The following is a 56,755-nucleotide window of genomic DNA, read 5'->3' as shown; positions in this document are numbered from 1 at the left end:
CGAGGTTACAGGGCGTGCCGGGGCGTCCGTCACGCAGCGTCAGCCGGGGAGGAGGACGGCTGCGACCCGGCCGCGAAGCGGGCCTTCGCCTCGTCCACCTTTCTCCCGAAGTGCACCGATGCCCACCACAGCGCCGCGAAAATGGCGCCCATGAAGTACATGGTCGGCACGAAGACGCCGGAGGCGATCAGGGCGATCTGCAGGGCCCAGCCGAGGGCCACCCCGCCGGGGCGGGTCACCATGCCGCACAGCAGCACACACAGCAGCATGGCGATACCGCTGACCAGCCACACCGTCGACGTGGCCAGGTCGGGGTCCTTCATGGCGACCAGCCCGGCGAAGCCGATGATGAAGAACTCGCCGATCAGGGTCGACGCACACAGCGTACGCATCTCGTCTCTCAGCCCTTCCCGAGCAGCAGCCGGGCCTCGCCGACCGTGATGACGGAACCGGTGACCAGGACACCGCCGCCCGCGAACTCGCCCTCCTCCTCGGCCAGCGTGATCGCGGCCTCCAGGGCGTCCGGCAGCCGCGGCTCGACCTGCACCCGCTCGTCGCCGAACACCTCGACGGCGATCGCGGCCAGCTCGTCCACGTCCATGGCGCGGTGGCTGGAGTTCTGGGTGACGACGACCTCGGCGAAGATCGGCTCGAAGGCCTCCAGCAGCCCCCGCACGTTCTTGTCCCCGCTCGCGCCCACGACGCCGATCAGCCGGCTGAAGTCGAACGCCTCCCGCACCGCCTCCGCGGTGGCCTCGGCGCCCGCCGGGTTGTGCGCCGCGTCCAGCACGACCGTCGGGGAGCGCCGGACGACCTCCAGGCGGCCCGGGGAGGAGACGGCCGCGAACGCCTTGCGCACGGTGTCGATGTCCAGCGGCTCCGCGCGCTGGGCGCCGACGCCGAAGAACGCCTCCACGGCGGCGAGCGCGACGGCCGCGTTGTGCGCCTGGTGGGCGCCGTGCAGCGGGAGGTAGACCTCCGGGTACTCGCCGCCGAGGCCGCGCAGGGTCAGCAGCTGCCCGCCGACGGCGACCTGCCGGGCGGTGACGCCGAACTCCAGCCCCTCGCGGGCGACCGTGGCGTCCACCTCGACGGCCTTCTTCAGCAGCACCTGCGCCGCGTCCACCGGCTGCTGGGCCAGGATGACGGTCGCGTCCTGCTTGATGATGCCGCTCTTCTCGCCGGCGATCTCCGCGGTGGTCCCGCCGAGCCGGTCGGTGTGGTCCAGACCGATGGGGGTCACGACGGCCACGTCACCGTCGATGACGTTGGTGGCGTCCCAGGAGCCGCCCATGCCGACCTCGACGACGGCCACGTCCACGGGCGCGTCGGCGAAGGCGGCGTACGCCATGCCGGTGAGGACCTCGAAGAAGGAGAGCCGGAACTCCTGCTGTCCGTCCACCATCTCGACGTACGGCTTGATGTCCTGGTACGTCTCGATGAACCGCTCGGCGGAGATCGGGGCGCCGTCCAGGCTGATCCGCTCGGTGATCGACTGCACGTGCGGGCTGGTGTACCGCCCGGTGCGCAGTTCGAAGGCGCCGAGCAGGGCCTCGATCATGCGGGCGGTGGAGGTCTTGCCGTTGGTGCCGGTGATGTGGATCGAGGGGTACGAGCGCTGGGGCTCGCCGAGGACGTCCATCAGCGCGGAGATCCTGCTGACCGAGGGCTCCAGCTTGGTCTCGCCCCAGCGGGTGGCCAGCTCGGCCTCGACCTCGCGCAGCGCCTTGTCGACCTCGGGGTCCTCCGGGCGCGCGGGTACGTCGGCCTGCGGCGGGCCGCCCTGGGTGCGCAGGGTGCGGCTGCCGGCCTCGATCACCGCGAGGTCGGGGTCGCGGGTGGTCTCGGCTTCGATGATCTCCTCGAAGCTGTCGAGGGGGTCGGGCTGGTCGGTACCGTTCGGGTCGCTCACGGGGCCCAGTCTACGGAGACCGGCTGACAAAGGGTGCGGTGGCTTGGCGCGCCTGTGGAAAGGGGTGGCGGGGGGTGTCGCGCGGGTGCGGGCTCCGGTCGCTCCTCGCGCGGTTCCCCGCGCCCCTGGCGGGGCACGCGAAAGCCCCCGGCGCTCACCGGCACCGGGGGCTTTCGTACGGCAGCTACGCCTGCGGCAGCTTCTCCAGCTGCGCGGTGATACGGGCGATGTCCTCGTCCGCCTTGGCCAGGCGGGTGCGGATCTTCTCCACGACGTGGTCCGGGGCCTTGGCGAGGAACGCCTCGTTGCCGAGCTTGGCCGTGGCCTGGGCCTTCTCCTTCTCGGCGGCGGCCAGGTCCTTCGCCAGGCGCTTGCGCTCCGCGGCGACGTCGATCGTGCCGGAGAGGTCGAGCGCGACCTGGGCGCCCGCCACCGGCAGGGTCGCCGTGGCCGTGAAGGACTCGCCCTCGGGCTGGAGCCGCAGCAGCTGGCGGATGGCCGCCTCGTGCGGGGCGAGGGCCGTGCCGTCCAGGGTCAGCCGGGCCGGGACCCGCTGGCCGGGCTGGAGGCCCTGGTCGGCGCGGAAGCGGCGGACCTCGGTGATGACCGACTGGAGGGTGGCGATCTCCTGCTCGGCCGCCGTGTCCCGGAAGCCGCTGTCGGTGGGCCAGTCGGCGATCACGACCGACTCGCCGCCGGTCAGCGTGGTCCACAGGGTCTCGGTGACGAACGGGACCACCGGGTGCAGCAGTTTGAGGGTGACGTCGAGGACCTCGCCCAGGACCCGCTTGCCGACCTCGGCCGCCTCGCCGCCCGCCTGGAAGACGGTCTTGGACAGCTCCACGTACCAGTCGAAGACCTCGTCCCACGCGAAGTGGAAGAGGGTGTCGGAGAGCTTGGCGAACTGGAAGTCGTCGTAGTAGGCGTCGACTTCGGCGACCACCGAGTTCAGGCGGGAGAGGATCCAGCGGTCGGTCGCGGACATCCGCGCCGGGTCCGGCAGCGGTCCCTCCACCGTCGCGCCGTTCATCAGCGCGAAGCGGGTCGCGTTCCAGATCTTGTTGGCGAAGTTGCGCGAGCCCTGGACCCAGTCCTCGCCGATCGGCACGTCCACGCCCGGGTTGGCGCCGCGGGCCAGGGTGAAGCGCAGGGCGTCGGAGCCGTACTTGTCCATCCAGTCCAGCGGGTTGACCGCGTTGCCGAAGGACTTCGACATCTTCTTGCCGAACTGGTCGCGGACCATGCCGTGCAGGGCGATGGTGTGGAACGGCGGGGTGCCGTCCATCGCGTACAGGCCGAACATCATCATCCGGGCGACCCAGAAGAAGAGGATGTCGTAGCCGGTGACCAGGACGGAGTTCGGGTAGAACTTCGCGAGCGACTCGGTGCGCTCGGGCCAGCCGAGGGTGGAGAACGGCCACAGGCCGGAGGAGAACCAGGTGTCGAGGACGTCGGTGTCCTGGCGCCAGCCCTCGCCGGTGGGCGGCTCCTCGTCGGGGCCGACGCAGACGACCTCGCCGTCCGGGCCGTACCAGACCGGGATGCGGTGGCCCCACCACAGCTGGCGCGAGATGCACCAGTCGTGGAGGTTGTCGACCCAGTCGAAGTACCGCTTCTCCATCTCCTGCGGATGGATCTTGACCTTGCCGTCGCGGACGGCGTCGCCGGCGGCCTTGGCCAGCGGGCCGACCTTGACCCACCACTGCATCGACAGGCGCGGCTCGATGGTGGTCTTGCAGCGCGAGCAGTGGCCGACGGAGTGGACGTAGGGCCGCTTCTCGGCGACGATCCGGCCCTCGGCGCGCAGCGCGCCGACGATCGCGGAGCGGGCCTCCAGGCGGTCCATGCCCTGGAAGGGGCCGTGGACGGTGATGACGGCGTGCTCGTCCATCACGGTGATGGACGGCAGGTCGTGGCGCTGGCCGATCTCGAAGTCGTTCGGGTCGTGGGCCGGGGTGACCTTGACGGCGCCCGTGCCGAACTCGGGGTCGACGTGGGTGTCGGCGACGACCGGGATGGAGCGGTCGGTCAGCGGGAGCCGGATGAGCTTGCCGACGAGGTGCTGGTAGCGCTCGTCGTCGGGGTGGACGGCGACGGCCGTGTCACCGAGCATCGTCTCGGCGCGGGTGGTGGCGACGACGATGGAGTCCTCCCCGTCGCCGTAGCGCATGGAGACCAGTTCGCCGTCGTCGTCCTGGTACTCGACCTCGATGTCCGAGATCGCCGTCAGACAGCGCGGGCACCAGTTGATGATGCGCTCGGCGCGGTAGATCAGCTCGTCGTCGTAGAGCTTCTTGAAAATGGTCTGGACGGCCTTGGACAGACCCTCGTCCATGGTGAAGCGCTCGCGGGACCAGGCGACGCCGTCGCCGAGGCGGCGCATCTGGCCGCTGATCTGGCCGCCGGACTCGGCCTTCCACTGCCAGACGCGCTCCACGAAGGCCTCGCGGCCCAGGTCGTGGCGGGACTTGCCCTCCTTGGCCAGCTCGCGCTCGACGACGTTCTGCGTGGCGATGCCGGCGTGGTCCATGCCGGGCTGCCACAGCGTCTCGTAGCCCTGCATGCGCTTGCGGCGGGTGAGCGCGTCGATCAGGGTGTGCTCGAAGGCGTGCCCGAGGTGCAGGCTGCCCGTGACGTTCGGCGGCGGGATGACGACGGTGTACGGCGGCTTGTCGCTCTTGGCGTCCGCGTCGAAGTAACCCCGCTCTACCCAGCGCTCGTACAACGGCCCCTCTACATCGGCCGGCGCGTACTGGGTCGGCAGTTCGGTGTCGGGCGCTGGGGGCTGCTGCTGAGCGTTGTCGGTCACGGTGGTCAGTTTAGAGGTGTCACGGGGCGGTCCCGAAACGCGCGTGTTCTGTAACGGTGCGGCCCCCGGTGCCGGGCGTGTCCCGGACCTGGGCCAGGATGTCAGGAACACATAAGCTTCTGGAGGGGAACCCAGGAATGAGCAACAACCAGCCGGGCCCGTACGGCCAGCCGCCCCAGCAGCCGGGACCGTACGGCCAGCCGGGTCAGCCTGGGCCGTACGGCCAGCCGGGCCCCTACGGCCAGCAGCCGCCGCAGGCACCCCAGCCCGGCTACGGCTACCCCCAGCAGGCCCCTCCGGCGCCGCAGCCCGGGTACGGCTACCCGCAGCAGGGCACGCCGCCGCAGGGCGCCCCGCAGGGCATGCCCCCGCAGCCGGGCCCGTACGGCCAGCAGCCGAACCCCTACGGCCAGCAGCCCTACGGCGTGCCGCCGCAGCCGCCGCAGCCGGCCGGCGGAAAGAAGAAGACCGGGCTGATCATCGGCGCGGTGGCCGTGGTGGCCGCACTGGCGGTCGGCGGGTACTTCGTGCTCGGCGGCAGCGGCGGCGGGGGCGGTGTCGCGGACGACGGCCCGCACAAGCTGACGACGCCGGACACCGTCCTGACCGAGTACAAGAAGAAGGACGGCGACGGCGACACGATGACGAAGAAGGATCTGAAGGACGCCGAGAAGTGGGGCGTGCACGATCCGAAGGACGTCAGCGCGCAGTACGAGTCCGGCAACGACGACAACCCGCTGAGCAAGAAGATGATCCAGTTCGGCGGTGTGTACGGCACGATCGACGACCCCGAGAAGACCGTCGACGCGATGTTCGCCTACATGAAGACCAAGGCCACGGAGGAGAAGGACAGCGAAGTCACCCTGAACGGCGAGCCGAAGGCGTACACGCCGGCCGGGCTCGACGGCGCGGTCCTCAAGTGCCAGCAGGCCAGCGCCCCCACCGGCGCGAGCAACGGCGGGCCGAAGGACGTCACGATGAGCATCTGCATCTGGGGCGACCACAGCACCCTCGGCCTGGTCATGCCGGTGGACGTCGCCAACCTCGCGGCGGGCCGCAGCAGCGACCCGACGGCCGACGCGGAGCTCACCGCCAAGTTCCGCGGCGCGGTCCGTGTGAAGGCCTGACGGCCTTCCGCCACGGCGAAGGGGCCCCGGTCGGTCGACCGGGGCCCCTTCCTTGCCGTGTCCGTGCGGCGGTTACGCCGTCTTCTGCTCGCCCGAACCCCGGCCGCGGGCGTCGCGCGGGATCAGGGTGGGGTTGACGTTGGAGAGGACCACGTCGGCGGTGATGACCACGCGGGCGACGTCCTTGCGGGACGGGACCTCGTACATCACGCCCTGGAGGACCTCCTCCATGATGGCGCGCAGGCCGCGGGCGCCGGTCTGGCGCAGGATGGCCTGGTCGGCGATGGCCTCCAGCGCCTCGCGCTCGAAGTCCAGCTCCACGCCGTCCAGTTCGAACAGGCGCTGGTACTGCTTGACCAGGGCGTTGCGCGGCTCGACCAGGATCTTCAGCAGCGCCTCGCGGTCCAGGTTGTGCACGGACGTGATCACGGGCAGCCGGCCGATGAACTCGGGGATCATGCCGAACTTGACCAGGTCCTCCGGCATGACGTCCTCGAAGACGTCCTTGGCCTCCAGCTCACGCTTGGACAGGATCGTCGCGCCGAAGCCGATGCCCTTGGCGCCGGCCCGGGCCTCGATGATCTTCTCCAGGCCCGCGAAGGCACCGCCCACGATGAACAGCACGTTCGTCGTGTCGATCTGGATGAACTCCTGGTGCGGGTGCTTGCGGCCGCCCTGCGGCGGGACCGAGGCCGTCGTGCCCTCCAGGATCTTCAGCAGCGCCTGCTGGACGCCCTCGCCGCTCACGTCCCGGGTGATCGACGGGTTCTCGCTCTTGCGGGCGACCTTGTCGATCTCGTCGATGTAGATGATCCCGGTCTCGGCCTTCTTGACGTCGTAGTCCGCCGCCTGGATCAGCTTCAGCAGGATGTTCTCGACGTCCTCGCCGACATAGCCGGCCTCGGTCAGCGCCGTGGCGTCGGCGATCGCGAACGGGACGTTCAGCATGCGCGCCAGGGTCTGCGCCAGCAGGGTCTTGCCGGAGCCGGTGGGACCGAGCAGCAGGATGTTGGACTTCGCCAGTTCGATCGCGTCGTCCCGGCCGCTCGCGCCGCCGTTCTCGCCCGCCTGGACCCGCTTGTAGTGGTTGTACACCGCGACGGAGAGGGCCTTCTTGGCGGCCTCCTGGCCGACCACGTAGCCCTCGAGGAACTCGTAGATCTCGCGCGGCTTGGGCAGTTCCTCCCAGCGCACCTCGCTGGTCTCCGCGAGTTCTTCCTCGATGATCTCGTTACAGAGATCGATGCACTCGTCGCAGATGTACACACCGGGCCCTGCGATGAGCTTCTTGACCTGCTTCTGGCTCTTGCCGCAGAACGAGCACTTGAGCAGATCGCCGCCGTCACCGATGCGTGCCACGGTGTGCTTCCCCTTCGCCTGGGAGACGCCTGGACGACATGAGTCCAGCGGCTCCTGGTGCTGCCTTATGTCCGACGGTACCTTGCCGGGCCCGGTGTTCGGGCCCCCCTTGGCAGGGTTCACTTTGCCGTGCACCGTGCCAAGGGGGGCTCGGGGTGCCGCGATCCGCGTCAGCGGACGGCGGCGTTGTTCAGCTTGCGGGTGGAGATGATCTGGTCGACGAGGCCGTACTCCAGCGCCTCCTCGGCCGTGAGGATCTTGTCGCGCTCGATGTCCTCGCGGACCTTCTCGAGCGGCCGGTTCGAGTGCTTGGCCAGCATGTTCTCCAGCTGCTCGCGCATCCGGGTGAACTCGTTGGCGATGATCTCGAGGTCGGAGAGCTGACCGCGGCCGGTGGAGCCGGCCGGCTGGTGGATCAGCACCCGGGAGTTCGGCAGCGCCATGCGCTTGCCGGGCGTGCCGGCGGCGAGCAGGATGGCCGCGGCGGAGGCCGCCTGGCCCATGCAGACCGTCTGGATGTCGGGCTTCACGAACTGCATCGTGTCGTAGATCGCCGTCAGCGCGGTCATGTCGCCGCCGGGGCTGTTGATGTAGATCGAGATGTCCCGGTCGGGGTCCATCGACTCCAGGCACAGCAGCTGCGCCATGACGTCGTTGGCGGAGGCGTCGTCGATCTGGACGCCCAGGAAGATCACGCGCTCCTCGAAGAGCTTCGCGTACGGGTCGTACTCGCGGATGCCCTGGGAGGTGCGCTCGACGAAGCGCGGGATGACGTAGCGGCTGTCGGGCCGGGGGCCCTCGTACATACCGCTGGCGGCGCCGGGGAAGTTGCTCATGGGGTTCACCGTCCTGGTGGCGTTCGGGGGGCTGGTGTCTCGGCGGTGCGTGGCGTGGCCGGGCCGGTCAGGCACCGGTGCCGCCGCCTCCCGGAACACCCGAGGCGTGCGTGATGATCTCGTCAATGAGACCGTACTCCTTGGCCTCTTCCGGGGTGAACCAGCGGTCGCGGTCGCCGTCGCGGATGATCGTCTCGACGGACTGACCGGAGTGGAACGCGGTCAGCTCCGACATGCGCTTCTTGGTGCGCATCAGGTACTCGGCCTGGATCTTGATGTCCGAGACCGTGCCGCCGAGGCCGGCGGAGCCCTGGTGCATCATGATGTCCGCGTGCGGCAGGGCGAAGCGCTTGCCGGCGGCACCGCCGGTGAGCAGGAACTGGCCCATCGAGGCCGCCATGCCCATCGCGATCGTGACCACGTCGTTCGGGATGTACTGCATGGTGTCGTAGATCGCCATGCCGGCCGTCACCGAGCCGCCGGGGCTGTTGATGTAGAGGTAGATGTCCTTGTCCGGATCGGCGGCAAGGAGCAGCAGCTGCGCCGTGATCTTGTTGGCGATGTCGTCGTCAACCTGCTGGCCGAGGAAGATGATCCGCTCGTTGAGCAGCCGGTTGTAGACCTGGTCGCCGAGGCCACCACCGATGGAAGGCTCGCCGGCGGCGGAGGGCATCAGATTCGTCACGTATCCACCTGCTCGTCTTACGACGGCGCCGGGCCGTCTCACGTCGTCCTGCCGGAGGCTTGGCGGGGGGTTTCAGGAGACTCCCCTGCCCCCGTATTCATGGACCCTAACGCTCAGCCTCCTTCGGGGAATCCCGGAGATGGGAGTGTTCGCCGGGGGCGTAGCGCGGGGGGCGTTCGCCGGACGCCGGGTGCCGTGTGTGCGGGGAGGGCGCCGGAGGCCGGGTGCGGGGCGTGGGGGACTTTCGCCGGACGCCGGGTGCCGTGCGTGCGGGAGTGCGCCGGAGGCCGGGTGCGGGGCGGTGCGGTCGTCGGGCGCGGTGCGTGCGGGGTGGTGCGGGGGTCGTCGGGCCGGGGGGCGTCGTGGCCTGTCGCGCGGGTCCCCGCGCCCTCGGGCCGGCCGCGGCCCCCGGCGTACGCGAACGGGCCCCGGGGACAATCCCCAGGGCCCGCTGTACGGCGTTACCGGCGCCGCGGGGCTCGCGCTCAGCCCTCGGACTTCTCCTCGGAGGTCTCCGACGCCTCGGCGGCCTCGGTCTCCTCCTCCTCGTCGTCCAGGTTGACGATCTCGCCGTTGGTGTCCTTCACCGTGGCGGCCTCGACCACGACGGCCAGGGCCTTGCCGCGGGCGACCTCGCCGACCAGCAGCGGCACCTGGCCGCCCTCGACGACGGCCTGGGCGAACTGGTCGGGGGACATGCCGGAGGAGGCGGCGCGCCGCATGAGGTGCTCGGTGAGCTCCTCCTGGTTGACGTTGAGCTGCTCCTTCTTGACCAGCTCGTCCAGGACGAACTGGGTCTTGATGCCCTTGACCGCGGCCTCACGGGTCTCGGTCTCGAACTCCTCGGCGGTCTTGCCCTGGATCTCCAGGTACTTGTCGAGGGTGAGGCCCATCTGGGCGAGCTGGTGGTGCTCCAGGTTGTGCTTGCGGGTGTTGATCTCGTCCTCGAGCAGCTTCTCGGGGACGGGGACCTCCACCAGCTCCAGCAGCTTCTCCAGGACGCGCTCCTGGGCCTGCGTGGCCTGGTCGAACTGCTTCATGTTGGCGAGGCGCTTGCGGCTGTCCGCCTTCAGCTCCTCCAGGGTGTCGAACTCGGAGGCGAGCTGCGCGAAGTCGTCGTCCAGCTCGGGCAGTTCCCGCTTGGCGACCTGGGTGACCTTGACGGTGACCTCGGCCTCCTTGCCGGCGGCGGAGCCGCCCTTCAGCTCGGAGGTGAAGGTGGCCTCGCCACCGGCCTCCAGGCCCTTCACGGCCTCGTCGATGCCCTCCAGCAGCTCACCGGAGCCGATGGTGTAGGACACGCCGTTGGCGATGCCGTCCTCCAGGACCTCGCCGTCGACCTTGGCCTCCAGGTCGATCGTGACGACGTCGCCCTCCTCGGCCGCGCGCTCGACCGGGGTGGTGGAGGCGAAGCGCTCACGGAGCTGCTCGACCGACTTCTCGACGTCCTCGTCGGTGACCTCGACGGCGTCGACCTCGACCTCGATGCCGGAGTAGTCCGGGATCTCGAGGGCCGGGCGGATGTCGACCTCGGCGGTGAAGTTCAGCGTCTCGCCGTCCTTCAGCTCCGTGATGTCCACCTCGGGCTGGCCCAGCACGTTGAGCTCGGCCTCGTTGACCGCCTCGGTGTAGAACTTCGGCAGCGCGTCGTTGACGGCCTCCTCCAGCACCGCACCGCGGCCGAACCGCTGGTCGATCACGCGGGCCGGGATCTTGCCCTTACGGAAGCCCTTCACCGTGACCTGCTGGTTGATCTTCTTGTACGCCGCGTCGAGGCTGTCCTTGAGCTCCTCGAAGGGCACCTCGACAGTGAGCCGAACCCGGGTCGGGTTCAGGGTCTCCACGGCGCTCTTCACGGTTCGGTCTCCTTGTGGCTGACTTCTTGGTTTCTGCCGGAGCCAGACAGGTCCGGCGGATTCGCCGCCCGGACGAGTACGTAGGCCGTGAGGGCCAGGACACACGGGCGCGCAGCTTGCATAGTAACCGCAGCCGGTCGGCGCCCCAAAAGGCGATCTTCGCGGGTCGTGTGCCGGTGGTCGGGGTGGCGGGATTTGAACCCACGGCCTTCCGCTCCCAAAGCGGACGCGCTACCAAGCTGCGCCACACCCCGTCTGGTGTGCGACACGTAGGGTACATGCCCCGGTCGATCGCGGCGGCCGGATTATGCGGGACAACACGCGGGAGGACGGGCGGGGGCGTGCCGCGCCGCCACCGCTCGGCGCCGGCCGGTCCTCCCGGGGGAAGTCGTTGGCCTCGGCGGCGGGCGACCCGCTACGATGCCTCCTGTGCCGCGGTCAGCGACCTGCGGTGCGGTGTTGCGGGCGTAGCTCAATGGTAGAGCCCTAGTCTTCCAAACTAGCTACGCGGGTTCGATTCCCGTCGCCCGCTCTGGATGCCGAAGGCCCAGGTGAGAGGTTGATTTCCTCTCCCTGGGCCTTCGGTCGTTCCGGGGCTCTTAGGGTCACGCCTGTGACGAGTCCCCTGGGTCCCGACGACCACATTGGCGATCGCGAGGCCTTCAGCATCTTCCTGGCGCGCCTTCGAGCGGACCACGCAGCCAACGGCGGGCAGTGGGAGAACGCGACGCTGGAGAGGTTCCTGGCAGCCCTGGAAGCCTGGGTCGCCGAGTCTCCGGGGTGGTACCGGAACTTCGGTCACGAACTGCCGCCCGAAGGTGACTGGACGTTCTTTGCCCGCGCCCTGACCGCCGCCCGGATCTACGAATAGCCCTGGCGAGCGGCGTGCCCCTTGCGTGGCCGTCCGCGCGGCGGACGGCGGGGTCGGGGTTGTTCTCGCTTGTCGTGCGGGGGGGGGTGGGTGTCCTGCCTCGTCGGTCAGAACCTGATCGAGTTGATGGAGTCCGCTATCGAGTTCAGGAAGCGGTTGATCGACGGGGCCATGCCGGTCGAGGCCAGGAAGAAGCCGAAGAGGATCGCGGCGATGGCGGGGCCGGGCTTGAGGTTCCCTCCTCGGATGAGGATCACCAGGATGACCGCCAACAGCACCACCACGGACAGTGAAATGGCCACAACTGATCACACCCTAGGTCGGTCCGCTCTCCCGGCCCGGAGGTACGGTCCGTGCACCCCCGCCAGGGACATCGTGCCACCAACCCGGCCCGCGTATGCGGCCGATGACGAATCGTCGGGCACCGCCGCCCGCCGCGGGCGATCCACCGCACAGTAATTCGATCAAGCACCCACGCGCGGCTCCCACGGAATTACCCGACTTCGTTTCCGCCTCCACACATCTCATGCCCAGGTAATTCGAATTGATGACACAGGAACGATGTATGCCCCCTTTAGTCGGGATGAATCGGGACATTACGCGGGCATGGGGCCCGAATAAGCGGGAATCATTGCGGGGGTTTTACGAAATCCGGGGGACGTGGTTAGGGTGCCTGAGATGTTTGACGCCGCCCCGTCCCCCGGCCCGAACCGCAGCCCGCTCCCCCTGGCCCAGCCGCCGGTGAACGGAGTGCCCACCCCGCGTCCCCCGGTGGAAGCGCGGGAGCGGCGGGCGGCGCCGGACAGACCGGGGCCGCGGCGCGACGCGTTCTTCGACAATGCCAAGTACCTGGCCATCGTGCTCGTCGCGGTGGGCCACGCCTGGGAGCCGCTGAAAGACGGCAGCCGGCCTCTGGAGAGCGTGTACACCGTCGTCTACACCTTCCACATGCCGGCGTTCATCATCGTCTCCGGCTTCTTCTCACGTCATTTCGACATGCGCCCGCACCGGCTGAAGCGGCTGATCACCGGCGTCGCCGTGCCGTACGTCCTGTTCGAAACGGCGTACACGCTCTTCCGGAACCTGGTCAACGGCTCGCACGCGGACATCAGCCTGCTCGATCCCTGGTATCTGACCTGGTTCCTGGTCGCGTTGTTCGTCTGGCGGCTGACCACTCCGCTGTGGCAGCTGGTGCGGCATCCGCTGCCGCTGGCCATCGGCATCGCGATGCTGGCGTCCGTCAGCCCGGACATCGGCGACGACCTCGATCTCCGGCGCGTCCTGCAGTTCCTGCCGTACTTCGTGCTCGGCCTGTGCCTGCGGCCCGAGCACTTCGCGCTGGTGCGCCGCCGCCGGGCGCGGATCGCCTCGGTGCCGGTGTTCGCGGCGGCGCTCGCGATCGGCTGGTGGGCGGTGCCGCGGATGAACACCGGGTGGTTCGCCCACAGCGAGTCGGCGCAGGAGCTGGGCGCCCCCTGGTGGTGCGGCCCGGTGATGACGCTCGCGCTGATGGGCTGCTCGCTGCTGCTGACGGCCTGCTTCTTCGCGTGGGTGCCGAGCCGGACGACGTGGTTCACCCCGCTCGGCGCGGGCACCCTCTACGGCTATCTGCTGCACGGCTTCCTGATGAAGTCCGGCGACTACCGCGGCTGGTTCGAGCACCCCTGGCTGCACCGGCCGCCCGGCGTGGTCCTGGTGACCGTGCTCGCCGCGACCGCCGTCACGGTGCTGTGCACCCGGCCGGTGCGGCGGGTCTTCCGCTTCGCGGTAGAGCCGCGGATGGAATGGGCGTTCCGGCAGGACGCGGCCGAGCAGGCCCGCAGCCGCAACCGGCGAGGGCAACGGCAACAGCGAGGACAACGGCAACGGCAACGGCAACGGGAGAGCGTCGGGGTCTAGGCGGCCGGGCCCTGTGTCACGGGCGCAGGCCGAGGAGCGCGCGCATCCGGTCGTACTTCCCGGTCAGCCGGGTCCGGACCGGTTCGGGGAGGACGGCGAGGCGCTCCGGGTCGGCGTTGTGCGCGAGGTCGGCCTCCTTCACCAGCAGCGCGCCCGGGGTGGCGAGGATCCGGGCGGCGTAGGCCTCCTGGGACTCCCCCGGTTCTTTGGTGAGGGCCCGCACGATGGCCTTGGTCCGCGCGGTGAGGCCGGCCGCCGCCAGCCACTCCTCGCTGAGCGCGGCGTCCTCCACGGCGTCGTGCAGCCAGGCCGCCGCGATCTGGTCGGGGTCGCCGCCCCGGGCGCGCACGCCCCCGGCCACGGCCGCGAGGTGCTCGGCGTACGGCCGTCCGGCCTTGTCGGTCTGGCCGTCGTGGGCGGCTCGGGCGAGCGTCTCGACCTCGGCGAGGGTGAGAAGGGGCATGCCCTCAGTGTGCCCCGCGGTGGGATCCGGGGGACCCGGCTCAGCGGGTCGTGGACGTCTCGCGGCAGATCAGCAGCAGGGCCCGGTCGTCGTTGACGTCCTTGGCGACCGCTTCGATGAGATGCCAGGCGGCGCCGTGGAAGCCGCCCGGCACATAGCGGTCGGCCTCGCCGGTGAGCCGGTCGATGCCCTCCACGATGTCCCGCTCGGCGGTCTCCACCAAACCGTCTGTGAACAGCATCAACACGTCCCCGGGCCGTAGCGAGCCCTTCACGGGGTCGAACTGGGCGCCGTCGTACACACCGAGCAGCGGGCCCTCGGCGGCCTTCTCCTCCCAGCGTCCGCTGCCCGCGCTCAGCTGGAGCCCCGGCGGATGGCCCGCGGAGTACAGCTCGTAGTCCCCGGAGTCCAGGTCCAGCACCAGGTGGATGGAGGTGGCGAAGCCCTCCTCCCAGTCCTGGCGGAGCAGATAGCCGTTGGCGGCCGGCAGGAAGGCGTGCGGGGGCAGCGAGCCGAGCAGACCGCCGAAGGCGCCGGACAGCAGCAGGGCCCGGGAGCCCGCGTCCATGCCCTTGCCGGACACGTCGGTGAGGACGACCTCCAGCGTCCGGCCGCCGTTCGTACGGGCCGCGACGACGAAGTCACCGGAGAAGGACTGCCCGCCCGCCGGCCGCAGCGCCATCTCGTGGTGCCAGCCCTTGGGCAGCTTCGGCAGCTTGCTCTGCACCCGGATCCGCTCGCGCAGGTCGAACAGCATCGTGCCGCCGCGCCGCCAGGGCACGCCGACCCGGCTGCGGAACTGCGCGGTCAGCAGCCCGAAGAAGCCGCACGCGGCGACCACCAGGACCACGCCGGGGGTGACCCGGGAGGGGCCCTCGGTGTACGGGCCGAGCCGCACCGACTCCACGATCAGCGCGGTGGCCGCCGCCGCGTACAGCCCGAGCAGGCTCGCCGGGCGCAGCAGCAGACCGCCGGCGACGATCGGCAGCACCAGGGTCGCCGGGGACCACCACACCGGGTCGAGCAGGGTCATGGCCGCGAGGAGCGGGACGGCCAGCAGCAGTCCGGCGAAGGCGATCCAGTCGGAGCCGTCGCCGCGGAAGTAGTCCACGGCGCTTTTGCGCAGCCCGACGCGGGCCCGGTGCCACCGCTTCTTGCACCGGGCCGTGAACGTGTCGGCCTTCGCGCGCCGCTGTCGTCCTGCTGCCATCAGTTCGGGACCCTATCCAGCGGACCGGCCGCTTGGCACGGGAGGTCCCGGTTGTCCCCCTGCGGGATTCCGCTTCGCCGCGCGCACGCCGGGCCGCGCGGCGCCCGCGCCGGGACGAAAATTGCTGGCCCGCCCTCCTGCGCCCTGATAGGCATGGCCCATGGGGACTGTTCACGGAACCGAGTTGAGGCCGCTGCGCGAGGACGAGTGGGACGGGTGGTGCGACGCCCTGTACCGGGCCTTCGGCGCGGGGCCGGCCTCCGGGGAGGAACGCGAGGCGGAGCGGGCGACCACGGAGTTCGACCGCTCCCTCGCCGCCTGGGACGGGGACACGCTCGTCGGCACGGCGGGGGCGTTCAGCTTCCGGCTGACCGTGCCGGGCGGGGCCCTGGTCCCCACGGCGGGAGTGACGATGGTGAGCGTCGCCGCCACCCACCGGCGGCGCGGCGTGCTGACCTCGATCATGCGCCGGCAGCTGGACGACTTCCACGAGCGGGGCGAGCCGGTGGCGATGCTGACCGCGTCGGAGCCGGCCATCTACGGCCGCTTCGGATACGGCACCGCCACGTTCCGGATCAGCGCCGAGATCGACACCAGCCGGGTGACCCTGGCCCTGCCCGCCGGCACCGACGAGGTACGGGTGCGGTCCGCGGCGCCGGCCGACGTGCTGGACGCCTGCGAGGCGGTGTACGCGGCCCTGGTGCCGCGCCGGCCCGGCATGCTGGCCCGGCAGCCGAACTGGGAGCGGGTCGCCCTGGTCGACATCGAGCGCCACCGGGACGGGGGGCCGCCGATGCAGTGCGTGGTCGCCGAACGGGACGGCGAGATCACCGGCTACGCCCGCTTCCACACCAAGGGATCCTGGGACGCCGGCGGTGCCCCCGCCGGCACGGTACGGCTGAAGGACCTGGCCGGGCTGGATACGGCGACCGAGGCCGCGCTGTGGCGGTTCCTGTTCGGCATCGACCTGATGACGACGTTGTCGGTGCCGTCGCGGCCGGTGGACGACGCCCTGCGGTATCTGGTCTCCGACATCCGCCGCTGCGATCCGCGGCTGCGCGACGACGCCTACGTCCGGCTGGTGGACGTCGGCGCGGCGCTGTCGGCGCGCACGTACCAGGCGCCGGTGGACGTCGTGTTCGAGGTGGAGGACGCCTTCTGTCCCTGGAACGCGGGGCGTTGGCGGCTGACGGGCGACGCGAAGGGCGCGTCCTGCGAGCGTACGGCCGACGCGGCGGAACTCGCCCTGTCCGTACGGGAGGTGGGCTCGGCGTACCTCGGCGGGGTGTCCCTGCTGTCGCTGGCGGCGGCCGGACGGGTGCGGGAGCTGCGGCCGGGGGCGCTGGCGGAGGCGTCGGTGGCGTTCGGCTCACCGCTGGCCCCGTGGCTGCCGCACGGTTTCTAGCCGCAGGCTCAGGTCCGCTGGCAGGTGGGGCACCAGAAGAGGTTGCGGGCGGCGAGGCCGGCGGTGCGGATCTCGTCGCCGCAGATGTGGCAGGGCAGGGTCGCGCGGCGGTAGACGTACACCTCGCCGCCGTGGTCGTCCACGCGGGGCGGGCGGCCCATCGCCTCCGGGGTGTGCTCGGGGCGGACGGTGTCGATCCGGTTGTTCCGCACGCCCTCGCGCATCAGCTCCACCAGGTCGGCCCAGATCGCGTCCCACTCGGCCGGGGTGATCTCGCGGCCGGTGCGGTAGGGGTCGATGCCGTGCCGGAACAGCACCTCGGCGCGGTAGACGTTGCCGACGCCGGCCACGATCTTCTGGTCCATGAGCAGGGCGGCGATCGTCGTACGGCTGCGGGAGATCCTGCGGTACGCGGCGGCCGGGTCGGCGTCCGCGCGCAGCGGGTCGGGGCCGAGCCGGTCGTGGATCCGCTGCTTCTCGGTGTCCGTGATCAGGGCGCAGGTGGTGGGGCCGCGCAGGTCCACGTACGAGGTGTCGTTCGCCAGGCGGAGCCGGACGGTGTCCGTCGGCGGGGGTGCGGGGGCGTCGCCGAAGCCGACCTTGCCGAACAGGCCGAGGTGGATGTGGACCCAGTCGCTGTGCCGGAACCCGAGGAAGAGGTGCTTGCCGTGGGCCTCGGTGGCGGTCAGCTCGCTACGGTCCAGGAGGGCGGCGGCGTCGGAGAACTTGCCCTGGGGGCTGGTGACGCGGGGTGCCGTGCCCAGGAAGCGCCCGGCGTAGTCCTGGGCCAGCCGATGGATGGTGTGCCCTTCCGGCAAGGCGGGGTGTCCTTTCCTGCGTCATCTTTTCCCGCCCGCCCACCTGACTCGGCAGATCGAGGGGTGAGCGTCCGACGCCCCCGGGGCGGGGAAGCGAAGGGCGTGGGGCGGGGCGGGCCGACCCGGCCCCGGCTTCCGGTCCGCTGAACCCGGTGGGCGGTCGAACCGAGGGCCGGAGGCGAGGCCCCCGTAGATCCGGGCTTCCAGTCGGGCGGGCGGCCAAGGGCAAGGGCAAGGGGCGCGGCCCCAGGTACCGCAGCCAGCCGGGGCCGGCCGAGGCACGGCCAGACCCGACACGACCGAACGGGATACCGCGAGCCCCGGCACGCCCAGAGCTGTCACAGCCAACCCGACACGCCAGGACCGGCCCTGCCGGCCACAGCATGAGCGGACCGGCTCGGTCGAGGCCGCGCGGCCGGGCCGGGATCGGCGGTTCCGGTGGGGTTACGGCTGCTGGGGGTGGTGGGCCGGGATCGGGGGGAGGGTGCCCGTGGTCTCGTAGTCCGCCAGCATCTCGATGCGCCGGACGTGCCGCTCGTCACCGGAGAACGGCGTGTTCAGGAAGACCTCGACGAACTTGGTGGCCTCCTCGGTGCTGTGCATGCGCGCACCCACGGCCACCACGTTGGCGTTGTTGTGCTGCCGCCCGAGCGCCGCCGTCTCCTCGCTCCAGGCCAGCGCCGCCCGCACGCCCTTCACCTTGTTCGCGGCGATCTGCTCACCGTTGCCGGAGCCGCCGATCACGATGCCGAGGGCGTCGGCGTCCGCGGCCGTCCGCTCCGCGGCACGCAGGCAGAAGGGCGGGTAGTCGTCCTGGGCGTCGTAGATGTGCGGCCCGCAGTCGACGGGCTCGTGCCCGGCCGCCTTCAGCCACTCGACGAGGTGGTTCTTCAGTTCGTAGCCCGCATGGTCGGAGCCGAGATACACGCGCATGCAACGAGTGTGACACGCGCCCCCCGGGGCAGCAGCCCCAGGGTGTCGGCGGGCGGCCGGCCCGAAACCCTGTGAGACATGCCATAGATCCTCAAGGGAACCAGAGGTAACGATACGGATTCGGAGGTTCCCCATTCCGTTGGCCTCGGATTCACTGGACCGACTCGTACACCGCTCGTACGAGCAGCTCCACCTGGCGCAAAGGAACTCCGTCCATGACCCCTGGTTCGGGCCTCCAAGCAGGACTCAAGAACCGCCACCTGTCGATGATCGCGATCGGTGGCGTCATCGGAGCCGGCCTCTTCGTCGGTTCCAGCACGGGTATCGCCACCGCGGGACCCGGCATCCTCCTGTCGTACGCCCTCGTCGGCACGCTCGTCGTCCTCGTGATGCGGATGCTCGGCGAGATGTCCGCCGCCAATCCGACGTCCGGCTCCTTCTCCGCGCACGCCGACCGCGCGCTCGGCCGCTGGGCCGGGTTCTCCATCGGCTGGCTGTACTGGTTCTTCTGGGTCGTCGTCCTCGCGGTCGAGGCGACCGCCGGCGCGAAGATCCTCGAAGGCTGGGTCCCCGCCGTCCCGCAATGGGGCTGGGCACTGATCGTGATGATCGTGCTGACCGCGACCAACCTCGTCTCCGTCGGCTCCTACGGCGAATTCGAGTTCTGGTTCGCCGGCATCAAGGTCGTGGCGATCGGCGCGTTCGTCGTCATCGGTCTGCTCGCCGTGTTCGGCGTGCTGCCGGGCGTGGACGCCGACAAGGCCTCCTTCGGCAACCTCACCTCGCACGGCGGCTTCCTGCCGCACGGTCCCGGCGCGATCCTCACCGGTGTGCTGCTGGTCGTGTTCTCCTTCATGGGCAGCGAGATCGCCACGCTGGCGGCCGGCGAGTCCGAGAACCCGCAGCAGGCCGTCACCAAGTCCACCAACAGCATCATCTGGCGCATCGGTGTCTTCTACCTGGGCTCGATCCTGGTCGTCGTCTCGCTGCTGCCGTGGGACGACGCGTCCATCGCGAAGGACGGTTCGTACGTCGCCGCGCTGAACTCCCTGGGCATCGCCCACGCCGGCGAGATCATGAACGTCATCGTGCTGACCTCGGTGCTGTCCTGTCTGAACTCCGGCCTGTACACGGCGTCCCGGATGGCCTTCTCGCTCGGCGAGCGCGGTGACGCGCCGAAGGCGTTCGCGCGGGTCAACAGCCGCGGCGTGCCGAGGACCGCGATCCTCGCGTCCGTCGTGTTCGGCTTCGTCGCCGTCTTCTTCAACTACCTGTCCCCGGACACGATCTTCCTCTTCCTGGTCAACTCCTCCGGCGCGGTCGCGCTGTTCGTGTGGCTGGTCATCTGCTTCTCGCAGCTGCGGATGCGGAAGATCATCCAGCGCGAGGCGCCGGAGAAGCTGGTCGTGAAGATGTGGCTGTACCCGTATCTGACCTGGGCGACGGCGGCGCTGATCGTGGGCGTGCTGGTCTACATGCTGTTCGACACCGAGCACGACGGCCGCCAGACCGTGCTGCTGTCGCTGCTGGTCGCGGCGATCGTGCTGGTGATCGCGGTGGTGCGGCAGCGGCTGGCGGCGGCCCGCCCGGCGCCCGCGGCCGAGTCCCCGGCCGACAAGGTGACCATCGGCTGATCCGCTCCCCGCGGTACACGTCGTACGTTGAAGACAGAGGCTCGCCAGGGTCGTGGAGTGATCCCGACCCGGCGAGCCTCTGTCGTACCGGCGTACCGGCGTACCGGCGTACCGGCGTACCGGCGTACGGCTTCTAGCGCTTGCCGAGCGCCTTCCAGGCGGTGGGCAGGGCGCCCATCGCCAGGGCGGCCTTGAGGGCGTCCCCGATCAGGAACGGGGTGAGGCCGGCCGCGATCGCCTCGGACGCGGACAGGTGGGCCGCCAGGGCCAGGTAGGGCACGCCCACGGCGTAGATGACCGCCTCGCCGAGGACCATCGTGCCGGCCATGCGCAGCGGCGAGCGGTCGGCGCCGCGCCGGGCCAGGGCGCCGACGACGGCGGAGGCCAGCAGCATGCCGAGGACGTAGCCGAAGGAGACGAGACCGGTGCCGGCCTTGCCGTCCGCGAACCACGGCACGCCCGCCAGACCGGCGACCGCGTACAGGGCGAGGGAGAGGAAGCCGCGGCGGGCACCGAGGGCGGTGCCGACGAGCAGCGCGGCGAAGGTCTGGCCGGTCACCGGCACCGGGGAGCCGGGCACGGGCACCGACAGCTGGGCCGCGAGGCCGGTGAGCGCGGCGCCGCCGACCACGAGGGCGGCGTCGCGGACGCGGGAGGCCGGGAGCAGGTCGGCGAGGACTGCGCCGGGGCGGGTGGTGGCGGTGGCGGTGGCCATGGGGACTCCACGGGGTGGTGTGGACACGTCGGGACACCGTGACGCTATACCGGTGCGCCCGTCACGATCACCGTCAGCGCCCGACAAAGGCCGGAACGGCGACTTGGTGGGCTCCGGACAAAGGCTGGGGATTACACCGGCCGGGGCGTGAGACTGATCACTGAGGCGGAGCCGTTTCCCTCACGTGTTCCGCGCGGACCGGACGGACTCCCCAACTGTGGAATCCCACCAAAGGAGTTGCGAGTCGCGTACGACCTCTGGTCACGCTCGACGGCGTAACCGTAGATTAACCCTGCGCACCAGAGGTGTCCGGATAGTGGTCAGCCCCTTCGCCTGAGCGGACGGGACGCGGAGACTGGCGGGGTTTTTGCCCGCCCATTGCACGGGGGAGAGCAGCACCCATGCCCAACAGCACGACCACGGAGACGACGCCACAGCGGGCGGACGGCTCCCTCTCCCACGGCCTCAAACAGCGCCATCTTTCGATGATCGCCCTGGGCGGGGTGATCGGCGCGGGGCTCTTCGTCGGCTCCGGCTCGGGCATCGCCGCCGCCGGGCCGTCCATCGTGATCGCCTACGCCCTCTCCGGGGTGCTGGTGATGCTGGTGATGCGGATGCTCGGCGAGATGTCGGCCGCCTATCCGTCGTCGGGCTCCTTCTCCGCGCACGCCGAGCGCGCGATCGGCCCGTGGGCCGGCTTCGCGGCGGGCTGGTCGTTCTGGGTGCTGCTGTGTACGGCGGTCGGCATCGAAGGCATGGGAGCCGCGAAGATCGTCCACGGCTGGCTGCCGGGCACCCCGCAGTGGATGTGGGTGCTCCTGTTCATGGTGGTGTTCTGCGGCACGAACCTGGCCGCCGTGAAGAACTTCGGCGAGTTCGAGTTCTGGTTCGCCGCGCTGAAGGTCGGCGCGATCAGCCTGTTCCTGATCCTCGGCGTGCTGGCCATCGCCGGCGTGCTGCCCGGCACGGACGCGCCCGGCACCTCCAACCTCACCGACTTCCTGCCGAACGGCGGCGACGGCCTGGTGATCGGCCTGCTCGCCTCGGTCTTCGCCTACGGCGGCCTGGAGACGGTCACCATCGCCGCGGCCGAGTCCCAGGACCCGGTGCGGGGCGTGGCACGCGCCGTACGGACCGCGATGTTCCGTGTCGCCGTCTTCTACGTCGGCTCGATGGCGGTCGTCGTCACCCTGGTCCCGTGGGACTCGAAGGACATCGCCAACCAGGACAAGGGTCCGTACGTGGCCACGCTCGAACACCTCGGCATCCCCGGGGCGGGACAGCTGATGCAGGTGATCATCCTCGTCGCCCTCCTGTCCGCCATGAACGCCAACATCTACGGCGCCTCGCGCATCGCCTTCTCGCTGGTCGAGCGCGGCCAGGGCCCGAAGGTGCTGGCGCGGCTGTCCGGCGGGGTGCCCCGGATCGCGGTGGTCACCTCCTCCGTGCTCGGCTTCGTGTGCGTGCTGCTCAACTACTGGCGGCCGGACGACATCTTCAAGTGGCTGCTGAACATGATCGGCGCGGTCATCCTGGTCGTGTGGATCTTCATCGCGGTCTCCCAGCTGCTGCTGCGCCGCCGCATCGAGCGCGAGGCCCCCGAGCGGCTGGTCGTGCGCATGTGGGCGTTCCCGTGGCTGACCTGGGTGGCGCTGGCCGGCATGGCCGCGATCTTCGTGCTGATGTGGCGCGAGCCGGACACCCGCACCCAGCTGTACTCCTCGGGCGGCATGGCCCTGTTCCTGGCCGCGGTCGGCTACGGCTGGCAGCGGCTGCGCGCCAAGGACTGAGCGCCCCGCACCGCACCGCACGCGCAGAAAGGCCCCCACGGAACACACGTGGGGGCCTTTCTGCTGCTCTGATCCACTTGTTGCCAGAGGACGTGACTCACGAGGGTCTGCCCCTGGACGGAGACGGTTACAGGTTGCTGAAGTCGGGGCCCTTGGTCCGGGTCCGCTTGATCTCGTAGAAGCCCGGTACCGAGGCCACCGCCACCGTGCCGTCCCACAGGCGGGCCGCCTCCTCGCCCTTGGGGGTGGGGGTGACGACGGGGCCGAAGAAGGCGATCTGCTCGCCGTCGGAGCCGGGCAGGGCGATGACCGGGGTGCCGACGTCCTGGCCGACCTTCTCGATGCCCTCCTTGTGGGAGGCGCGCAGCTCGGCCTCGAACTCGAAGTCGTCCTGGCCGGCGTAGTCGATCAGCTCGGCGGGCAGGCCGGCGTCGGCGAGGGCGCCCGCGATGGCCTCCGGGGTCGGGCCCTCGCCGTTGTTGTGGATGCGGGTACCAAGGGCGGTGTACAGCGGGCCGACGACGTCCTGGCCGTGCTTCTGCCAGGCCGCGGTGACCACGCGGACCGCCGGCCACGCCTTGGTGGTCAGCAGCTCGCGGTAGTCCTCGGGCAGCTCGTCGAGCTTGTCCTCGTTGAGGACCGCGAGGCTCATGACGTGCCAGCGCACCTCGATGTCGCGGAGCTTCTCCACCTCCAGCACCCAGCGGGAGGTCATCCAGGCCCACGGGCACAGCGGGTCGAACCAGAAGTCGACGGGGGTCTTGCCGGACGAGGTGGCGGTCTCGGACATGGCGCTCCTTGGCGAAAGTGCGTTTCCCGCGACAACGAGGCGGGCGCCACCCGCATTCCCCGCTGTCCGCCGTCAGGAGCACATGGCAGGATCGGTCCTGTCTCAGCCGATCTTCACGCGATCACGAGGGAGTGCCGTCCGTGCCCGGTGAGAATCTTTTCCGCGACGAGGCCCGGGAGCGGGCCGCCCTGCTGTCCGTCGACGGCTACGACGTGTTCCTGGACCTGCGGTCCGCCGTCGGCGACGGGGACGGCGAGCCGCGCACGTTCCGTTCGGTGACCACCGTGCGGTTCCGGTGCAACGAGCCGGGCGCGTCCAGCTTCGCCGATCTGCTCGCCCCGCGGGTCACCTCCGTCTCGCTCAACGGCCGGGACCTGGACCCGGGTGAGGTCTTCGACGGCTCGCGGATCGCGCTGGAGGACCTGGCGGCGGAGAACGAGCTGGTGGTGGACGCGCAGTGCGCGTACTCGCGCACCGGTGAGGGCCTGCACCGCTTCGTCGACCCGGAGGACGGCGAGGTCTACCTGTACACGCAGTACGAACCGGCCGACGCCCGCCGGGTGTTCGCGAACTTCGAGCAGCCGGACCTGAAGGCGCCGTACCGGTTCGAGGTGCGGGCGCCGGAGGGCTGGACGGTGTGGGGCAACGGCGCCGGTGAACTCGTGGACGGGGTGTGGCGGTTCGCGGAGACGAAGCCGATCTCGACGTACATCACGTGTGTGGTGGCGGGCCCGTACCACTATGTGACGGATTCCTACAGCCGTACCTTCGAGGACGGCACGAAGGTGGAGATCCCGCTGGGCGCGATGTGCCGCAAGGCGCTCGCCCCGTACTTCGACGCCGACGACATCTTCCTGGTCACCAAGCAGGGCCTGGACTTCTTCCACGAGCACTTCGACTACCCGTACCCGTTCGGGAAGTACGACCAGGCGTTCGTGCCGGAGTACAACCTGGGCGCGATGGAGAACCCGGGGATGGTGACGTTCCGGGAGGAGTACGTCTTCCGGGGGAAGGTGACGCAGGCGTCCTACGAGGCGCGGGCCAACGTCATCCTGCACGAGATGGCGCACATGTGGTTCGGCGACCTGGTCACCATGGAGTGGTGGGACGACCTGTGGCTGAAGGAGTCCTTCGCGGACTTCATGGGCACGTTCGCGAGCGTCGGCGCGACCCGTTTCAAGGACGCCTGGATCACCTTCGCCAACCGGCGCAAGGCGTGGGCGTACCGCGCGGACCAGCTGCCCTCGACGCACCCGATCACGGCGGACATCCGTGACCTGCAGGACGCCAAGCTGAACTTCGACGGCATCACCTACGCCAAGGGCGCCTCGGTGCTCAAGCAGCTGGTGGCGTACGTCGGCCGGGACGCGTTCCTGGAGGGCGCCCGGCGCTACTTCAAGCGGCACGCGTACGGCAACACGCGCCTGGGCGACCTGCTGTCGGTGCTGGGCGAGACGAGCGGCCGGGACATGAGCGCGTGGGCGCGGTCGTGGCTGCAGACGGCGGGCGTGAACGCGCTGACCCCGCAGGTGCTGCTGGACACCACGGGCGGCCGGATCGCCGAGCTGGCCGTCGTCCAGGAGGCCCCGGAGTCGCACCCGGAGCTGCGTCCGCACCGGATCGTGGTGGGCCTGTACCGGCGTACGCCCGAGGGCACCCTGGAGCGGTACGCGCGCGTGGAGACGGACGTGCACGAGCCGCGCACGGTGGTGGCGGAGGCGGCGGGACTCCAGGCGCCGGATCTGGTGCTGGTCAACGACGACGACCTGACCTACTGCAAGACCCGGTTCGACGCGACGTCGCTGGAGACGCTGCGCACGGACCTGGGCGGGCTCACCGATCCGCTGGCGCGTGCCCTGTGCTGGTCGGCGCTGTGGAACATGACCCGGGACGGGCTGCTGCCGGCGCGGGAGTTCATCGGTCTGGTGCTGCGGTTCGCGGGCCGTGAGCCGGACATCGGCGTGCTGCAGATGCTGCACGCCTGGGCGAACTCGGCGCTGACGTACTACGCGGCGCCCGCCTGGCGGGAGACCGGCGGGGAGCTGCTGGCCGAGGGGGCGCTGCGGGAGCTGCGGTCGGCCGCGCCGGGCAGTGAGCACCAGCTGGCCTGGGCGCGGTTCTTCGCCGCCGTGGCCTCTTCGGAGCCGGATCTGAAGCTGCTGCGGGACCTGCTGGACGGCACCACCGAGGTCGAGGGGCTGGAGGTGGACCAGGAGCTGCGCTGGGTGTTCCTGGAGCCGCTGGCGGCGCACGGGGCGGCCGACGAGTCGGTGCTGGCGGCGGAGCTGGCCCGGGACGACACGGCGTCCGGCAAGCGGCACCAGGTGCGCTGTCTGGCCGCGCGGCCGCAGGCGGCGGTCAAGGCGCAGGCGTGGGCGCAGGTGGTGGAGTCGGACGCGCTGTCGAACGCGCTGGTGGAGGCGACGATCGCGGGGTTCGCCCAGCCGTCGCAGCGGGAGCTGACCGCGCCGTACGCGCAGTTGTACTTCGCGGCGATCGAGCGGGTGTGGCGGGAGCGGTCGATCCAGATCGGCATGGACGTGGTGCGGGGTCTGTTCCCGGCGTTGCAGGACCGGCCGGAGACGCTGGAGGCGACGGACGCGTGGCTGGCGGCGCACGAGGACGCGGCGCCGGCGCTGCGGCGGCTGGTGCTGGAGGCGCGGGACGACCTGGCGCGGGCGCTGCGCGCGCAGGCGTGCGACGCGACGGCCGGCCGCTGAGCCTTGGCCTGAGCCTGCCCGGCCGGTGACCGTTACGAAATCCGGGCGAAAAGAGCCGTAACCCCTGGTTCACACCCGATCGGACCAGGGGTTTTCACTGCCCTCTCGGCATCCGAACACCTGACCTTTAGTGCCGTGTTGTCCGCATTCTTCGACAGATGTGTAACAGCGGTTACGGGCCGGAGGGGACCGGGGAATCCCGAGGCCATGACGCACGACACCCCCCTCTCCCCCCGCCCCCTGCGCCACCTGGCCGACGTCCACCGCCGGGTCCTGACGGCGGCCCAGCTGCGCGCCCACGGTGTGTCCCCGGCCGAGCTGGCCGAGCGGTGCGGCCCCGACGGCCCCTGGCGGGAGCTGCTGCCGCGGGTGATCCTGCTGCACTCCGGCCCGCCCACCGGCGAGGAGCGGCTGCACGCGGCCCTGCTGTACGCGGCGCGGCAGGGTGTGCCGGCCCAGCCGACGGCCCAGGGCCCGCAGCGGCCGCAGTACCCGGACGCGGTGCTCACCGGGCCCGCGGCGCTGGCCCTGCACGGCTTCTCGGCCACCCCGCCGCCCGACGCCCTGAACCGGGTGGACGTCCTGGTGTCCCGGCAGCGCCGGCCGCGCTCCCTCGGCTACGTGCGCGTCGTGCGCACCTCCGAGCCGCCCGAGCCGCAGCAGGTGGCGGGGCTGCCGGTGGCACCGGTGGCGCGGGCGCTGGCGGACGCGGTGGCGGAGCCCACGGACACCGAGACGGTACGGCGGCTGCTGACCGAGGCGGTGCGCGGCGGCCACGGCGAACCGGCCGCGCTGCTCCGGGAGCTGGCCCGGGCGCGGCTGCTGCACCGGCCGCACGTGGCGGACGCGGTGGACGCGGTGTTCGCCGAGGGCCGCCCGGCCGCCGAGGACCGCCTGTACCGGATGGTCCGCGAGTACGGTCTGCCCGACCCGGTGTGGAACGTCGAGCTGCGCCTGCCCGGCGGCCCGCACCTGGGCGGCCTGGACGCCTACTGGCCGGACCACGCGGTGGCGGTCGAGCTGGACACGCGGGTGTCCCGGCAGGACGACGGGGCCGTGTGGTCCCGGTACGCCGGCAAGCGCGAGCACCTGGAGCGCATCGGCATCACGGTCGTGTACCTCACGCCGCGCAAGCTCCGGGACTGCCCGGAGCAGCAGGCGACGGTGGTGCGGACGGCGCTGATGGCCTCCGCCGACCGCGAGCCGTCCGTGTACGTCGTGGTGCGGCCCCGGTAGCGGCCGGGCGTGGCGCCGCCCGGTGACGGCCGGGCCGGCCAGTGGTGCTGGTCCGCCCGGGTGAGGGCTCACCCGGGCGGACCAGCGCGGCGGGCGGGGCGGCGCGGGCCCCGGTAGAGGAGAGTCATGAGACAGACCCGAATAGCGGCGGGCGGCTGCTCCCTGCTCCTCGCGGCGGCCTGCGCGTTCGCCGGTCCCGCGACCGCCCAGGCGCCGCCCCGCACCCCGGCCGGCGGCTATGTGGCCCTCGGCGACTCCTACTCCTCCGGTGTGGGCGCCGGCGACTACCTGGCCTCCGGCAAGGAGTGCAAGCGCAGCAGCCGGGCCTTTCCCGTGCTGTGGGCCGAGGCCCACGCGCCGGCCACGTTCAGCTTCGCCGCGTGCAACGGCGCCGGCACCGAGGACGTGCTGACCGAGCAGCTCGGCCACCTCAGCGCGCGCACCTCCCTGGTCACCCTCACCGTGGGCGGCAGCGACTCGGGCTTCGCCGGGACCCTGGCGATGTGCGCGATCGGCGGTGCCGACCGCTGCCACACCGCCGTGTCCCGGGCCCTGGACACCATGGACGGGTCGCTGACGGACCGCCTCGACCGCCTCTACACGGCCATCCGGGACCGGGCGCCCGCCGCCCGGGTCGTGGTGCTGGGCTACCCGCACCTGTACCACCTCAGGGGCGGCTGCGCGCTCGGCCTCCAGGACGGCGAGCGGGCCACCCTGAACGACGCGGTGGACCATCTCAACGGGGTGATCGCGGGGCGGGCCGCCGCCCACGGGTTCACCTTCGCCGATGTCACCGGCGCCTTCGCCGGCCACGAGATCTGCTCCTCGCGGCCCTGGCTGCGCAGCGTCGACATCCTGGCGATCACCGAGTCCTACCACCCCACGGCGCCGGGCCAGTCGCTCGGTTATCTGCCGGTGCTCACCCGCGTCTCCGGCTGACGGCACCCCTCCCGGCCACGGCGGTCGTCTCCGCCGTGGCCCCGGACGGGTCCCGGAAGGCCGTTCGGGGGGGCTTTCCGGCCCTGTTCCGGTGCGGCTCACGCCCTACGGCGCTACCTCCGGCCGGTCCGCGAGCCGTCCGTGCGGCGGGCGTTCGCGCCACAGCCGCAGTCCGATGTCGACCATCGGCACCCGGACCAGACCGGGTACGGCGGCCAGGTCGTGCCAGGCGGCGAGGTCGGTGGAGCCGCCGACCTCGGGGCGCAGTTCCCCGCCGGTGACCTCGCCCGCGTAGAAGATCCGCAGGGCCTGGTGGTCCACGCGGCGGCCGACGCGCGGGTCCCCGACGAACCGGCGGGTGTGGACGCCGAGCAGGCCGGTCACCTCGATGCGGTAGCCGGTCTCCTCGGTGACCTCGCGGCGGACGGTGTCGTACGGGTCCTCGCCGTGCTCCATGCCGCCGCCGGGCAGCACCCACTCGAAGGTGCCGCCGTGCGCGGGTGAGCGGGCGAGCAGGAGCTGTCCGTCGCGGACACACACGGCGTAGGCCGCCACCCTCAAGTTCCGTCGCATGCCCGGACGTTATTCCCCGGGGCGGGCACCGGCGAGCGAAAATCCGGCGGCGGGCAGGTCACCCCGTACGCAAGGACCGGATTCCGTCTCATACCGTCAAAACCGGCTCATTTCCCATCGCGGGTTTTCCCCATACGTTCATTTCGATTGCGTCAACGGTCCCCAAAATCCCTCCCTTCTCGGTCAGGCTGAGCGCTTCCGTCCGCTCGTTTCTTGACCTGAGGGATGCCGATGACCCACACCGCCCCCGAGCGTGATCCCATATCCGGCCCGAGACGCCTGGCCCGCATAGCCGCGGCCGTGGGCGTGGTGGCCGCCCTCTGCGCGGCCGGCCCGGTGCCGCCGGCCCTCGCCGCGGAGCCGCCCCCCGCCCCGGCCGCCGACCCCGGAGTCAAGTCCGCCCACGACAAGCTGGGTTCGGACGACGCCGCCCTGCTCGCCGAGGCCAAGGCCGACGGCGACAAGAACGTCACCCTGATGATCGCGACCTCGCCCGGGCAGACGGAGCAGGTCGCCGGGGAGCTGGACGCGGTCGACGGCGGCCTGGTGGGCCGCACCGACGACAAGCTCGGCTACGTCCGGGCCACCGTCCCGACCAGCCGCGCGGACTCGGCCATCGACGCCGCCGTGAAGCTCTCCTCCGTGCGGGCCATCGACCTCAAGCAGGAGATCCCGCTGGACGACCCGGTGCCCACGGGCGCCAAGTCCCCGTCGGCCAAGGCGGCTTACCCGGCGCCGGGCCGGAACACCCCGGCGGAGAACCCGTACAACCCCTCCTTCGAGACCGGTGCCGTCGACTTCGTCCGGGACCACCCGAAGGCGGACGGGCGCGGGGTCACCATCGGCATCCTCGACTCCGGCGTCGACCTCGGCCACCCGGCGCTGCGCACGACCACCACCGGCGAGCGGAAGATCGTCGACTGGGTGACCGCGACCGACCCGGTCACCGACGGCGACGGCACCTGGCGGCGGATGACCACCGGCGTCGCCGGTCCGGCCTTCTCCGTCACCACCGCGCAGGGCACCGAGAAGTTCACGGCGCCCGAGGGCTCGTACAAGTTCAACTACATGTACGAGTCCGCCACCGCCGGCGGCGACGCGAAGGGCGACCTGAACCGGGACGGCGACACCACCGACGCCTGGGGCGTGCTGTACGACCCGGCCGCCGGCACGGTCCGCGTCGACACCGACGACAATCTGGACTTCACCGACGACGCGCCGATGAAGCCGTACAAGGACGCCTTCCAGGTCGGGTACTTCGGCACCGACGACCCGGCGACCGACGTCGCCGAGCGGGTCCCGTTCGTGGTGGAGACCCGCAAGGACGTCGTCTACAACGCCTCCGGCGCCAAGGCCGACTACGTCAACATCGGGGTCATCGAGTCCGAGCACGGCACCCATGTCGCCGGCATCACCGCCGCGCACGGCCTGTTCGGCGGGCGGATGAACGGCGCGGCCCCCGGCGCGAAGATCGTCTCCTCGCGGGCCTGCACCTGGACCGGCGGCTGCACCAACGTCGCCCTCACCGAGGGCATGATCGACCTGGTGACCAAGCGCGGTGTCGACATCGTCAACATGTCGATCGGCGGGCTGCCCGCGCTCAACGACGGCAACAACGCGCGCGCCGAGCTGTACACCCGGCTCATCGACACCTACGGCGTCCAGCTGGTGATCTCCGCCGGCAACTCCGGGCCGGGCGCCAACACCATCGGCGACCCGGGCCTGGCCGACAAGGTGATCTCCGTCGGCGCGACGATCTCCAAGGAGACCTGGGCCGCCAACTACGGCTCGGCCGTGGAGAAGAAGTACGCGATGATGCCGTTCTCCTCGCGCGGCCCGCGTGAGGACGGCGGCTTCACCCCGACCCTGAGTGCGCCCGGCGCCGCGATCAACACCACCCAGACCTGGCTGCCGGGCGGTCCGGTCGCCGAGGCGGGCTACTCCCTCCCGGCCGGCTACTCGATGCTCCAGGGCACCTCGATGGCCGCCCCGCAGGCCACCGGCGCCTCCGCGCTGCTGCTGTCGGCCGCCAAGCGCGAGGGCATCGGCCTCACCCCCGCCCGGCTGCGCACCGCGCTGACCTCGACCGCCGACCACATCAAGGGCGTCCAGGCGTACGAGGAGGGCGCGGGCCTGATCAACATCGTGGACGCCTGGGACGCCATCGAGGACGGCGCCACCGCCCACGACTACACCGTCGACGCACCGGTCGACACCGCGATCGACGACGCGCTGAAGATCCCCGGCCACGGCACCGGCCTGTACGACCGCGAGGGCGGCCTGAAGGCGGGCCAGAAGAAGACGTACGACGTGACGATCACCCGTACGTCCGGCCCGGACAAGGCGGTCCGGCACGAGCTGCACTTCGAGAACAACGCCGGGCACACCTTCCGGATCCTCGGTGACGACGTGGTGCGGCTCCCGCTGAACCGGCCGGTGACGGTCAAGGTGCAGGCGGCGCCCGGGTCCGCGGGCCTGAAGAGCGCGATCCTGGAGGTCGACGACCCGAGGACCGAGGGCGTCGACAAGCAGATCCTCACCACGGTCGTCGTCGCCGAGCCGGTGAAGTACACCTACTCCGCGTCCGGTTCGGTGCAGCGCAACAGCACCCGGTCGTACTTCGTGAGCGTGCCCGAGGGCGCCACGTCCCTGGAGGTCGCCCTCGGCGGGCTGAAGGACGGCAGCCAGACCCGGTTCATCGCCATCCACCCCTACGGCGTCCCGTCCGACAACACCGGCACGCCGTACTGCTACCACAACTACCTGGACGGCAACGGCTGCAAGCCCGGCGTGCGCGCCTACGCCGACCCGCAGCCCGGCGTCTGGGAGATCGAGGTCGAGTCCCGGCGCACCTCCCCGCTGCTCGACAACCCCTACCGGCTGGACGTCTCCGTCCTCGGCGCGGCCTTCGACCCGGAGACCGTGACCGTGCCCGAGGCCAAGGTGGGGACCCCGGTCGCCGCGTCCTGGAAGGTGACCAACGGGTACGCCCCGCTGGACGGCACGCTGACCGGCGGCCCGCTCGGCTCCGCCGAGTCCGCCCGGCCGGCGATCAAGGAGGGCGAGACGCGGACCACCACGGTGACCGTCCCGGCCGGCGCGACCTCGCTCGACGTCGCCATCGGGCGGGTCTCGGACGCGGCGGCCGACCTGGACCTCGCGGTGTACGACGCGTCCGGCAAGGAGGTCGGCAAGTCCGCCGACGGCGACTCGGAGGAGGCGGTCTCCGTGCCGTCCCCGGCCGCCGGCACCTACACGATCGAGGTCGTGGGCTACGCCGTCCCGTCCGGCTCGACCGACTACGACTACCGGGACGTGTTCTTCTCCTCCGCCCTCGGCTCCGTCACGGTCGCCGGCTCCGCCCCGGTCCACCTCGCCACGGGCGCCTCGGCGACGGTCGGCGCCCAGGTCACGGCCGCGGCCGAGGCCCCGGCGGGCCGCGAGTTCTTCGGCCGGGTCCAGCTGGTGAACGCGCGCGGCACGACGGCGGGCACAGCCAGCGTGAAGATCGGCAAGGTCACGCCGTAACAAAGTGACGGCCGGCAAGGAGGGGCGGGTGTTCCGAGGGGACGCCCGCCCCTTCCCGTACCCCGAGGGCCGGCCGCCCGGGCAGAGGCGTACATCACACCTTCGTATGGCCGGGGCCCGCGCGGGCAGGGACGGGACGGCACAGCTTGCGGCGCGGGGCCGTCGCGGAGGGAATTTCTGCAGCTCCATCCGGTGCCGGGCGGACGTGTGGAACCGTTCGCGAGGCGGCCGTGTCCCATTCCTCGGGCACGCCGGGCAAAGAATTGGACAGGTGGACCGGGGTGGGCCGCATGATGGAAACGCCCCGGTCAGGCAAGCAACACACAGAGGGAGTCGCCGTGAGGGTCGGAATCGTCGGAGCCACCGGTCAGGTGGGCACGGTCATGCGCAGGATCCTCGCGGAGCGGAACTTCCCGGTCACGCAGCTGCGCCTGTTCGCCTCGGCCCGCTCGGCCGGGAGCGTGCTGGACGGTGTGACGGTGGAGGACGCGGCGACCGCGGACTACACCGGCCTGGACATCGTGCTCTTCTCGGCGGGCGGCGCGACCTCCAAGGCGCTGGCCGAAAAGGTCGCCTCCCAGGGCGCCGTCGTGATCGACAACTCCTCGGCTTGGCGCAAGGACCCCGAGGTCCCGCTGGTGGTCTCCGAGGTGAACCCGCACGCCATCGCCGACCGCCCCAAGGGCATCATCGCCAACCCGAACTGCACCACGATGGCCGCGATGCCGGTGCTGCGGCCGCTGCACGAGGAGGCCGGCCTCGAGGCGCTGGTCGTCGCCACGTACCAGGCGGTGTCCGGTTCGGGTCTCGCGGGCGTGGCCGAGCTGCACGGCCAGGTGCAGAAGGTGGCGGCCGAGGCCGACAAGCTCACCCACGACGGCGGGGCGGTCGACTTCCCCGAGCCGCAGGTCTACAAGCGCACGATCGCCTTCAACGTGCTCCCGCTGGCGGGTTCGATCGTGGACGACGGTCTGAACGAGACCGACGAGGAGCAGAAGCTGCGCAACGAGTCCCGCAAGATCCTGGAGATCCCTCAGCTGAAGGTGTCCGGCACCTGTGTGCGCGTGCCGGTCTTCTCCGGCCACTCCCTCCAGGTCAACGCCCGCTTCGCCCGCCCGCTCAGCCCGGAGCGGGCCACCGAGCTGCTGGCGAAGGCGCCCGGGGTGGCCCTGTCCGACATCCCGACCCCGCTCCAGGCGGCCGGCCAGGACCCGTCGTACGTCGGCCGCATCCGCCGCGACGAGACGGTGGACAACGGTCTGGCGCTGTTCATCTCCAACGACAACCTCCGCAAGGGCGCCGCGCTGAACGCGGTGCAGATCGCGGAGCTGGTGGCGGCGGAGCTGTCGGCGAAGTAAGGCTCACCACGCGGTGCGGGGCGGTCACGGTGACGTGGCCGCCCCTCGCTCGTCGCGGCCCGGGGTGAGCGCCGCCAGACCCGCGAGCACCCCGCCCGTGAGCAGGACGGCGGTCGGTCCCGGTCCGTCCGCGAGCCGTCCGCCGGCCAGCGCGCCGAGCGCGATGGCCGCGTTGAACACCCCGGCGAACAGGGCGGACGCGGCCTCCGGTGCCGTGGGCGCGGCGGCCGTGAGGGCCCGCTGGCCGGACACGGACACCCCGCCGTAGGCCAGCCCCCACACCAGCAGCAGCGCGGCCGACCCGGCGGCGGAGCGGCCCGCCGGGGCGAGCAGCACGACGACCGCGCCGAGCACCGTGGCGATCAGCCGCAGGGCGCGGCGGGGGCGGCGGGCGGCGAGCGCGCCGCCCGCGAAGTTCCCGGCGACGCCCGCGAGTCCGTAGCCGAGCAGCAGGGTGCCGACCAGGCCCGGCCCGGTGCCCGGGACGCGTTCCAGGACGGGGCGGACGTAGGTGTAGGCGGCGAAGTGGCCCGTGACCAGCAGGGCGATGGTGACGAGCAGCCACCGCACCCGGGCGGCGCCGAGCAGCCGGGGGAAGGTGCCGAGGCGGACGGCGCCCTCGGCGGGCAGCGGCGGCAGGACGACGGCGAGGCCGGCCGCCACCAGCAGCGCGCAGCCGGTCATCGCGGCGAAGGCGGTGCGCCAGCCCGCCGCCGCGCCGAGGAAGGTCCCGGCGGGCACCCCGAGCACCGAGGCGACCGCGATCCCGCTGAAGGCCAGCGCGGTGGCCCGGCCGGCCGACGGCCCGGGCAGCAGCCGCGCGCCGAGCCCGGCGGCCACCGCCCACACCCCGCCCATGCACACCCCGACCAGCAGCCGGGCGAGGAGCACCACGGGGAAGGCGGGGGCGAGCGCGGTGAGCAGGTTGGCGGCGGCCAGCAGGAGCAGCAGCGCGCACAGCACGGTGCGGCGGTCGGCGCGGCGCACGGCGACCGGCAGCAGCGGGGCGGCGACGGCCGCGACCAGTCCGGGCAGGGTGACGGCGAGGCCCGCGGTGCCGGCGGAGACGTCCAGTCCCGCGCCGAGCGAGGTGAGCAGGCCGACGGGGAGCATCTCGGTGGTGACGACGGCGAAGGTGGCGCCGGCGAGCATCCCGACGGCGGCCCAGGGCCGGTCCGGGCGGACCGACGGGGTGTCGAGCGGGTCGGAGGGGTGGCGGGTGCGGGTCCGGGAGTGGGGGGCTCGGTGGAAGACCATGCCCTCCAGCCTTTGCCGCGGGCGGCGCGGGAACAACGGCGATCCGCTCACCCTTGCATGAGCGGGAGTGATCGGCGGAGGGAGTCGCGTGTCCGGGCTGGAGCTACGGGAGTTGGAGTGCTTTCTGGTGCTCGCCGAGGAGCTGCACTTCGGTCGGGCCGGGGAGCGGCTGTTCGTGTCGCAGAGCCGGGTGAGCCAGCTGCTGGCCGCGCTGGAGCGCCGGGTGGGCGCCCGGCTGGTGCACCGCTCCAGCCGCCGGGTGGCGCTGACCCCGCTCGGCGAACGCTTCCTGGAGCGGCTGCGTCCGGCGTACGGGGCGCTGCACGCGGCGGTGGCGGACGCGCGGGCGGTGGCCCGGGGCGGGACCGGCCCGCTGCGGCTGGGTTTCCAGGGGACGGCCTACGCGCCGCTGCTGGAGGCGGTCACGGCGTTCGAGGCGAAGGACGCGGCCCGCTCGGTGGACCTGGTGGAGATCCCGTACGCGGATCCGTTCGGGGCGGTGCGGCGGGGCGCGGTGGACGCGGCGGTGGTGCTGCTGCCGGTGGCGGAGCCGGACCTGGTCGTCGGCGCGGTCTTCTCCCGGCAGCGGCACACGCTGGCCGTCTCCCGCCGGCACGCGTTCGCCGGCCGGGACCGGGTCTGCGCGGCGGACCTCGCGGCCGTACCGCTGATCGGGGCGGCGGCGCCGGCCCCGCCGTACTGGCGTGCCGCCCGTGCCCCCGGCGCGCTGCCCGGCCCGGTGGCCACCACCCTCCAGGAGGCGCTGTCCCTGGCCGCCGCCGGCCGCGGCGCCCTGCTGCTGTGCCACCCCACGGCCGCCCAGCACCGGCGCACCGACCTCGCCTACGTCCCCGTCGACGGCGTCCCCGACTCCGAACTGGCCCTGGTCTGGCACCGGGACGCGGAGACGGAGACGGTACGGGAGTTCGCCCGGACGCTGGCGGAGACGGAGGCGAAGGCGGGACGGACGGCGGGCTGACGCCGGCGGAGGCGGGGCGGGCGGCGGGCCGGCGCCGGAAGGGCGGTGCCGGGTGGGTGCCGGTGGCCGAGATGCCGAGCCGTCGGGGGGCCGTTAGCGTGTTGGAGGAGGGCCGCGGTCGGGCGGTGTGCCCGCCGACGGCGAGCGCCCCGGTCACGAGGCCGGCCGGGCACACGGGACGTGCCCCTCGCCCCCGCGGCGTCACCTGTGTACCGCGCGTGCCCGAACGCGCCGCGGCAGCACCCATCGCCCCCGTGCCGGACAACCCCACGAGGGCGTGGAAGGAAGGTAGGCCCATGAAAGCACTACGTGTGAGGCGTCTCCTCGCGGCATCCGCGGCCGGCGCCGTCCTGGCCGGTGGCGCGGCCATCGGCACGGCGGGCACGGCCTCGGCGGTCACGCCGGGGCAGGTCTCCACCCACCACGGCTGCTTCGACCGCGGCGGCTGGGGCAACGGCTGCGGCTTCCACAACAACTTCTTCGGCAACGGATTCCACAACGGGCTCGTCGGCACCGGCGTCGTGGTGATCGTGGTGAGCTGAGCGCGCGACGCGGACCCGCGGCACACGGAAGGCCGTCCCCGGACGGCCTTCCGCGTGTGCGCCCTCCCCCTCGGCGCCCGCCCCCGGCGCCACGGGCACCGTCGGGAACCGGACATCGCGTTCCCCGTCACTCCCATGGAAGGATGGCGCAACCGACACATAACGAGGAGATGACCGCGTGCCTGGCACAAACCTGACTCGCGAAGAGGCGCAGCAGCGGGCCGAGCTGCTCACCGTTGACTCGTACGAGATCGATCTCGACCTCTCCGGCGCGCAGGGTGGGGGTACCTACCGGTCCGTGACCACGGTGCGCTTCGACGTGGCCCGGGGCGGCACCGAGTCCTTCATCGACCTGGTGGCGCCCACCGTCCACGAGGTGGTCCTCAACGGCGACCCGCTGGATCCGGCCGAGGTCTTCAAGGACTCCCGGATCGCGCTGCCGGGCCTGCTGGAGGGCCCCAACGTCCTGCGGGTCGTCGCGGACTGCGCCTACACCAACACCGGTGAGGGCCTGCACCGCTTCGTCGACCCGGTGGACGAGCAGGCGTACCTGTACACGCAGTTCGAGGTGCCGGACGCCCGCCGCGTCTTCGCCTCCTTCGAGCAGCCGGACCTGAAGGCCACCTTCAAGTTCACCGTGAAGGCGCCCGAGGGCTGGACCGTCATCTCCAACTCGCCGGCCCCGGAGCCGAAGGACAACGTCTGGTCCTTCGAGCCGACCCCGCGGATCTCGACGTACATCACCGCGCTGATCGCCGGCCCGTACCACTCCGTGCACAGCGTGTACGAGAAGGACGGCCGGTCGGTGCCGCTCGGCATCTACTGCCGGCCCTCGCTCGCCGAGTTCCTGGACGCGGACGCCATCTTCGAGGTCACCCGGCAGGGCTTCGACTGGTTCCAGGAGAAGTTCGACTACGCCTACCCGTTCAAGAAGTACGACCAGCTGTTCGTGCCCGAGTTCAACGCGGGCGCGATGGAGAACGCGGGCGCGGTGACCATCCGGGACCAGTACGTCTTCCGGTCCAAGGTGACCGACGCGGCGTACGAGGTGCGCGCGGAGACCATCCTGCACGAGCTGGCCCACATGTGGTTCGGCGACCTGGTCACCATGGAGTGGTGGAACGACCTGTGGCTGAACGAGTCGTTCGCCACGTACACGTCGATCGCCTGCCAGGCCGCGGCCCCCGGCTCCCGCTGGCCGCACTCGTGGACCACGTTCGCCAACTCCATGAAGACCTGGGCGTACCGGCAGGACCAGCTGCCGTCCACCCACCCGATCATGGCGGACATCCGCGACCTGGACGACGTGCTCGTCAACTTCGACGGCATCACCTACGCCAAGGGCGCCAGCGTGCTGAAGCAGCTGGTGGCGTACGTCGGCGAGGACGAGTTCTTCAAGGGCGTGCAGGCGTACTTCAAGCGGCACGCCTTCGGCAACACCCGTCTGTCGGACCTGCTGGGCGCCCTGGAGGAGACCTCCGGCCGGGACCTGAAGACCTGGTCGAAGAAGTGGCTGGAGACGGCCGGCATCAACATCCTGCGCCCCGAGGTGGAGACGGACGCCGACGGTGTCATCACCTCCTTCGCCGTGCGCCAGGAGGCCCCGGCGCTGCCCGCCGGCGCCAAGGGCGAGCCGGTGCTGCGCCCGCACCGCATCGCGATCGGCCTGTACGACCTGTCCGACGCGGGCAAGCTGGTGCGCACCGACCGGATCGAGCTGGACGTCGACGGCGAGCTGACGGCCGTCCCGCAGCTGACCGGCAAGCGCCGCCCGGCCGTGGTGCTGCTCAACGACGACGACCTGTCGTACGCCAAGGTCCGGCTGGACGAGCGGTCGCTCGCGGTGGTCACCGAGCACCTCGGCGACTTCACCGAGTCGCTGCCGCGCGCGCTGTGCTGGGCGTCGGCCTGGGACATGACGCGGGACGCCGAACTGGCCGCCCGCGACTACCTCTCCCTGGTGCTGTCCGGCATCGGCAAGGAGTCCGACATCGGCGTGGTGCAGTCGCTGCACCGCCAGGTGAAGCTGGCCATCGACCTGTACGCCGACCCGTCCGCCCGCGAGGCGCTGCTGACCCGCTGGACCGACGCCACGCTGGCCCATCTGCGGGCGGCCGAGGCGGGCAGCGACCACCAGCTGGCCTGGGCGCGGGCGTTCGCGGCGACCGCGCGCACGCCCGAGCAGCTGGACCTGCTGGAGGCCCTGCTCGACGGCGCGCAGACCATCGAGGGCCTGGCCGTGGACACCGAGCTGCGCTGGGCGTTCGTGGAGCGGCTCGCGGCGGTCGGCCGGTACGACGAGACGGAGATCGCGGCCGAGTACGAGCGGGACCGGACGGCGGCCGGTGAGCGGCACGCGGCCACCGCCCGCGCCGCGCGTCCGACGCCGGAGGCGAAGGCGGAGGCGTGGGCCTCGGTCGTGGACTCCGACAAGCTGCCCAACGCCGTGCAGGAGGCCGTGATCGGCGGCTTCGTGCAGACCGACCAGCGGGAGCTGCTCGCGCCGTACACGGAGCGGTACTTCGAGGTCCTCAAGGACGTGTGGGCGTCCCGTTCGCACGAGATGGCCCAGCAGATCGCCGTCGGCCTGTACCCGGCGGTCCAGGTGTCCGAGGACACCCTGGCCAGGACCGACACCTGGCTGTCCACGGCCGAGCCGAACGCGGCCCTGCGCCGCCTGGTCTCGGAGTCCCGCGCGGGCATCGAACGGGCCCTGAAGGCCCAGGCGGCGGACGCGGCGGCAACGACCCACTGACCCACCACCGAAGGGCGCCCGGTCTCCGCACCGGGCGCCCTTTCGTGTGCGCGGGCCGATCAGCGCAGGGCGAGGAGAACCCGGTCGCGCAGCGCCTCGTCCTCGATCGTGTCGGCGGATCGCCAGGCAGCGTCCGTCACCTCCTCGGTCTGGAGTTCACCGACGTCGGCCGCCGTGCGGAACATGAACCGGAAGTCGAAGTGCCGGTGTTCCGGCTCGCCCTTGGCGGGATTGGCCGGGATCGGGTGGACGTCGATGTGTACGGGGCACTCCCCTACCGGGACGACAGCCGAGGCGGAGATGCCCGTTTCCTCGGTCAGCTCGCGCAGTGCCGCGGCGAGGAGAGTGGCGTCGCCCGGTTCCAGGTGTCCGCCGGGCAGCAGCCAGCGCTTCAGAGCCAGGTGCTCGATGTGCAGCACTCGGCCGGCGGGATCGGCCAGGACCGCTCCCGCCGTAACGTGCCCCCGGAACTCCTTGCGACTGGCGATGTCCGCCGCCGGGTCGTCGAGAAGTGCCGTGATGCAGGCGAGCCGCTCCTTCTCCTCCGGGCGGACATTCAGGTACGCGTCGACGGTCGCGCGGATGTGGGTGGCTGTGATGGGCACCGTACGTCCTCACTGGGTGAAGTAGTCGAGCCAGGTCGCGGCGATGGTGGCGCGATCGGCCGGGCCGATCTCGTGCATGCCCGGATCGAGTCCGCCACCGGCGAGCATTGCGGAGGCGGCGATTATCTCGGCTTGCACCAGGAAGATGAACGGCCCCACGCTGGCGCCGTGCAGGAAGTTGACGGCGTTGCCGCCGTTGAGGAGGTAGAAGTAGTGCCCTGTCGTCAGGTACCGGGTGATGTGCGGGCCGACCTGGGTGCGCTCGTACGCGTCGGTGAGGCCGGCCAGTTCCAGCTCGTCCTCGCTGCTCGTCACGGTGGCGACGTAGGCACCGTTGCGCAGCCGGCCGAAGTCCTCGCCTCGTAACGAGAGCGCTCCGGTGGCGCAGAGAACGAGCCCTGCGTCCTCCAGTCCGTTCGCGAGTGCCCGCGCCACCGCGAAGCCCTGGGACAGCGCCTGTGTACGGCGAACGGGATCGACGTCGTACACCGTCACGCGTACGCCCTTGGCGTGCAGCAGGCGGGCGATGCTCGACCCGAGCTTGCCGAACCCGATGACGAGTGCGGTACGGCCGTGCAGGATGTCGCCCCGGCTCCTCATGAGGACCTCGGTCGAGAACACGACCGACTGTCCCACGAGGAAGTCCTCGGGTTCCTTGAGCGGCGAGCGTGCCACCGAGAGGACTGGGCAGGGCAGTTGCCCCAGCTCGGCATACCGGCGATGCCCGTTCTCGGTGTCCTCCACCACACCGAAGATCCGACCCGAGAACCGACTGCACACCTCCTCGATCGATGGAGCGAAGTAACCGCCTACGTCGAGAAGGACCACCGCCCGGCCCGCGGCCCGCGTCTCGAGGTACCGGACGGCTCGGTCCGGCTCGGCAAACAGTTCCCGGGACAGTTTGTCGCACACATGTCCGTTGCGCTCGATTTCGCGCTGGGCCTCCGCGTGCACGGATTTCGGTTTGGGCAGCACCGCCCTGAGGTCCGTCACACACGCCACCCCTCGGACGAAGGCCGGGCGCTCAGGCAGAAGATGTGTGATCAGGAAGGCGGCCGGCCGCTCCGGAGGGCTGAAGTGCGAGGCGATCCGAGCGAAGTACGCCTCGAGCCGCGCCCTTTCACCTGCTTCCATCACGAACCTCCGGCGCGTCCGGAAGACCGCATTTGAATTCCGTCCACACGATCTTGCCGGGGTTCTGCCGGGTGACGCCGAAGTCGTCGGCAAGGGCACTCACGATGCGAAGCCCCCTGCCCCCGCACCCCTCAGCCGGGCCCCGCACGATCTCCGGGTCTCCGCCTCCGCTGTCCCGCACTTCGATGCGGATCAATGAGTCACCCCCGACAACCCCCACGGAGAACTCGCGCCCCGGCGGCACGCCGTGCAGTAGGGCATTCGTGGCCAGCTCCGAGACACAGATGAGTACGTCGTCATGCCGGTCGAGGTATCCCCACTGCGTCAGGGTTTCGAGCACGAACGCCCGGGCGGCTCTGACGGATCTGGGAGAGCGGGGAAAACGTCGTTGCCGTAAGAGGGACATGCCGCACCACCACCTCGCTGCAGGTTGCACGATCGATGCCACCATATCGCCTTTCGTGAAATGCAGTAAGGTTGGTCACCCGTTAGGGCGTCACCGATGCGCGTCACTTACCGTGTAGACCGGCAAGGTCGGCGATCGACTCAGGAGGACACTGTGGGCGACAGCGCGTGGGTCAGCACTTCGATGCCGTACCTGACGCCACGGGAGCAGGGGCAGCCCGACGCCTGGGGAGCCGAGGCCGCGGCGAGAGGCGGCAAGGGCAGTCAGCGCATCGTGCAGGCAGGGGAAGTGCCCGCCCCGGAGGAAGTCGCCGCTCTCCTGGATGTGCCCGTGGGAGAGACCGTTGTCGTACGCCGACGGATCATCCAGTTGGACGATGAGCCTTGCGAGTTGACGGACACGTACTACCCCGCCCACGTGGCCCGCGGGACTCCTCTCGCCCGGAGAGGGAAAATCCCCGGTGGAGCGGTGACCCTGCTGGCCGAACTCGGCCACGTCGGCAGGCGTGTACGTGAGGACGTGACCGCCCGACTGCCCAGCGCGGAGGAGCGTGACGCCTTGCAACTGGCCCCCGATGCGCCGGTCCTGACCCTGAGCAGGGTCACCCTGGACGGCGGGGACCGGCCCATTCAGGTCGACATGATGGTCATGCCGGCCCACAGACAGCGACTGCGCTACGAGATGCGGATCGGATGATCGTGCCCCCTATGGATACCGGCACCGAGGACCGGCGCTCCCTGCACGAGCGGATTGCCGCCGACCTTCGGGACGACATCATGAGCGGCAACCTGGCGCCAGGCTCCGCCCTGCCGTCGACCGCTCAGCTCAAGACGAAGTTCAATGCCTCCAACGCGACCGTTCAAAAGGCGCTTCAGCTACTCAAGGACGAGCGACTCGTGGTCGGTCGCGCCGGAGCCTCCGTCACCGTGCGCGCGCATCGGCAGCGCACCATGCGCCCCGCTTCGTACATGGCTCCAGCCGAGCCGGGGCAGCCTTTCCGCTGGCTCACCGAGGCCGGGAAGCTGGGCTCCGAAGCCCGCAGCACCCTCCTCAGCGTGAGCGAGGTCCAACCTCCTGCCGATGTCGCGGCGGTCCTGGGCATCGCCGACGACGAAACAGTCTTCCTGCGCCACCAGGTGCTCTCCATCGACGGGGAGCCGGTTGAACTGGTCAAGTCGTACTATCCCTCGGCACTCGCCAGAGGGACCGCCATCGCGGAGAAGCGGAAGATCAGGGGCGGTACCCCCGCCCTGCTCGCCGAACTCGGATTCCCGCCGCGCCTGAGTGTGGACCGCGTCTCCGCGCGAGTGCCGACCCAGGAGCAGTATCAGGCATTGCGCCTGCCGAGCGACCTTCCGGTGCTGCGGACCCTGCGTGTCGTGTACAGCGACGACGACCGTCCCATCGAAGCCACCGTCATGGTCAAGGCAGGACACCTCTACGAACTGCAGTACGAGTTCACATCGGACTGACCTGCGCGTCCTTACCCCCGGGCGTCCGGTCCGCCGCCCGGCGCAGGGCCTGGAGGACCCTGGCGGTCGCCGGGGCGGCGGCGCCACCGCTGCGTACCGCTGCCACCACGTGTCGTACCGGGCCGTCGGCGCCCAGTTCCCTGAGGGCCACGCCCGCGCGCCGGTCCGCCGCCATTCTCGGCACCAGGGCCACCCCCATGCCCGCCTCCACCATGGCGAGGATCGCGGTCCAGCCGGAGGCCGAGTGGCCCTGGTGGGGGCTGAAGCCGGCCGCCTCGCAGGCGCGGCGGGTGATGTCGGACCAGGGGCCGCTGCCGCCGTAGATCCAGGGTTCGGCGGCGAGGTCGGTGAGTCTCAGGCCGGGGGCCGAGGCCAGCGGGTGGTCCGGGGGCAGGGCCACGTCCAGCGGGTCGGTGAGCAGCGGGACGTGGGTGAAGCGGGGGTCGGCGGCGCCGGGGGCCTCGGCGGCGAGGGACAGGGCGAGGTCGACGTCCCCGGCGGCCAGCAGCCGGTAGGCCTCGGCGGCCTCCGTCTCCCGGACCCGGACGGCCACCTGGGGGTGGGTGTCCCGCAGGGCCCGTACGGCCGGGACGACCAAGGCGGGGACGGAGGTCGGGAAGGCGCCGACGCGGACCTCCCCGGCGTCGCCGTGGGCGTAGGCCGCGAGGGCCGCGTCCGCCCGCTCCAGCTGCTCGAACACCGGCTCCGTGTGCGCCAGCACCAGCCGGGCCGCGTCGGTGAGCCGGACCCGGCGGCCGTGCGCCTCCAGCAGTTCCACGCCGAGTTGCGCGGCGAGAGTGGTGAGCTGCTGGGACACCGCGGACGGGGTCATGTGCAGGGCCGCTGCGGTCGCGGTGACCGTGCCCCGTTCGCGCAGGGTGCGCAGAATCCGCAGCTTCCTCAGATCCCACTCGCTCATGCGCGCACGCTACAGGGCACGGTCAGCGGCGGGAGCCCGCGCCCAGCACCACTCCGGCCAGGATCAGCGTCAGGCACAACAGGCCGGTCGCGCCGGTGTGTTCGCCGAGCAGCGCCCAGGAGAGCGCGGCCACGCAGACCGGCTGGAGGTAGTAGACGATGCCGGCGCGGGTGGCGCCGATCAGGGCGACGGCCTTGTTCCAGGCGAAGAAGGCGAGCGCGGAGGAGGCCACGCCGACGTAGAGCAGCGGCAGCACCGTGCCGGGCACGGGGTCGAAGCCGCCCTGTACGGCGAGGCTGACGGCGTGCGCGGGCAGCAGCAGCACGGTGCCGGCGAGGAAGGTGGTGAACAGGAAGGCCGTACCGTCGAGTCCGGCCGGCCGGCGGCGCAGCAGCGCGCTGTAGCCGGCGAAGCAGCAGGCGGCGGCCGGCATCCACAGGGTGCCCGGGGTGAAGCCCGCGCCGCCGCCGACCACGAGCAGCACCACGCCCGCGCAGGCCAGGAGCAGCCCGGTGGTGCGCCGTGCGCCCAGCCGTACCCCGCCCAGCCGGTCGAAGACGGCCATGAGCACCGGTGAGGCGGCCATGATCATGCCCATGGTGGCGGCCGGGGTGGTCAGGCCGGCCTGGTTGACGAGGGTGTTGTAGAGGGCGACGCCGAGGAGGGAGACGAGCAGGACGTAGCGGGCGTGCCGCCGCAGGAGGTGCCGTTGCCGCCAGGCCCGGCGGGCGCCGAAGGGGGCGACGGCGAGCAGCGCGATCACCCACCGCCAGAAGGCGTGCTGGATAGGCGGGACGCTGTCGTGCAGGCCGCGTGAGGTGACGAAGCTGCCGGACCAGACGACCGTGGCGAGCGCGGCGCAGGCCAGGCCCAGGAGGGGAGCGGCGGCCTGCCGGGAGCGGGTGGCGCGGGGCGCGGGGGCGGTGGCGAGGGTGGTCTGGTGCGCGGCTGCGGGCACAGGGGGCCTTCCTGCTCGGCTGGGGCGGGGCGGTCGTTCTACCGTCGCAGGGCCGGAAGCATCAGGTCCATCGAATCTTTGCGATCGTTCTTTTCAGCCCTCCTGAACAGTCGCGGGGTTCCACCGCCCAGCTGTGCCGCGAGCGTCGCCCCGAACGCGAGCGCCATGCCCGCCGTCTGCACCGGCGTGAGCGCCTGCCCGAGGGCGGCCCAGCCGACGACCGCCGCGGTCAGCGGGGAGAGCGGGCCGAGGAATCCGGACCGGGTGGTGGTGAGCCGGCCGATCCCGCGGAACCAGAGCCAGTAGGCGAGGGCGGTGTTGGCCAGGGCGAGGTAGAGGTAGCCGCCCACGGCCCGGCCGTCGAGGGCGGGCGGGGCACCCTCGGCCAGCAGTGCGATGGGCGCGATGAGCAGGCCGCCCGCGGTGAGCTGCCAGCCGGTGAGGGCCAGCGGGCCGACCCCGGCCGGGCGGCCCCAGCGCTTGGTCAGCACGGTGCCGGTGGCCATGGCGACGGTGGAGGCGAGGGCCGCGAGGACGCCGACGAGGTCCAGCGCGCCGGCTCCCTTCAGCACGACGAGGCTGACGCCGGACGCGGCCACCAGCCCGGTGAGCAGGGTGCGCGCGGCGGGCCGCTGCCCGAGGAGCAGCGCGGACAGGCCGACGACGAACAGCGGCCCGGCCGAACCGACGACCGCGGCCATTCCGCCGGGCAGCCGGTACGCCGCGACGAACAACAGCGGGAAGAAGGCGCCGATGTTCAGCGTCCCGAGGACGGCCGCCTTCGCCCACCAGAGGCCGCGCGGCAGCACCCGGGTGGCGGCGAGCAGCAGCAGCCCGGCGGGCAGGGCCCGCACCAGGGCGGTGAACAGGGGGCGGTCGGGTGGCAGGAACTCGGTGGTGACGGCGTAGGTGGTGCCCCAGGAGATGGGGGCGAGCGCGGTGACGGCGATGGTGGCGGCCGTGCCGGTGGCGCGGGTGGCGGGCATGGCGGGGCCCTTCCGGGAGGCGGGGAGCATGGTCGCGAGCAAGGTTGCTAGCTCGTAAGTAGCTTAGCGCTAAGCTACTTATTCGCAAGTGGCTTTCTTGCGGGCAAGCGAGAGGGGGCCGATACTCGGCACATGCACGCACAGCCAACCGACCCGGTGGACACGATCGTCGAACAGTGGGCGCGGGTGCGCCCCGATCTGGACACCCGGGCGATGGAGGTCTTCGGCCGGATCTTCCGGCTCTCCCGCGCGATGGGCGACCGGATGGAGCGGGCCTACCGCCCCTACGGGATCTCCCGGGGCGAGTTCGACGTCCTGGCCACCCTGCGCCGCTCCGGCGAGCCGTACACGCTCTCGCCGCGCGAGCTGTCGGCCACCCTCATGCTCACCACCGGCGGCACCACCGGCCGCCTGGACAAACTGGAACGCGCCGGGCTGCTGCGCCGCTCCCCCGACCCGCACGACCGGCGCGGTCTGAAGGTGACGCTCACCGAGGAGGGGCTGCGGCTGATCGACGAGGCGGTGGGCGCGGGGCTCGCCGAGGAAAGTGCCGCGCTGACCGCCCTGGACGCGGAACAGGCCGGCCAACTGGCCGACCTGTTGCGGAAGCTGCTCGCCACGACGGCCGAGTGACCGCCCGGCGCCCGGCGGACACGCGGAACGCCGGGGGCGCCGGCCCACGCGGGTACGGCAGCACGGGGGACGCCGCCGGCCTCACCCGGGTACGGCAGGCACAGGGGGCGCCACCGGTCTCACCCGGGTACGCCGGGCACGGAAAACGCCGGGGGCGCCGGTCTCACCCGGGTACGGCGCACACGCGTACCGGCGGGAGGACGGGCGCCCCCGGCGAACGAACCGACGAGGCGGTCAGGCCTTGGCCCCTGCCCCGGACTTGACGTTGACGTTGGACGAGGTGGTGTCCTTCTTGGCCCGCGACTTGTCCAGCACCATGACCAGACCGGCGATCACCGCGAACAGCACCAGCGGGAGGAAGACGTACAGGCCCAGCGTCTGGATGACGCTCAGGCCCGGGCCGGGGTCGTCACCGTCGTCGCGGGTCAGCGCGAGCGCGGGGGACGACATGAGCAGCATCATCAGCGTCGTACCGGCGGCCAGGGCGCCGGCGCGCAGGGCGTTGTTCTTGTCCACGCATTCAAGTTAGCGAACCGGGCTGAAGGGCGCGCGCCCGGGGTGCCTTACCGCGGCGGGCGCCCGGGCCGGCGGGGCGGGGGCCGGCGCCCCCGCGCACCGCTTCCGCCGCCAGGGTCTCAGCCGCCCGGCGCACGGTCCTTCCCCAGGACGTCCAGCAGCCCCCGCAGCCGCGGCGAGGCGAGGAGTTCCTCCAGGGGGACCGGGCGGCCCTCCCGGTCGGCGAGCGGGAGGCGCCAGTTCGGGTATTCGTCCCAGGTGCCGGGCAGGTTCTGCGGGCGCCGGTCGCCGACGCCGTCCGGGAGCCACACGCCGATCATCCGGGCCGGTGTGCGCAGCAGGAAACGGTGGACGGCGCGGATCTCCTCCTCCTCGTCGGAGCCGGGCGGCCCGGCCGCCGTCAGGTCCAGCAGGCCGAGGCTGCCCAGCAGGGCCAGCCACTCGGCCGCGTCGGCGGTGGCGCCGGCCTTCTCCTCGGCGGCCGGACGGGTGAGCAGGCCGAGGCGGTCGCGCAGCTCGACGTGGTCGCCGGTGAGCCGGGCGGCGGTGGGCGGCAGATCGTGGGTGGTGGCGGTGGCCAGGCAGTCGGCGCGCCAGCGCTCGGGCGGCAGCGGGCGGCCGTCGCCCTCCCAGTCCCGCTCGAACCACAGCACGGAGGTGCCGAGCACCCCGCGCCGCTGGAGCGCCTCGCGCACACCGGGCTCGACGGTGCCCAGGTCCTCGCCGATCACCACCGCCCCGGCCCGGTCGGCCTCCAGGGCGAGCACGGCGAGCATGGCGTCGGCGTCGTAGTGCACGTACGTGCCCTCGGTGGGCGGGCTGCCCTCGGGGACCCACCAGAGCCGGAACAGGCCCATGACGTGGTCGATGCGCAGGGCGCCGGCGTAGCGGAACAGGGCGCGCAGCAGCTCACGGTAGGGCGCGTAACCGGTGGCGGCGAGCCGGTCGGGGCGCCAGGGCGGCAGGCCCCAGTCCTGGCCGCGCGCGTTGAAGGCGTCCGGCGGGGCGCCGATCGACATGCCGGCGGCGAACACGTCCTGCTGCGCCCAGGCGTCGGCGCCGTCCGGGTGCACGCCGACGGCGAGGTCGTGCACGATCCCGACGGGCATGCCGGCCTCGCGGGCGGCGCGCTGCGCGGCCCGCAGCTGGCCGTCGGTGAGCCAGGCCAGGCGGGTGTGGAACTCCACCCGGCCGGCGAGCGCGGACCGCGCCCGCGCGGTGGCGGCCGAGCGCGGGTCGCGCAGCCCGTCCGGCCAGCGGTGCCAGTCGGGGCCGTGCGCCTCGGCGAGGGCGTACCAGGTGGCGTGGTCGACGAGGGCCTGGCCGTGGGCGGCGCGGAAGGCGTCGTAGGCGGCCCGCCGGCCGGGGGCCAGGGGCACCGCGAGGACCGCCTCCAGGGCCTCCCGCTTCAGTTCCCACACGGCGTCCCGGTCGATGAGGGCGCCCTTGTCCAGGACGGCGGCGCGCAGCCGCCCGGCCCGCTCCAGCAGGCCGCTCAGCCGCTCCCGGTCCCCGGCGTACGCGAACTCCGGCACGTCCTCGACCCTCAGATGGACGGGGTCGGGGAAGCGGCGCGAGGAGGGGCGGTACGGGGAGGGGTCGGTGGGGGCGCCGGGCACGGCCGCGTGCAACGGGTTGACCTGCACGAACCCGGCACCGGCGGTGCGTCCGGCCCAGCCGGCCAGCTCCGCGAGGTCGGCGAGGTCGCCCATGCCCCAGGAGCGGTGGGACAGCAGGGAGTACAGCTGGACCAGGAGGCCGTAGGAGCGGCCGGGCGGGGCGGGCAGCCGGTCCGGGGCGACGACGAGATACGCCTCGCCGGTGCGGCCGTCGGGGGCGGTGGCGATCAGCCGGTGGACGCCCGGCGGCAGGCCCTCGGTCCCCTCCCGGTCCTCCCCCTCCTCGGTGACCACGCGCAGCGCGGTGCCGGCGGGCAGGCCGGTGAGGGCGGCGGGCGGCTCGGCGCCGGCCCAGCGGACCACCACCGGCGGCAGCAGCCGCGCGCGCAGCTCGTCTTCCCGGGCGGCGAGGGCGGCGCGCACGGCGTCCGGGCCGCTCGCGTCGACGCCCAGGGCGGCGAGGGCGGCGGTCACCGCCGAGGCGGGGACCTGGACCGTACGGTCCGGGGCGGGGCGGTAGGAGGTGGCGACCCCGTGCAGCCCGGCGAGCCGGGCGAGATCCTCCGTGAGGTGCTCTGCGGGCGCCGCGGCCATCTACAGCCCCGACCCGCAGAAGTCCGGGACCGGGTCGGCCTCGCTGGTCAGCGGGGCGGCCTCGGCGAGCGGGGGCTCGCTGGTCAGCGGCTCGGCGTCGGGCAGCGGCGGTTCGCTGGTCAGCGGGGCCTGCGCGCACGCGCTCTCCGCGCTGAAGACGCACAGCGGCACCTGGCCGGGCTCGGCGGACGGCGCCGCCACGGGTTTGGACGGGGCCGGGAGGGTGAGACGAGCGGCCACGGGGGCCTCCTTGTCGGTCTGCGCCGGTCTGCGGGGCCACGGGTCGGACGTGGCCGGGTTACGGCAGGCCTACCCCGTGAGCCCGCGCCCACGCGCGGCGGACCGGCGCCCGGGTGATCCGGCACAGGTGAGCGGCACGGCACAGGGCACCCGGGCGGTGCGGCACCGGCGCGCGGCACAGCAGAGGGCACCCCAGGTGATCCGGCGGCGGCGACCGGCACAGTGCACCCCGAACGGCCCGGCCCGCCCGCCGGGCGTGCGCACACCGTCCCGGCTCCAGGCGGACGCTACGTTCCAGACGAAGGCCCCGTTCCAGGCCGAGGCCCCGTTGCAGACGCAGGCCCCGATCTAGGCGGACACTCCGTCGATCCGGGCCAGGGCGTCGTCCGCGCCGTACGGCTGCAAGTACGGCAGCCAGCGCGGGTCCCGGTGCCCGGTGCCGATGATGCGCCAGGCCAGCCCCGTCGGCGGAGCCGGCTTGTGCCGCAGCCGCCAGCCCAGCTCGACCAGGTGGCGGTCGGCCTTGACGTGGTTGCAGCGGCGGCAGGAGGCCACCACGTTGTCCCAGACGTGCTTGCCCCCGCGGCTGCGCGGGATGACGTGGTCGACGCTGGTTGCGACGCCACCGCAGTACATGCACCGGCCCCCGTCGCGTGCGAAGAGCGCACGGCGGGTCAGCGGGACGGGCCCCCGGTAGGGGACCCGGACGAATCGCTTGAGCCGGACCACGCTGGGTGCGGGGAGAGTGACGGTCGCGCTGTGCATATAGGCGCCGGATTCCTCGAGGGAGACGGCCTTGTTCTCCAGGACGAGGACGAGCGCGCGGCGGAGCGGTACGACGCCGAGCGGCTCGTACGACGCGTTGAGGACCAGGACATGCGGCACGGGTGCCTCCTTGGGCGTCGGCGGCGCGTGGCTCGCGCCGGGACGATCTGCAGTCAGTCTCCCCTCAGGCCTGGTGCGAGCGCCACCATGTCCCGGTAACGGGCTGGGAGTGTTTTCGACCACATCTGATTCATCCCCCGGACCACGCCCTGTTCAAGCCCGCGTGAGCCGCGTCTCTCCTGCGCGCCCGCCGCACGGATCGGCGGAAGGCACCCGCGCTGCCCCGTTAGTGTGGTGGTTCCGTCCGTCCGGTGACCTTTTCGTGACCTTGCCCCCCGCCGGCGCGGACCACGCAGCACCTGGAGGTACCTGCCGTGTCGTCCCTGCCCGCCCTCCTCGTGGCCGCCGGCGCGTCGCCGTCCCCGTCCCCGTCGCCGTCGCAGTCGGTGACCCCGGCCGTACCGACGCTCCAGGACGCCCAGGAGAGCGCGACGAACGCGGCGAGCTGGGTGGAGCAGAACTGGTCGACCTGGCTCGCGATGGGTCTGAGGATCCTGCTGATCGTGATCGTGGCGGTGGCGCTGCGGGCGGCGGTGCGGCGGGCGATCACCCAGCTGATCGACCGGATGGGCCGTACCGCGCAGGCCGTGGACGGCACCGCGCTGGGCGGGCTGCTGGTCAACGCCGAGCGGCGGCGGCAGCGCTCGGCGGCGATCGGCTCGGTGCTGCGCTCGGTGGCGAGCTTCCTGATCCTCGGCACGGCCGCGCTGATGGTGCTGTCCACCTTCGAGATCAATCTGGCGCCGCTGCTGGCGTCGGCCGGTGTCGCGGGCGTGGCGATCGGTTTCGGCGCGCGCAACCTGGTCACGGACTTCCTGTCCGGCGTGTTCATGATCCTGGAGGACCAGTACGGCGTCGGTGACGTGATCGACGCGGGCGTGGCCACCGGCGAGGTGATCGAGGTCGGGCTGCGGGTGACCAAGCTGCGCGGCGACAGCGGGGAGATCTGGTACGTCCGCAACGGCGAGGTCAAGCGGATCGGGAACCTGTCGCAGGGCTGGGCGACGGCCGGGGTCGACGTGACCGTCCGGGCGAGCGAGGACCTGGACCGGGTCAAGGCCACGCTGGACGAGGTCGCCCGGAAGATGAGCCGGGAAGAACCCTGGAACGAGCTGCTGTGGGGCCAGGTGGAGGTCCTCGGCCTGGACTCGGTGCTGATCGACTCCATGGTGGTCCGGGTCTCGGCGAAGACCATGCCGGGCAAGTCGGTGACGGTGGAGCGCGAGCTGCGCTGGCGGATCAAGCGGGCGTTCGACGCGGCGAGCATCCGCATCGTGGGCGGCGCGACGGCGGTCGAGGACGCCGAGGACACCCCGGACCCGACGGCGACGGTGGCGGCCCCCTCGGTGTACTCCAACGCGGACTCGCCGCAGTCGGCGGCGGCCTCCCCGATCGTCACCCAGCGACCGGCACCGCCGGCGAAATAGGGGAACGGTTACAGCACGCTTCGGAGAGGATCCCACCGAGGCCCACTACAGCTCCGACACCAAGGTCACCCTCGGCGGCCCGCTCCCTCTCCCGGCGCCCTACCCCACCCTGGACACCGCCCCCTTCCTCTAGAGCCGAGCCCCGGCCCCCGCGGCCCCTTGGAACAACGACAACGTTGCCCAAGGGGTCGCTGCCATCGACGCCTATTGACGCCCCCTCCACCCTCGGCTTACGTTCCTCCCACCCGAACAGGAAACTTTCCTAACAGTGTCCCGGAGGGGGCCGTCGATCAAGGACTGGACGCCTCACCCGGGTCACTGAAAAGCTGGGCGGCCGGAAAGGCAGGTGTGGCACCCCCATGGCAGGAACCGCCGGTACGCCGGGCACCCCGCGCGTCCTGCGCGCCATGAACGACCGCGCCGCTCTGGACCTGCTGCTGGCGCACGGGCCGCTGTCGCGCACCCGGATCGGCAAGCTGACCGGCCTGTCCAAGCCCACCGCCTCCCAGCTGCTGGCCCGCCTGGAGGCGGCCGGACTGGTCCGGGTGACCGGCACCAGCGAGGGCCGGCCGGGCCCGGGCGCCCAGCTGTACGCGATCGATCCGGCCGTGGCGTACGCCGCCGGGCTCGACGTCACCCCGCAGCGCATCCGGGCCGCCGTCGCCGACATCACCGGCCGCACGGTCGGCGAGTACGAGCTGCCCACCCCTGGCCGGCGGCCCGCGCAGCCGGTCGTACGGCAGGTGACCGACGCCCTCGACGGCGCGGTCAAGGCCGCCGGTCTCGCCCGGTCCGACGTGCACCGGCTGGTCATCGGCACCCCCGGCGCCTTCGACCCGGGCACCGGGCGGCTGCGCTACGCCTCCCACCTGCCCGGCTGGCACTCCCCCGCGCTGTTGGACGACCTCGCGGCGGCGCTGCCGATGCCGGTGGAGTACGAGAACGACGTCAACCTCGCCGCCGTGGCCGAGCAGCGGCTCGGCACGGCCCGCGGCCACCAGGACTTCGTGCTGCTGTGGAACCAGGAGGGCCTGGGCGCGGCCCTGGTGCTGGGCGGCCGGCTGCACCGCGGCTGGACCGGCGGCGCCGGCGAGGTCGGCTTCCTGCCGGTGCCGGGCGCCCCGCTGGTGCGGCACGTCGGCCGGGCGGGCAGCGGCGGCTACCAGGAGCTGGCCGGCTCCCAGGCGCTGCCGGGGCTGGCCCGGGACCTGGGCATATCCGACGTGCCCGCCGGACCGCACGCCGAGGCCGCCGCCCTCCTCGTGGCCCGCGCCGCCGACCACGCCGACGGCCCCCACCGGGAGTTGCTGCGGGCCTACGCCACCCGGCTGGCCACCGGCCTCGCCTCGCTCGTCTCCGTCCTCGATCCCGAACTCGTCGTGCTCAGCGGCTCCGCGCTGACGGCCGGCGGCGAGGTGCTGCGGGCCCTCGTCCAGGCCGAACTGGCGGAGCTGGCCGCGGCCCGGCCCCGGCTGGCCGTCGCCGAGGTCCGCGAACACCCCGTACTGCGCGGCGCGCTGGAGTCCGCGCTCGCCGCCACCCGCGACGAGGTCTTCGACACCTCGCGCTGAGCGCCCCCGGCCTTCCCCTCCCCGCCGAACCCGTCCCGTCCCGCCCCCTGGGAGACCTCGTCATGCCCACACCCATACCCGGAGCCGCCCGAAAAACGGCTTTCGTCCTCACCGTCGCCACGGTGCTGCTCACCACCGCGTGTACCGGCCAGTCCGTCGGCAGCGCCACCGACGACCCCTCGAAGGAGGCCACGATCACCTTCTGGCACGCCTGGAGCGCGCCGAACGAGGTGAAGGCCGTGCGGTCGCTGGTCGCCGGGTTCGAGCGGGCGCACCCCAACATCCATGTGAAGGTCATCGGGAACATGACCGACGACAAGATCAACCAGGCGCTGCGGGCGGGCGGCGACCGGGCGCCGGACGTGGTCTCCTCGTTCACCACCAACAACGTCGGCCGGTTCTGCTCCTCGGGCGCGCTGGTGGACCTGAGCCCCTTCTTCGCCAAGTCCGGGATCGACCCGGAGAAGACGTTCCCGAAGCCCATGACCGAGTACACCGCGTTCGAGGGCGACCGCTGCGCGGTCCCGCTGCTCGGTGACGCGTACGGGCTCTACTACAACAAGACGGCGTTCGCGAAGGCGGGCATCACCCGCCCGCCGAGGACCTGGTCCGAGTTCCTCGCGGACGCCGAGAAGCTGACCGTCCGGCAGGGCGACGGCTACCGGCAGCTGGGGTTCATGCCGAACTACCACGGCTGGGAGTCCACCACCGAGCACTACCTCGGCCAGTTCTCCCCGACGTACTTCGACCAGGACGGCAAGTCCGCCGTCGCCAAGGACCCGGCGTTCGCGCAGGCGTTCACCGTTCAGAAGAAGCTCGTGGACGCCCTCGGCGGATTCCGCCGGCTGGAGCGGTTCCGGGCCACCCTCGGCGACGAGTGGGGCCCCAAGCACCCCTTCCACACCGGCCAGGTCGCCATGCAGATGGACGGCGAGTGGCGGCTCGGGATGGCCGAGGAGGCGAAGCCGGACTTCGAGATCGGGGTGGCCCCGCTGCCCGTCCCGGACGACCGGGCCGGCCAGTACGGCAAGGGCTACCTCACCGGCACCATCGCGGGCATCGCCGCCACCAGCCGCAAGCAGAACGCGGCCTGGGAGTTCGTCAAGTACGTCAGCACCGACACGGACGCGGTGACCGGTTTCGCCAACGACATCCACAACGTGCCCTCCACGCTGGCCGCGCTGAAGTCCCCGAAGCTGAAGTACGACCCGCGGTTCAAGACCTTCCTGGACATCGCCGCCCACCCCTACTCCACCTCGGCGCCCGCTTCCGTCAACGGCGGGGTGTACCTGGTGACGATCCAGCAGTTCGGCTACGACTACGAGAGCGGCAAGGCCACCGACCTGAAGGCCGGGCTGGAGAAGACGGCCGCGCAGATCGACACCGACATCGTGCAGGCGCGGCCATGAGCGCCGGCACCCTGGCGGCCAAGCGCCGCCGCGCGACCCTGCGCACGCTCGCCTTCATGGCGCCCTGGCTCGTCGGCTTCGCGGTCTTCTTCGCCTACCCGCTGCTCTCGACCGTCTACTTCTCCTTCATGCACTACGACGGCTTCCGCCCGCCGGAGTGGACCGGCGGCCGGAACTGGGTCTACGTCTTCGAGCACTACCCGCTGTTCTGGCCCGCGCTGCGCAACACGCTGTGGCTGGTCGTGGTGATGGTGAGCCTGCGGGTGGCCTTCGGGCTGGGCGTCGGCCTGCTCATCACGAAGATCAAGACGGCGACGGGCGTCTTCCGCACCCTGTTCTACCTGCCCTACCTCGCCCCGCCGGTCGCGGCCACCATGGCCTTCGCGTTCCTGCTCAATCCGGGCACCGGGCCGGTGAACTCCCTGCTGGAGCGGGCCGGGCTGCCCGCGCCGGGCTGGTTCGGCGACCCGGGCTGGTCCAAGCCGGCGCTGACCCTGCTGGCGCTGTGGGGCATCGGCGACCTGATGGTGATCTTCATGGCCGCGCTGCTCGACGTGCCGGCGGAGCAGTACGAGGCGGCCCAGCTGGACGGCGCCTCGGCCTGGCAGCGGTTCCGGTACGTGACCCTGCCGGCCATCTCCCCGATCGTGATGTTCGCGGTCGTCACCGGAGTGATCCAGACGATGCAGTACTACACCCAGCCGCTGGTCGCCGGGAAGGTCGCCTCCGGGGTGATCCAGGGCGCCGGCACCCAGTTCGAGCCCGGCTATCCCGACAAGTCGACGCTCACCCTCCCCCAGCTCGTCTACAACCTCGGCTTCCAGCGCTTCGACTACGGCTCGGCGTGTGTGGTGGCGCTGGTGCTGTTCGCCCTGTCGATGGCGTTCACCGCGCTGCTGATGCGGCGCCGCGGCGGCCTGATCCAGGCAGGTGACTGACGTATGACCCGCCGCAAGGCATCCCTTCAGTGGATCGCGGTGCACTCCCTGGGCGTGGCCGCCGCCCTGTTCTTCACGCTGCCCTTCGTCTTCCTGGTCCTCACCTCGCTGATGAGCGACAGCCAGGCCCTGAGCCGGGACCTGGTCCCGCACACCTGGGAGTGGGGCAACTACCGGAAGGTGTTCGACACCCCCGGCTTCCTCACCTGGTGGCGCAACACGCTGCTCTACGCCGGTCTGGGCACCGTCCTCACCGTGGTGTCCTCGGTGCCGGTGGCGTACGCGCTGGCCAAGTTCCGCTTCCGGGGCCGCAGGCTGTCGCTGATGCTGGTGATCTCGATGATGATGCTGCCGCCCCAGGTGGTCGTCATCCCGATGTACCTGTTCTGGGCCAAGCAGCTCGGCCTGTCCGGCACCCTGTGGCCACTGATCCTGCCCATGGCGTGCGGGGACGCGTTCTCCATCTTCCTGCTGCGCCAGTTCCTCACCACGATCCCGGACGAGTACCTGGACGCGGCCAGGGTCGACGGCTGCGGTGAACTGCGCACCCTGCTGCGGGTGGTGCTGCCCATGGCCAGGCCGGGCATCGCGGCCGTGGCCCTCTTCCAGTTCTTCTACGCCTGGAACGACTACTTCGGCCCGCAGATCTACGCGTCCGAGAACCCCGGCGCCTGGACCCTGTCCTATGGACTCGAGTCCTTCAAGGGCGCCCACCACACCGACTGGAACCTCACCATGGCCGCGACCGTGCTGGTCATGGCCCCCGTCATCGTCGTGTTCTTCCTCGCCCAGAAGGCGTTCGTCGAAGGCGTGACGCTCACCGGAGTAAAGGGTTGATCTGACTGTGAAACTCACCGTGGTCGGCGGCGGCTCGACCTACACCCCCGAACTCGTCGACGGCTTCGCCCGGCTGCGCGACACCCTGCGCATCGAGGAACTGGTGCTGGTCGACCCGGCCGCGGACCGGCTGGAGCTGGTCGGCGGCCTGGCCCGGCGGATCTTCGCCCGGCAGGGCCACGCCGGGCGGATCGTCACCACCTCCGACCTGGACGCGGGGGTCGACGGCGCCGACGCCGTGCTGCTCCAGCTGCGCGTCGGCGGCCAGGCGGCCCGCGAGAAGGACGAGACCTGGCCGCTGGAGTGCGGCTGCATCGGCCAGGAGACCACCGGCGCGGGCGGACTGGCCAAGGCCCTGCGCACGGTCCCGGTCGTCCTCGACATCGCCGAACGGGTCCGCCGGGCCAACCCGCGCGCCTGGATCATCGACTTCACCAACCCGGTCGGCATCGTCACCCGCGCCCTGCTCCGGGCCGGGCACCGGGCGGTCGGCCTGTGCAACGTGGCGATCGGCTTCCAGCGCAAGTTCGCCGCCCTGCTGGACACGGCCCCGGCCGAGGTGCACCTGGCGCACGTGGGCCTGAACCACCTCACCTGGGAGACGGGG

At 71.9% G+C, this 56,755-nt stretch carries 49 protein-coding genes and 2 tRNA genes (1 of these 51 only partly in view); 24 read left to right on the top strand and 27 right to left on the bottom strand.

The window, feature by feature from the left end:
• Positions 1 to 29: 29 nt before the first annotated feature.
• The 3 genes from IH25_RS0113570 to IH25_RS0113560 all read right to left on the bottom strand — a co-directional run bounded on the left by IH25_RS0113570 (position 30) and on the right by IH25_RS0113560 (position 4,721).
• On the bottom strand, positions 30 to 392 hold the full coding sequence (locus IH25_RS0113570) for a DUF4233 domain-containing protein (protein ID WP_030608209.1): 363 nt from the start codon (positions 390 to 392) through the stop codon (positions 30 to 32).
• Between the two features lie 8 nt (positions 393 to 400).
• A complete protein-coding gene (folC, locus tag IH25_RS0113565) occupies positions 401 to 1,912 on the bottom strand; it encodes a bifunctional tetrahydrofolate synthase/dihydrofolate synthase (protein ID WP_030608207.1) in 1,512 nt (503 codons plus the stop codon).
• Positions 1,913 to 2,096: 184 nt separating this feature from the next.
• Positions 2,097 to 4,721, bottom strand: a complete 2,625-nt coding sequence (locus IH25_RS0113560) for a valine--tRNA ligase (RefSeq protein WP_030608205.1) — start codon at positions 4,719 to 4,721, stop codon at positions 2,097 to 2,099.
• Between the two features lie 137 nt (positions 4,722 to 4,858).
• Between IH25_RS0113560 and IH25_RS0113555 the strand changes: the two genes are divergently transcribed.
• Complete coding sequence (locus IH25_RS0113555; RefSeq protein ID WP_030608203.1) at positions 4,859 to 5,848, top strand: hypothetical protein; 990 nt, start codon at positions 4,859 to 4,861, stop codon at positions 5,846 to 5,848.
• A gap of 72 nt (positions 5,849 to 5,920) precedes the next feature.
• On the opposite strand, the gene clpX is transcribed toward IH25_RS0113555, so the two are convergent.
• The 5 genes from clpX to IH25_RS0113530 form a co-directional block, all read right to left on the bottom strand.
• Complete coding sequence (gene clpX / locus IH25_RS0113550) at positions 5,921 to 7,207, bottom strand: ATP-dependent Clp protease ATP-binding subunit ClpX (RefSeq protein WP_014672712.1); 1,287 nt, start codon at positions 7,205 to 7,207, stop codon at positions 5,921 to 5,923.
• A gap of 170 nt (positions 7,208 to 7,377) precedes the next feature.
• The gene (locus IH25_RS0113545) at positions 7,378 to 8,043 is read right to left on the bottom strand and encodes an ATP-dependent Clp protease proteolytic subunit (RefSeq protein WP_030608200.1); all 666 of its coding nucleotides are present in this window, start codon (positions 8,041 to 8,043) and stop codon (positions 7,378 to 7,380) included.
• 67 nt (positions 8,044 to 8,110) lie between these two features.
• On the bottom strand, positions 8,111 to 8,716 hold the full coding sequence (locus IH25_RS0113540; RefSeq protein ID WP_030608196.1) for an ATP-dependent Clp protease proteolytic subunit: 606 nt from the start codon (positions 8,714 to 8,716) through the stop codon (positions 8,111 to 8,113).
• A gap of 497 nt (positions 8,717 to 9,213) precedes the next feature.
• Positions 9,214 to 10,584, bottom strand: coding sequence for a trigger factor (gene tig, locus IH25_RS0113535; RefSeq protein WP_030608193.1), 1,371 nt, complete (start codon positions 10,582 to 10,584; stop codon positions 9,214 to 9,216).
• A gap of 177 nt (positions 10,585 to 10,761) precedes the next feature.
• Positions 10,762 to 10,838: transfer RNA gene (locus IH25_RS0113530), tRNA-Pro, on the bottom strand.
• Between the two features lie 207 nt (positions 10,839 to 11,045).
• Here IH25_RS0113530 and IH25_RS0113525 point away from each other — a divergent pair.
• Positions 11,046 to 11,116: transfer RNA gene (locus IH25_RS0113525), tRNA-Gly, on the top strand.
• An 81-nt stretch (positions 11,117 to 11,197) separates the two neighbouring features.
• Positions 11,198 to 11,455 (top strand): DUF7660 family protein, encoded by a 258-nt coding sequence (locus IH25_RS0113520; protein WP_245172784.1) that lies wholly within the window; start codon positions 11,198 to 11,200, stop codon positions 11,453 to 11,455.
• 107 nt (positions 11,456 to 11,562) lie between these two features.
• Here the strand turns inward: IH25_RS0113520 and IH25_RS0113515 are convergent, their stop codons facing one another.
• On the bottom strand, positions 11,563 to 11,757 hold the full coding sequence (locus tag IH25_RS0113515; protein WP_030608186.1) for a hypothetical protein: 195 nt from the start codon (positions 11,755 to 11,757) through the stop codon (positions 11,563 to 11,565).
• 376 nt (positions 11,758 to 12,133) lie between these two features.
• Here IH25_RS0113515 and IH25_RS0113510 point away from each other — a divergent pair, with 376 nt between their 5' ends.
• Positions 12,134 to 13,354 (top strand): acyltransferase family protein, encoded by a 1,221-nt coding sequence (locus IH25_RS0113510; RefSeq protein WP_051753914.1) that lies wholly within the window; start codon positions 12,134 to 12,136, stop codon positions 13,352 to 13,354.
• Between the two features lie 16 nt (positions 13,355 to 13,370).
• Here IH25_RS0113510 and IH25_RS0113505 read toward each other — a convergent pair whose 3' ends face one another.
• Positions 13,371 to 13,817: an HD domain-containing protein gene (locus IH25_RS0113505; RefSeq protein WP_030608179.1), complete on the bottom strand. Its 447-nt coding sequence runs from the start codon at positions 13,815 to 13,817 to the stop codon at positions 13,371 to 13,373.
• 40 nt (positions 13,818 to 13,857) lie between these two features.
• Positions 13,858 to 15,027 carry a PP2C family protein-serine/threonine phosphatase gene (locus IH25_RS0113500; RefSeq protein ID WP_030608176.1) on the bottom strand — a complete coding sequence of 390 codons (1,170 nt, stop codon included), beginning with the start codon at positions 15,025 to 15,027 and terminating at the stop codon, positions 13,858 to 13,860.
• A 160-nt stretch (positions 15,028 to 15,187) separates the two neighbouring features.
• Here IH25_RS0113500 and IH25_RS0113495 point away from each other — a divergent pair, with 160 nt between their 5' ends.
• Complete coding sequence (locus IH25_RS0113495) at positions 15,188 to 16,432, top strand: GNAT family N-acetyltransferase (RefSeq protein WP_030608173.1); 1,245 nt, start codon at positions 15,188 to 15,190, stop codon at positions 16,430 to 16,432.
• Between the two features lie 8 nt (positions 16,433 to 16,440).
• On the opposite strand, the gene IH25_RS0113490 is transcribed toward IH25_RS0113495, so the two are convergent.
• Positions 16,441 to 17,250 carry an Fpg/Nei family DNA glycosylase gene (locus IH25_RS0113490; RefSeq protein WP_030608170.1) on the bottom strand — a complete coding sequence of 270 codons (810 nt, stop codon included), beginning with the start codon at positions 17,248 to 17,250 and terminating at the stop codon, positions 16,441 to 16,443.
• Positions 17,251 to 17,694: 444 nt separating this feature from the next.
• Positions 17,695 to 18,183: a ribose-5-phosphate isomerase gene (locus tag IH25_RS0113485; protein ID WP_030608167.1), complete on the bottom strand. Its 489-nt coding sequence runs from the start codon at positions 18,181 to 18,183 to the stop codon at positions 17,695 to 17,697.
• A 215-nt stretch (positions 18,184 to 18,398) separates the two neighbouring features.
• Between IH25_RS0113485 and IH25_RS0113480 the strand changes: the two genes are divergently transcribed.
• A complete protein-coding gene (locus tag IH25_RS0113480) occupies positions 18,399 to 19,817 on the top strand; it encodes an amino acid permease (RefSeq protein WP_030608164.1) in 1,419 nt (472 codons plus the stop codon).
• A 133-nt stretch (positions 19,818 to 19,950) separates the two neighbouring features.
• Here the strand turns inward: IH25_RS0113480 and IH25_RS0113475 are convergent, their stop codons facing one another.
• On the bottom strand, positions 19,951 to 20,532 hold the full coding sequence (locus IH25_RS0113475) for a biotin transporter BioY (protein ID WP_030608160.1): 582 nt from the start codon (positions 20,530 to 20,532) through the stop codon (positions 19,951 to 19,953).
• Positions 20,533 to 20,933: 401 nt separating this feature from the next.
• On the opposite strand from IH25_RS0113475, the gene IH25_RS0113470 reads away from it, so the two are divergent.
• On the top strand, positions 20,934 to 22,322 hold the full coding sequence (locus IH25_RS0113470) for an amino acid permease (protein WP_030608157.1): 1,389 nt from the start codon (positions 20,934 to 20,936) through the stop codon (positions 22,320 to 22,322).
• A 127-nt stretch (positions 22,323 to 22,449) separates the two neighbouring features.
• Here IH25_RS0113470 and IH25_RS0113465 read toward each other — a convergent pair whose 3' ends face one another.
• Complete coding sequence (locus IH25_RS0113465) at positions 22,450 to 23,112, bottom strand: mycothiol-dependent nitroreductase Rv2466c family protein (RefSeq protein ID WP_030608154.1); 663 nt, start codon at positions 23,110 to 23,112, stop codon at positions 22,450 to 22,452.
• Between the two features lie 140 nt (positions 23,113 to 23,252).
• Here IH25_RS0113465 and pepN (IH25_RS0113460) point away from each other — a divergent pair, with 140 nt between their 5' ends.
• The 3 genes from pepN (IH25_RS0113460) (at position 23,253) to IH25_RS0113450 (ending at position 28,007) form a co-directional block, all read left to right on the top strand.
• Complete coding sequence (gene pepN, locus IH25_RS0113460) at positions 23,253 to 25,832, top strand: aminopeptidase N (protein ID WP_030608152.1); 2,580 nt, start codon at positions 23,253 to 23,255, stop codon at positions 25,830 to 25,832.
• A gap of 207 nt (positions 25,833 to 26,039) precedes the next feature.
• A complete protein-coding gene (locus IH25_RS0113455) occupies positions 26,040 to 27,068 on the top strand; it encodes a hypothetical protein (RefSeq protein ID WP_030608148.1) in 1,029 nt (342 codons plus the stop codon).
• 126 nt (positions 27,069 to 27,194) lie between these two features.
• A complete protein-coding gene (locus tag IH25_RS0113450) occupies positions 27,195 to 28,007 on the top strand; it encodes an SGNH/GDSL hydrolase family protein (protein ID WP_030608145.1) in 813 nt (270 codons plus the stop codon).
• Positions 28,008 to 28,112: 105 nt separating this feature from the next.
• On the opposite strand, the gene IH25_RS0113445 is transcribed toward IH25_RS0113450, so the two are convergent.
• Complete coding sequence (locus IH25_RS0113445; protein ID WP_030608142.1) at positions 28,113 to 28,580, bottom strand: NUDIX hydrolase; 468 nt, start codon at positions 28,578 to 28,580, stop codon at positions 28,113 to 28,115.
• A 231-nt stretch (positions 28,581 to 28,811) separates the two neighbouring features.
• Here IH25_RS0113445 and IH25_RS0113440 point away from each other — a divergent pair, with 231 nt between their 5' ends.
• Positions 28,812 to 32,108, top strand: a complete 3,297-nt coding sequence (locus IH25_RS0113440) for a S8 family serine peptidase (protein ID WP_030608139.1) — start codon at positions 28,812 to 28,814, stop codon at positions 32,106 to 32,108.
• Between the two features lie 338 nt (positions 32,109 to 32,446).
• Positions 32,447 to 33,466 carry an aspartate-semialdehyde dehydrogenase gene (locus IH25_RS0113435; RefSeq protein ID WP_030608136.1) on the top strand — a complete coding sequence of 340 codons (1,020 nt, stop codon included), beginning with the start codon at positions 32,447 to 32,449 and terminating at the stop codon, positions 33,464 to 33,466.
• A 24-nt stretch (positions 33,467 to 33,490) separates the two neighbouring features.
• Here the strand turns inward: IH25_RS0113435 and IH25_RS0113430 are convergent, their stop codons facing one another.
• The gene (locus tag IH25_RS0113430; protein ID WP_078844232.1) at positions 33,491 to 34,723 is read right to left on the bottom strand and encodes an MFS transporter; all 1,233 of its coding nucleotides are present in this window, start codon (positions 34,721 to 34,723) and stop codon (positions 33,491 to 33,493) included.
• Positions 34,724 to 34,811: 88 nt separating this feature from the next.
• Here IH25_RS0113430 and IH25_RS0113425 point away from each other — a divergent pair, with 88 nt between their 5' ends.
• The 3 genes from IH25_RS0113425 to pepN (IH25_RS0113415) all read left to right on the top strand — a co-directional run bounded on the left by IH25_RS0113425 (position 34,812) and on the right by pepN (IH25_RS0113415) (position 38,999).
• The gene (locus IH25_RS0113425) at positions 34,812 to 35,702 is read left to right on the top strand and encodes a LysR family transcriptional regulator (RefSeq protein WP_030608130.1); all 891 of its coding nucleotides are present in this window, start codon (positions 34,812 to 34,814) and stop codon (positions 35,700 to 35,702) included.
• A gap of 296 nt (positions 35,703 to 35,998) precedes the next feature.
• Entirely contained in the window at positions 35,999 to 36,244 is a 246-nt protein-coding gene (locus tag IH25_RS0113420; RefSeq protein WP_157846971.1) for a hypothetical protein, read from the top strand.
• Between the two features lie 178 nt (positions 36,245 to 36,422).
• A complete protein-coding gene (gene pepN, locus IH25_RS0113415) occupies positions 36,423 to 38,999 on the top strand; it encodes an aminopeptidase N (RefSeq protein ID WP_030608124.1) in 2,577 nt (858 codons plus the stop codon).
• 59 nt (positions 39,000 to 39,058) lie between these two features.
• Here the strand turns inward: pepN (IH25_RS0113415) and IH25_RS0113410 are convergent, their stop codons facing one another.
• From IH25_RS0113410 to IH25_RS0113400, 3 genes are read right to left on the bottom strand one after another with little or no spacing between them, the layout of a single operon-like run.
• Positions 39,059 to 39,604: an NUDIX hydrolase gene (locus tag IH25_RS0113410; protein ID WP_030608122.1), complete on the bottom strand. Its 546-nt coding sequence runs from the start codon at positions 39,602 to 39,604 to the stop codon at positions 39,059 to 39,061.
• 9 nt (positions 39,605 to 39,613) lie between these two features.
• Positions 39,614 to 40,738: an adenosylhomocysteinase gene (locus tag IH25_RS0113405; RefSeq protein ID WP_030608120.1), complete on the bottom strand. Its 1,125-nt coding sequence runs from the start codon at positions 40,736 to 40,738 to the stop codon at positions 39,614 to 39,616.
• Positions 40,725 to 41,144: an ATP-binding protein gene (locus IH25_RS0113400; RefSeq protein WP_051753913.1), complete on the bottom strand. Its 420-nt coding sequence runs from the start codon at positions 41,142 to 41,144 to the stop codon at positions 40,725 to 40,727. The genes IH25_RS0113405 and IH25_RS0113400 overlap by 14 nt, the downstream gene beginning before the upstream one ends.
• 153 nt (positions 41,145 to 41,297) lie before the next feature.
• On the opposite strand from IH25_RS0113400, the gene IH25_RS0113395 reads away from it, so the two are divergent.
• Both IH25_RS0113395 and IH25_RS0113390 read left to right on the top strand, forming a co-directional pair.
• The gene (locus IH25_RS0113395; RefSeq protein ID WP_030608113.1) at positions 41,298 to 41,840 is read left to right on the top strand and encodes a GntR family transcriptional regulator; all 543 of its coding nucleotides are present in this window, start codon (positions 41,298 to 41,300) and stop codon (positions 41,838 to 41,840) included.
• The gene (locus IH25_RS0113390; RefSeq protein WP_030608110.1) at positions 41,837 to 42,616 is read left to right on the top strand and encodes a GntR family transcriptional regulator; all 780 of its coding nucleotides are present in this window, start codon (positions 41,837 to 41,839) and stop codon (positions 42,614 to 42,616) included. Before IH25_RS0113395 ends, IH25_RS0113390 begins: the two co-directional genes overlap by 4 nt.
• Here IH25_RS0113390 and IH25_RS0113385 read toward each other — a convergent pair.
• From IH25_RS0113385 to IH25_RS0113375, 3 genes are read right to left on the bottom strand one after another with little or no spacing between them, the layout of a single operon-like run.
• Positions 42,603 to 43,535, bottom strand: coding sequence for a LysR family transcriptional regulator (locus IH25_RS0113385; protein ID WP_030608107.1), 933 nt, complete (start codon positions 43,533 to 43,535; stop codon positions 42,603 to 42,605). The two genes, IH25_RS0113390 and IH25_RS0113385, sit on opposite strands and share 14 nt — an antisense overlap.
• Before the next feature lie 22 nt (positions 43,536 to 43,557).
• Complete coding sequence (locus IH25_RS0113380; protein ID WP_030608104.1) at positions 43,558 to 44,493, bottom strand: DMT family transporter; 936 nt, start codon at positions 44,491 to 44,493, stop codon at positions 43,558 to 43,560.
• A 38-nt stretch (positions 44,494 to 44,531) separates the two neighbouring features.
• On the bottom strand, positions 44,532 to 45,479 hold the full coding sequence (locus tag IH25_RS0113375) for an EamA family transporter (protein WP_030608101.1): 948 nt from the start codon (positions 45,477 to 45,479) through the stop codon (positions 44,532 to 44,534).
• Positions 45,480 to 45,611: 132 nt separating this feature from the next.
• Between IH25_RS0113375 and IH25_RS0113370 the strand changes: the two genes are divergently transcribed.
• On the top strand, positions 45,612 to 46,112 hold the full coding sequence (locus IH25_RS0113370; RefSeq protein ID WP_030608098.1) for a MarR family winged helix-turn-helix transcriptional regulator: 501 nt from the start codon (positions 45,612 to 45,614) through the stop codon (positions 46,110 to 46,112).
• A gap of 234 nt (positions 46,113 to 46,346) precedes the next feature.
• Here the strand turns inward: IH25_RS0113370 and IH25_RS0113365 are convergent, their stop codons facing one another.
• The 4 genes from IH25_RS0113365 to IH25_RS0113345 all read right to left on the bottom strand — a co-directional run bounded on the left by IH25_RS0113365 (position 46,347) and on the right by IH25_RS0113345 (position 49,966).
• Positions 46,347 to 46,628, bottom strand: a complete 282-nt coding sequence (locus IH25_RS0113365; protein ID WP_030608095.1) for a hypothetical protein — start codon at positions 46,626 to 46,628, stop codon at positions 46,347 to 46,349.
• Positions 46,629 to 46,747: 119 nt separating this feature from the next.
• Complete coding sequence (gene malQ / locus IH25_RS0113360; protein WP_030608092.1) at positions 46,748 to 48,841, bottom strand: 4-alpha-glucanotransferase; 2,094 nt, start codon at positions 48,839 to 48,841, stop codon at positions 46,748 to 46,750.
• A complete protein-coding gene (locus tag IH25_RS0113355; RefSeq protein WP_030608089.1) occupies positions 48,842 to 49,081 on the bottom strand; it encodes a hypothetical protein in 240 nt (79 codons plus the stop codon).
• 348 nt (positions 49,082 to 49,429) lie between these two features.
• Positions 49,430 to 49,966 carry an HNH endonuclease gene (locus IH25_RS0113345; RefSeq protein ID WP_030608086.1) on the bottom strand — a complete coding sequence of 179 codons (537 nt, stop codon included), beginning with the start codon at positions 49,964 to 49,966 and terminating at the stop codon, positions 49,430 to 49,432.
• A gap of 314 nt (positions 49,967 to 50,280) precedes the next feature.
• Here IH25_RS0113345 and IH25_RS0113340 point away from each other — a divergent pair, with 314 nt between their 5' ends.
• The 6 genes from IH25_RS0113340 to IH25_RS0113315 all read left to right on the top strand — a co-directional run.
• Positions 50,281 to 51,393, top strand: coding sequence for a mechanosensitive ion channel family protein (locus tag IH25_RS0113340; protein ID WP_030608083.1), 1,113 nt, complete (start codon positions 50,281 to 50,283; stop codon positions 51,391 to 51,393).
• A 359-nt stretch (positions 51,394 to 51,752) separates the two neighbouring features.
• Complete coding sequence (locus tag IH25_RS0113335; RefSeq protein ID WP_030608080.1) at positions 51,753 to 52,964, top strand: ROK family transcriptional regulator; 1,212 nt, start codon at positions 51,753 to 51,755, stop codon at positions 52,962 to 52,964.
• Positions 52,965 to 53,026: 62 nt separating this feature from the next.
• Positions 53,027 to 54,373, top strand: a complete 1,347-nt coding sequence (locus IH25_RS0113330) for an ABC transporter substrate-binding protein (protein WP_030608076.1) — start codon at positions 53,027 to 53,029, stop codon at positions 54,371 to 54,373.
• Entirely contained in the window at positions 54,370 to 55,311 is a 942-nt protein-coding gene (locus IH25_RS0113325; RefSeq protein ID WP_030608073.1) for a carbohydrate ABC transporter permease, read from the top strand. The genes IH25_RS0113330 and IH25_RS0113325 overlap by 4 nt, the downstream gene beginning before the upstream one ends.
• A 3-nt stretch (positions 55,312 to 55,314) precedes the next feature.
• A complete protein-coding gene (locus IH25_RS0113320; RefSeq protein WP_051753912.1) occupies positions 55,315 to 56,148 on the top strand; it encodes a carbohydrate ABC transporter permease in 834 nt (277 codons plus the stop codon).
• Between the two features lie 7 nt (positions 56,149 to 56,155).
• Positions 56,156 to 56,755, top strand: partial view of a 6-phospho-beta-glucosidase gene (locus IH25_RS0113315; RefSeq protein WP_030608063.1) — the start only. Its footprint extends 666 nt past the window's final position; only the first 600 of its 1,266 coding nucleotides appear in the window; its start codon is at positions 56,156 to 56,158; its stop codon lies off the right edge, out of view.

This window comes from Streptomyces achromogenes subsp. achromogenes (genome assembly GCF_000720835.1).
Taxonomy (GTDB): Bacteria; Actinomycetota; Actinomycetes; order Streptomycetales; family Streptomycetaceae; genus Streptomyces; species Streptomyces achromogenes.
This window is presented reverse-complemented; position numbering and strand designations above follow the sequence as displayed.

What these genes read in the sequence shown, in the direction of transcription:
- IH25_RS0113495 (WP_030608173.1), top strand. Translation starts at nt 15,188, where the DNA reads ATGGGGACTGTTCACGGAACCGAGTTGAGGCCGCTGCGCGAGGACGAG.
- IH25_RS0113570 (WP_030608209.1), bottom strand. Translation starts at nt 392, where the DNA reads ATGCGTACGCTGTGTGCGTCGACCCTGATCGGCGAGTTCTTCATCATC.
- IH25_RS0113480 (WP_030608164.1), top strand. Translation starts at nt 18,399, where the DNA reads ATGACCCCTGGTTCGGGCCTCCAAGCAGGACTCAAGAACCGCCACCTG.
- IH25_RS0113330 (WP_030608076.1), top strand. Translation starts at nt 53,027, where the DNA reads ATGCCCACACCCATACCCGGAGCCGCCCGAAAAACGGCTTTCGTCCTC.
- IH25_RS0113370 (WP_030608098.1), top strand. Translation starts at nt 45,612, where the DNA reads ATGCACGCACAGCCAACCGACCCGGTGGACACGATCGTCGAACAGTGG.
- IH25_RS0113545 (WP_030608200.1), bottom strand. Translation starts at nt 8,043, where the DNA reads ATGAGCAACTTCCCCGGCGCCGCCAGCGGTATGTACGAGGGCCCCCGG.
- IH25_RS0113445 (WP_030608142.1), bottom strand. Translation starts at nt 28,580, where the DNA reads ATGCGACGGAACTTGAGGGTGGCGGCCTACGCCGTGTGTGTCCGCGAC.
- IH25_RS0113375 (WP_030608101.1), bottom strand. Translation starts at nt 45,479, where the DNA reads ATGCCCGCCACCCGCGCCACCGGCACGGCCGCCACCATCGCCGTCACC.
- IH25_RS0113510 (WP_051753914.1), top strand. Translation starts at nt 12,134, where the DNA reads ATGTTTGACGCCGCCCCGTCCCCCGGCCCGAACCGCAGCCCGCTCCCC.
- IH25_RS0113470 (WP_030608157.1), top strand. Translation starts at nt 20,934, where the DNA reads ATGCCCAACAGCACGACCACGGAGACGACGCCACAGCGGGCGGACGGC.
- IH25_RS0113335 (WP_030608080.1), top strand. Translation starts at nt 51,753, where the DNA reads ATGGCAGGAACCGCCGGTACGCCGGGCACCCCGCGCGTCCTGCGCGCC.
- IH25_RS0113555 (WP_030608203.1), top strand. Translation starts at nt 4,859, where the DNA reads ATGAGCAACAACCAGCCGGGCCCGTACGGCCAGCCGCCCCAGCAGCCG.
- IH25_RS0113505 (WP_030608179.1), bottom strand. Translation starts at nt 13,817, where the DNA reads ATGCCCCTTCTCACCCTCGCCGAGGTCGAGACGCTCGCCCGAGCCGCC.
- IH25_RS0113475 (WP_030608160.1), bottom strand. Translation starts at nt 20,532, where the DNA reads ATGGCCACCGCCACCGCCACCACCCGCCCCGGCGCAGTCCTCGCCGAC.
- IH25_RS0113455 (WP_030608148.1), top strand. Translation starts at nt 26,040, where the DNA reads ATGACGCACGACACCCCCCTCTCCCCCCGCCCCCTGCGCCACCTGGCC.
- IH25_RS0113420 (WP_157846971.1), top strand. Translation starts at nt 35,999, where the DNA reads ATGAAAGCACTACGTGTGAGGCGTCTCCTCGCGGCATCCGCGGCCGGC.
- IH25_RS0113390 (WP_030608110.1), top strand. Translation starts at nt 41,837, where the DNA reads ATGATCGTGCCCCCTATGGATACCGGCACCGAGGACCGGCGCTCCCTG.
- IH25_RS0113430 (WP_078844232.1), bottom strand. Translation starts at nt 34,723, where the DNA reads ATGGTCTTCCACCGAGCCCCCCACTCCCGGACCCGCACCCGCCACCCC.
- IH25_RS0113465 (WP_030608154.1), bottom strand. Translation starts at nt 23,112, where the DNA reads ATGTCCGAGACCGCCACCTCGTCCGGCAAGACCCCCGTCGACTTCTGG.
- IH25_RS0113385 (WP_030608107.1), bottom strand. Translation starts at nt 43,535, where the DNA reads ATGAGCGAGTGGGATCTGAGGAAGCTGCGGATTCTGCGCACCCTGCGC.
- IH25_RS0113485 (WP_030608167.1), bottom strand. Translation starts at nt 18,183, where the DNA reads ATGCGCGTGTATCTCGGCTCCGACCATGCGGGCTACGAACTGAAGAAC.
- IH25_RS0113500 (WP_030608176.1), bottom strand. Translation starts at nt 15,027, where the DNA reads ATGGCAGCAGGACGACAGCGGCGCGCGAAGGCCGACACGTTCACGGCC.
- IH25_RS0113400 (WP_051753913.1), bottom strand. Translation starts at nt 41,144, where the DNA reads ATGTCCCTCTTACGGCAACGACGTTTTCCCCGCTCTCCCAGATCCGTC.
- IH25_RS0113405 (WP_030608120.1), bottom strand. Translation starts at nt 40,738, where the DNA reads ATGGAAGCAGGTGAAAGGGCGCGGCTCGAGGCGTACTTCGCTCGGATC.
- malQ (WP_030608092.1), bottom strand. Translation starts at nt 48,841, where the DNA reads ATGGCCGCGGCGCCCGCAGAGCACCTCACGGAGGATCTCGCCCGGCTC.
- IH25_RS0113540 (WP_030608196.1), bottom strand. Translation starts at nt 8,716, where the DNA reads ATGCCCTCCGCCGCCGGCGAGCCTTCCATCGGTGGTGGCCTCGGCGAC.
- IH25_RS0113325 (WP_030608073.1), top strand. Translation starts at nt 54,370, where the DNA reads ATGAGCGCCGGCACCCTGGCGGCCAAGCGCCGCCGCGCGACCCTGCGC.
- IH25_RS0113450 (WP_030608145.1), top strand. Translation starts at nt 27,195, where the DNA reads ATGAGACAGACCCGAATAGCGGCGGGCGGCTGCTCCCTGCTCCTCGCG.
- IH25_RS0113440 (WP_030608139.1), top strand. Translation starts at nt 28,812, where the DNA reads ATGACCCACACCGCCCCCGAGCGTGATCCCATATCCGGCCCGAGACGC.
- IH25_RS0113320 (WP_051753912.1), top strand. Translation starts at nt 55,315, where the DNA reads ATGACCCGCCGCAAGGCATCCCTTCAGTGGATCGCGGTGCACTCCCTG.